General features: G+C 58.4%; 56 protein-coding genes (2 of these 56 cut by a window edge). 23 read left to right on the plus strand and 33 right to left on the minus strand.

Annotation, left to right across the window (positions count from 1 at the left end):
• Nucleotides 1-304 carry the 3' portion of a tetratricopeptide repeat protein gene (locus D5066_RS13945; RefSeq protein WP_419179117.1) on the plus strand. 968 nt of this gene lie to the left of the window's left edge, so only the last 304 of its 1,272 coding nucleotides appear in the window; its start codon lies off the left edge, out of view; the stop codon is at nucleotides 302-304.
• Between the two features lie 4 nt (nucleotides 305-308).
• Here the strand turns inward: D5066_RS13945 and D5066_RS13950 are convergent, their stop codons facing one another.
• On the minus strand, nucleotides 309-647 hold the full coding sequence (locus tag D5066_RS13950) for a Biofilm associated protein A (RefSeq protein ID WP_119916301.1): 339 nt from the start codon (nucleotides 645-647) through the stop codon (nucleotides 309-311).
• Between the two features lie 269 nt (nucleotides 648-916).
• Between D5066_RS13950 and D5066_RS13955 the strand changes: the two genes are divergently transcribed.
• Nucleotides 917-4,477, plus strand: a complete 3,561-nt coding sequence (locus D5066_RS13955; RefSeq protein WP_119916302.1) for a response regulator — start codon at nucleotides 917-919, stop codon at nucleotides 4,475-4,477.
• A gap of 10 nt (nucleotides 4,478-4,487) precedes the next feature.
• On the opposite strand, the gene gorA is transcribed toward D5066_RS13955, so the two are convergent.
• Nucleotides 4,488-5,840, minus strand: coding sequence for a glutathione-disulfide reductase (gorA, locus tag D5066_RS13960; RefSeq protein ID WP_063426528.1), 1,353 nt, complete (start codon nucleotides 5,838-5,840; stop codon nucleotides 4,488-4,490).
• A gap of 71 nt (nucleotides 5,841-5,911) precedes the next feature.
• Nucleotides 5,912-6,754, minus strand: a complete 843-nt coding sequence (locus tag D5066_RS13965) for a 23S rRNA (adenine(2030)-N(6))-methyltransferase RlmJ (RefSeq protein ID WP_047345682.1) — start codon at nucleotides 6,752-6,754, stop codon at nucleotides 5,912-5,914.
• Nucleotides 6,755-6,933: 179 nt separating this feature from the next.
• On the opposite strand from D5066_RS13965, the gene prlC reads away from it, so the two are divergent.
• Nucleotides 6,934-8,976: an oligopeptidase A gene (prlC, locus tag D5066_RS13970; RefSeq protein WP_080329099.1), complete on the plus strand. Its 2,043-nt coding sequence runs from the start codon at nucleotides 6,934-6,936 to the stop codon at nucleotides 8,974-8,976.
• Between the two features lie 7 nt (nucleotides 8,977-8,983).
• Nucleotides 8,984-9,736 carry a 16S rRNA (guanine(1516)-N(2))-methyltransferase RsmJ gene (gene rsmJ / locus D5066_RS13975; RefSeq protein ID WP_119916303.1) on the plus strand — a complete coding sequence of 251 codons (753 nt, stop codon included), beginning with the start codon at nucleotides 8,984-8,986 and terminating at the stop codon, nucleotides 9,734-9,736.
• Between the two features lie 60 nt (nucleotides 9,737-9,796).
• On the opposite strand, the gene uspA is transcribed toward rsmJ, so the two are convergent.
• Nucleotides 9,797-10,234 (minus strand): universal stress protein UspA, encoded by a 438-nt coding sequence (gene uspA, locus D5066_RS13980; protein ID WP_003861223.1) that lies wholly within the window; start codon nucleotides 10,232-10,234, stop codon nucleotides 9,797-9,799.
• Nucleotides 10,235-10,516: 282 nt separating this feature from the next.
• On the opposite strand from uspA, the gene uspB reads away from it, so the two are divergent.
• Nucleotides 10,517-10,852 (plus strand): universal stress protein UspB, encoded by a 336-nt coding sequence (gene uspB, locus D5066_RS13985; RefSeq protein WP_003861224.1) that lies wholly within the window; start codon nucleotides 10,517-10,519, stop codon nucleotides 10,850-10,852.
• Nucleotides 10,853-10,886: 34 nt separating this feature from the next.
• Here uspB and D5066_RS13990 read toward each other — a convergent pair whose 3' ends face one another.
• From D5066_RS13990 to pitA, 3 genes are all read right to left on the minus strand, one after another.
• A complete protein-coding gene (locus tag D5066_RS13990) occupies nucleotides 10,887-11,303 on the minus strand; it encodes a hypothetical protein (protein WP_080329097.1) in 417 nt (138 codons plus the stop codon).
• Entirely contained in the window at nucleotides 11,281-11,670 is a 390-nt protein-coding gene (locus D5066_RS13995; protein ID WP_208861687.1) for a polymorphic toxin type 44 domain-containing protein, read from the minus strand. Before D5066_RS13995 ends, D5066_RS13990 begins: the two co-directional genes overlap by 23 nt.
• Before the next feature lie 174 nt (nucleotides 11,671-11,844).
• Nucleotides 11,845-13,344, minus strand: coding sequence for an inorganic phosphate transporter PitA (pitA, locus tag D5066_RS14000; RefSeq protein ID WP_119916304.1), 1,500 nt, complete (start codon nucleotides 13,342-13,344; stop codon nucleotides 11,845-11,847).
• 228 nt (nucleotides 13,345-13,572) lie between these two features.
• Between pitA and D5066_RS14005 the strand changes: the two genes are divergently transcribed.
• Nucleotides 13,573-14,772 carry a BaiN/RdsA family NAD(P)/FAD-dependent oxidoreductase gene (locus D5066_RS14005; protein WP_119916305.1) on the plus strand — a complete coding sequence of 400 codons (1,200 nt, stop codon included), beginning with the start codon at nucleotides 13,573-13,575 and terminating at the stop codon, nucleotides 14,770-14,772.
• Nucleotides 14,773-14,879: 107 nt separating this feature from the next.
• Entirely contained in the window at nucleotides 14,880-15,905 is a 1,026-nt protein-coding gene (locus D5066_RS14010) for a TerC/Alx family metal homeostasis membrane protein (RefSeq protein WP_119916306.1), read from the plus strand.
• 60 nt (nucleotides 15,906-15,965) lie between these two features.
• Here the strand turns inward: D5066_RS14010 and D5066_RS14015 are convergent, their stop codons facing one another.
• Nucleotides 15,966-16,628, minus strand: coding sequence for an HAD family hydrolase (locus tag D5066_RS14015; protein WP_119916307.1), 663 nt, complete (start codon nucleotides 16,626-16,628; stop codon nucleotides 15,966-15,968).
• A gap of 239 nt (nucleotides 16,629-16,867) precedes the next feature.
• On the opposite strand from D5066_RS14015, the gene D5066_RS14020 reads away from it, so the two are divergent.
• Nucleotides 16,868-17,395: an NlpC/P60 family protein gene (locus tag D5066_RS14020; RefSeq protein WP_119916308.1), complete on the plus strand. Its 528-nt coding sequence runs from the start codon at nucleotides 16,868-16,870 to the stop codon at nucleotides 17,393-17,395.
• Nucleotides 17,396-17,400: 5 nt separating this feature from the next.
• On the opposite strand, the gene D5066_RS14025 is transcribed toward D5066_RS14020, so the two are convergent.
• Complete coding sequence (locus D5066_RS14025; RefSeq protein ID WP_119916309.1) at nucleotides 17,401-18,195, minus strand: SDR family NAD(P)-dependent oxidoreductase; 795 nt, start codon at nucleotides 18,193-18,195, stop codon at nucleotides 17,401-17,403.
• 32 nt (nucleotides 18,196-18,227) lie between these two features.
• Nucleotides 18,228-19,109, minus strand: a complete 882-nt coding sequence (locus D5066_RS14030) for a LysR family transcriptional regulator (protein ID WP_119916310.1) — start codon at nucleotides 19,107-19,109, stop codon at nucleotides 18,228-18,230.
• A 98-nt stretch (nucleotides 19,110-19,207) separates the two neighbouring features.
• On the opposite strand from D5066_RS14030, the gene D5066_RS14035 reads away from it, so the two are divergent.
• From D5066_RS14035 to arnF, 8 genes are all read left to right on the plus strand, one after another.
• Entirely contained in the window at nucleotides 19,208-19,714 is a 507-nt protein-coding gene (locus tag D5066_RS14035) for a phenolic acid decarboxylase (protein ID WP_119916311.1), read from the plus strand.
• 323 nt (nucleotides 19,715-20,037) lie between these two features.
• Nucleotides 20,038-21,177 carry a UDP-4-amino-4-deoxy-L-arabinose aminotransferase gene (gene arnB / locus D5066_RS14040; protein WP_119916312.1) on the plus strand — a complete coding sequence of 380 codons (1,140 nt, stop codon included), beginning with the start codon at nucleotides 20,038-20,040 and terminating at the stop codon, nucleotides 21,175-21,177.
• 1 nt (nucleotide 21,178) lies between these two features.
• Entirely contained in the window at nucleotides 21,179-22,162 is a 984-nt protein-coding gene (gene arnC, locus D5066_RS14045; protein WP_119916313.1) for an undecaprenyl-phosphate 4-deoxy-4-formamido-L-arabinose transferase, read from the plus strand.
• Nucleotides 22,159-24,141 carry a bifunctional UDP-4-amino-4-deoxy-L-arabinose formyltransferase/UDP-glucuronic acid oxidase ArnA gene (gene arnA / locus D5066_RS14050; RefSeq protein WP_119916314.1) on the plus strand — a complete coding sequence of 661 codons (1,983 nt, stop codon included), beginning with the start codon at nucleotides 22,159-22,161 and terminating at the stop codon, nucleotides 24,139-24,141. The genes arnC and arnA overlap by 4 nt, the downstream gene beginning before the upstream one ends.
• Nucleotides 24,138-25,040, plus strand: a complete 903-nt coding sequence (gene arnD, locus D5066_RS14055) for a 4-deoxy-4-formamido-L-arabinose-phosphoundecaprenol deformylase (RefSeq protein ID WP_119916315.1) — start codon at nucleotides 24,138-24,140, stop codon at nucleotides 25,038-25,040. The genes arnA and arnD overlap by 4 nt, the downstream gene beginning before the upstream one ends.
• On the plus strand, nucleotides 25,037-26,692 hold the full coding sequence (gene arnT / locus D5066_RS14060) for a lipid IV(A) 4-amino-4-deoxy-L-arabinosyltransferase (protein ID WP_119916316.1): 1,656 nt from the start codon (nucleotides 25,037-25,039) through the stop codon (nucleotides 26,690-26,692). The genes arnD and arnT overlap by 4 nt, the downstream gene beginning before the upstream one ends.
• Complete coding sequence (gene arnE / locus D5066_RS14065) at nucleotides 26,692-27,027, plus strand: 4-amino-4-deoxy-L-arabinose-phosphoundecaprenol flippase subunit ArnE (protein WP_119916317.1); 336 nt, start codon at nucleotides 26,692-26,694, stop codon at nucleotides 27,025-27,027. The genes arnT and arnE overlap by 1 nt, the downstream gene beginning before the upstream one ends.
• Complete coding sequence (gene arnF / locus D5066_RS14070) at nucleotides 27,024-27,404, plus strand: 4-amino-4-deoxy-L-arabinose-phosphoundecaprenol flippase subunit ArnF (RefSeq protein WP_119916318.1); 381 nt, start codon at nucleotides 27,024-27,026, stop codon at nucleotides 27,402-27,404. Before arnE ends, arnF begins: the two co-directional genes overlap by 4 nt.
• On the opposite strand, the gene acpT is transcribed toward arnF, so the two are convergent.
• The 20 genes from acpT to D5066_RS14170 form a co-directional block, all read right to left on the minus strand.
• On the minus strand, nucleotides 27,361-27,969 hold the full coding sequence (gene acpT, locus D5066_RS14075; RefSeq protein ID WP_119916319.1) for a 4'-phosphopantetheinyl transferase AcpT: 609 nt from the start codon (nucleotides 27,967-27,969) through the stop codon (nucleotides 27,361-27,363). The two genes, arnF and acpT, sit on opposite strands and share 44 nt — an antisense overlap.
• Nucleotides 27,970-27,971: 2 nt before the next feature.
• Nucleotides 27,972-29,201: a beta-ketoacyl-ACP synthase gene (locus D5066_RS14080; protein ID WP_119916320.1), complete on the minus strand. Its 1,230-nt coding sequence runs from the start codon at nucleotides 29,199-29,201 to the stop codon at nucleotides 27,972-27,974.
• The gene (locus D5066_RS14085) at nucleotides 29,198-29,929 is read right to left on the minus strand and encodes a 3-ketoacyl-ACP reductase FabG2 (protein ID WP_119916321.1); all 732 of its coding nucleotides are present in this window, start codon (nucleotides 29,927-29,929) and stop codon (nucleotides 29,198-29,200) included. Before D5066_RS14085 ends, D5066_RS14080 begins: the two co-directional genes overlap by 4 nt.
• The gene (locus D5066_RS14090; protein ID WP_080329077.1) at nucleotides 29,926-30,399 is read right to left on the minus strand and encodes a hotdog family protein; all 474 of its coding nucleotides are present in this window, start codon (nucleotides 30,397-30,399) and stop codon (nucleotides 29,926-29,928) included. The genes D5066_RS14085 and D5066_RS14090 overlap by 4 nt, the downstream gene beginning before the upstream one ends.
• Nucleotides 30,396-31,565, minus strand: a complete 1,170-nt coding sequence (locus D5066_RS14095) for a beta-ketoacyl-[acyl-carrier-protein] synthase family protein (RefSeq protein WP_119916322.1) — start codon at nucleotides 31,563-31,565, stop codon at nucleotides 30,396-30,398. Before D5066_RS14095 ends, D5066_RS14090 begins: the two co-directional genes overlap by 4 nt.
• 1 nt (nucleotide 31,566) lies before the next feature.
• Nucleotides 31,567-32,145 (minus strand): DUF3261 domain-containing protein, encoded by a 579-nt coding sequence (locus D5066_RS14100; protein ID WP_119916323.1) that lies wholly within the window; start codon nucleotides 32,143-32,145, stop codon nucleotides 31,567-31,569.
• Nucleotides 32,142-34,466, minus strand: coding sequence for an MMPL family transporter (locus D5066_RS14105; protein ID WP_119916324.1), 2,325 nt, complete (start codon nucleotides 34,464-34,466; stop codon nucleotides 32,142-32,144). The genes D5066_RS14100 and D5066_RS14105 overlap by 4 nt, the downstream gene beginning before the upstream one ends.
• Nucleotides 34,435-35,040 carry a LolA family protein gene (locus tag D5066_RS14110; RefSeq protein WP_119916325.1) on the minus strand — a complete coding sequence of 202 codons (606 nt, stop codon included), beginning with the start codon at nucleotides 35,038-35,040 and terminating at the stop codon, nucleotides 34,435-34,437. The genes D5066_RS14105 and D5066_RS14110 overlap by 32 nt, the downstream gene beginning before the upstream one ends.
• The gene (locus D5066_RS14115) at nucleotides 35,037-35,459 is read right to left on the minus strand and encodes an acyl-CoA thioesterase (RefSeq protein WP_061096838.1); all 423 of its coding nucleotides are present in this window, start codon (nucleotides 35,457-35,459) and stop codon (nucleotides 35,037-35,039) included. Before D5066_RS14115 ends, D5066_RS14110 begins: the two co-directional genes overlap by 4 nt.
• A 3-nt stretch (nucleotides 35,460-35,462) precedes the next feature.
• Complete coding sequence (locus tag D5066_RS14120; protein ID WP_119916326.1) at nucleotides 35,463-37,154, minus strand: glycosyltransferase family 2 protein; 1,692 nt, start codon at nucleotides 37,152-37,154, stop codon at nucleotides 35,463-35,465.
• Nucleotides 37,145-37,498 (minus strand): ApeI family dehydratase, encoded by a 354-nt coding sequence (locus D5066_RS14125; RefSeq protein ID WP_119916327.1) that lies wholly within the window; start codon nucleotides 37,496-37,498, stop codon nucleotides 37,145-37,147. Before D5066_RS14125 ends, D5066_RS14120 begins: the two co-directional genes overlap by 10 nt.
• On the minus strand, nucleotides 37,485-38,846 hold the full coding sequence (locus tag D5066_RS14130) for a class I adenylate-forming enzyme family protein (RefSeq protein WP_119916328.1): 1,362 nt from the start codon (nucleotides 38,844-38,846) through the stop codon (nucleotides 37,485-37,487). Before D5066_RS14130 ends, D5066_RS14125 begins: the two co-directional genes overlap by 14 nt.
• Complete coding sequence (locus tag D5066_RS14135; protein ID WP_419179118.1) at nucleotides 38,839-39,378, minus strand: COG4648 family protein; 540 nt, start codon at nucleotides 39,376-39,378, stop codon at nucleotides 38,839-38,841. The genes D5066_RS14130 and D5066_RS14135 overlap by 8 nt, the downstream gene beginning before the upstream one ends.
• A 54-nt stretch (nucleotides 39,379-39,432) precedes the next feature.
• Nucleotides 39,433-39,684: an acyl carrier protein gene (locus D5066_RS14140; RefSeq protein WP_080329068.1), complete on the minus strand. Its 252-nt coding sequence runs from the start codon at nucleotides 39,682-39,684 to the stop codon at nucleotides 39,433-39,435.
• Nucleotides 39,685-39,694: 10 nt separating this feature from the next.
• Nucleotides 39,695-39,952 carry a phosphopantetheine-binding protein gene (locus D5066_RS14145; RefSeq protein WP_028014701.1) on the minus strand — a complete coding sequence of 86 codons (258 nt, stop codon included), beginning with the start codon at nucleotides 39,950-39,952 and terminating at the stop codon, nucleotides 39,695-39,697.
• On the minus strand, nucleotides 39,933-40,748 hold the full coding sequence (locus tag D5066_RS14150; RefSeq protein ID WP_119916330.1) for a lysophospholipid acyltransferase family protein: 816 nt from the start codon (nucleotides 40,746-40,748) through the stop codon (nucleotides 39,933-39,935). Before D5066_RS14150 ends, D5066_RS14145 begins: the two co-directional genes overlap by 20 nt.
• Nucleotides 40,745-41,467: a beta-ketoacyl synthase chain length factor gene (locus D5066_RS14155; protein ID WP_119916331.1), complete on the minus strand. Its 723-nt coding sequence runs from the start codon at nucleotides 41,465-41,467 to the stop codon at nucleotides 40,745-40,747. The genes D5066_RS14150 and D5066_RS14155 overlap by 4 nt, the downstream gene beginning before the upstream one ends.
• A gap of 66 nt (nucleotides 41,468-41,533) precedes the next feature.
• Nucleotides 41,534-42,598: a methyltransferase gene (locus tag D5066_RS14160; protein ID WP_119916332.1), complete on the minus strand. Its 1,065-nt coding sequence runs from the start codon at nucleotides 42,596-42,598 to the stop codon at nucleotides 41,534-41,536.
• Nucleotides 42,599-42,667: 69 nt separating this feature from the next.
• On the minus strand, nucleotides 42,668-43,057 hold the full coding sequence (locus D5066_RS14165) for a lipoprotein (RefSeq protein WP_080329064.1): 390 nt from the start codon (nucleotides 43,055-43,057) through the stop codon (nucleotides 42,668-42,670).
• A 337-nt stretch (nucleotides 43,058-43,394) separates the two neighbouring features.
• Nucleotides 43,395-44,444 (minus strand): AI-2E family transporter, encoded by a 1,050-nt coding sequence (locus tag D5066_RS14170; protein ID WP_041911893.1) that lies wholly within the window; start codon nucleotides 44,442-44,444, stop codon nucleotides 43,395-43,397.
• Between the two features lie 144 nt (nucleotides 44,445-44,588).
• Here D5066_RS14170 and D5066_RS14175 point away from each other — a divergent pair, with 144 nt between their 5' ends.
• Nucleotides 44,589-45,806, plus strand: a complete 1,218-nt coding sequence (locus tag D5066_RS14175; RefSeq protein WP_119916333.1) for an MFS transporter — start codon at nucleotides 44,589-44,591, stop codon at nucleotides 45,804-45,806.
• Nucleotides 45,807-45,810: 4 nt separating this feature from the next.
• Here D5066_RS14175 and D5066_RS14180 read toward each other — a convergent pair whose 3' ends face one another.
• Nucleotides 45,811-46,368 carry a DcrB family lipoprotein gene (locus tag D5066_RS14180; protein ID WP_008503073.1) on the minus strand — a complete coding sequence of 186 codons (558 nt, stop codon included), beginning with the start codon at nucleotides 46,366-46,368 and terminating at the stop codon, nucleotides 45,811-45,813.
• Nucleotides 46,369-46,440: 72 nt separating this feature from the next.
• Nucleotides 46,441-47,106 (minus strand): 7-cyano-7-deazaguanine/7-aminomethyl-7-deazaguanine transporter, encoded by a 666-nt coding sequence (locus tag D5066_RS14185; RefSeq protein WP_028014693.1) that lies wholly within the window; start codon nucleotides 47,104-47,106, stop codon nucleotides 46,441-46,443.
• A gap of 167 nt (nucleotides 47,107-47,273) precedes the next feature.
• On the opposite strand from D5066_RS14185, the gene tusA reads away from it, so the two are divergent.
• Nucleotides 47,274-47,516 carry a sulfurtransferase TusA gene (gene tusA / locus D5066_RS14190; RefSeq protein ID WP_008503071.1) on the plus strand — a complete coding sequence of 81 codons (243 nt, stop codon included), beginning with the start codon at nucleotides 47,274-47,276 and terminating at the stop codon, nucleotides 47,514-47,516.
• 64 nt (nucleotides 47,517-47,580) lie between these two features.
• Here the strand turns inward: tusA and D5066_RS14195 are convergent, their stop codons facing one another.
• Entirely contained in the window at nucleotides 47,581-48,174 is a 594-nt protein-coding gene (locus D5066_RS14195; protein WP_119916334.1) for a YhgN family NAAT transporter, read from the minus strand.
• Nucleotides 48,175-48,352: 178 nt separating this feature from the next.
• Between D5066_RS14195 and asd the strand changes: the two genes are divergently transcribed.
• From asd to glgA, 5 genes are all read left to right on the plus strand, one after another.
• Nucleotides 48,353-49,456, plus strand: coding sequence for an aspartate-semialdehyde dehydrogenase (gene asd, locus D5066_RS14200; protein WP_033146834.1), 1,104 nt, complete (start codon nucleotides 48,353-48,355; stop codon nucleotides 49,454-49,456).
• A 241-nt stretch (nucleotides 49,457-49,697) separates the two neighbouring features.
• On the plus strand, nucleotides 49,698-51,884 hold the full coding sequence (gene glgB, locus D5066_RS14205; protein ID WP_119916335.1) for a 1,4-alpha-glucan branching enzyme: 2,187 nt from the start codon (nucleotides 49,698-49,700) through the stop codon (nucleotides 51,882-51,884).
• On the plus strand, nucleotides 51,881-53,854 hold the full coding sequence (gene glgX, locus D5066_RS14210; RefSeq protein WP_119916336.1) for a glycogen debranching protein GlgX: 1,974 nt from the start codon (nucleotides 51,881-51,883) through the stop codon (nucleotides 53,852-53,854). Before glgB ends, glgX begins: the two co-directional genes overlap by 4 nt.
• A gap of 17 nt (nucleotides 53,855-53,871) precedes the next feature.
• Entirely contained in the window at nucleotides 53,872-55,167 is a 1,296-nt protein-coding gene (gene glgC / locus D5066_RS14215; RefSeq protein WP_080329059.1) for a glucose-1-phosphate adenylyltransferase, read from the plus strand.
• Nucleotides 55,167-56,396: the 5' portion of a glycogen synthase GlgA gene (gene glgA, locus D5066_RS14220; RefSeq protein ID WP_119916337.1), read on the plus strand. Its footprint extends 204 nt past the window's final position; 1,230 of the gene's 1,434 nt are visible here — the first part of the coding sequence; it begins with the start codon at nucleotides 55,167-55,169; the stop codon falls past the right edge of the window. The genes glgC and glgA overlap by 1 nt, the downstream gene beginning before the upstream one ends.

The following is a 56,396-nucleotide window of genomic DNA, read 5'->3' on the forward strand; positions in this document are numbered from 1 at the left end:
TATGAATCACGACGAGATTTTCGCGTTTCACCATGCCCGGCCCTGGCCAGAACACCCGCCTGTCCGCTGGGAGGCAGAGCATTTTCATGTTGGCAGTAATGCCGGGTTTACCGTACTGGCGGGGCCGAGCGAGAAAGCGGACGGCGAAAAGCAGGCCGTTGTGCTACGGTTTGATGGTGTGAGCTATCGCTATACGGCGCTGGTGCGTAACGGGCAGTGGACCTTACCCGTGCCTTTCTTCCTCGCCGACCGTTTTCGTCAGGGAGAGATGCAGGTGGAGGCGATCGGGGATACCGGCACATGAGCCGTTACTCAAGAGACGCGACCTGCATACCGACCTGCACCAGCAGCTCCGTCTCAAGACCCGAGTGGTGATAGACCTCGTACTGCACACCATCCACGGTGACAGACCCTCTGGCTTTCATCCACTCTCCCGGCTCTGAATCGGCGGGGAGCAGGTCGGAAAGATTAACCTGTTCCCCCGAAGTCCCTTTTATCAGCCATTGTTTACTGTTGTCATTAATAAAAAGGCTCTCCTCGCGCTGAATTAAAATATCGCCGAGGGAGATCGCCGTCAGGGCCGGAAAGTTATCGTTAATTGCCTCGTCCGTGTGGGCTTCTGTGCTGTTGTCGCTGTTATTGTTCATCACGAAGTAACCTGTTTACGCATAGCAAATCTGCCTGATTTTTACCTGCCATGGAAAAAGGGAACAATAAGGTCGGTCTTATAAAAAAGAGATTTACGCTTATTCGCAAAAACAAGACCGACCTTAATCAGGGCTGGCGCCTGTATTGCTAAAATTCCCGCAAATTATGGCGGGTAATCAGGCAATGTGGTTCGACGCGCAGTTGCTAAAATAGAGACAACCTCTTTACTGGCCCCTCCAGTTCTTCTCCTCAGGGAACCACTCATACGATGCGTTTTTTATCTGCCCGGTTGATAAGCCTGTTTTTACTGTTGTGCAGTGTCGGACAGATTCAGGCCCAGGAACTGTCTCTGCAACGCCGTGTGCAGGTCAATGCGCCGCACGTCCAGTTTAATGTTGATGTGCAGCAGTGGCTGGACAACAACCAGACGCTTCATGTGGGCGTCTGGGGGCAGCCCCATCCCCCTTTGAGTGAAGGCATGGGCCACGGGCTTTTCAGCGGCATTGCTGCCGATTATCTGGCGCTGCTGGAGGATAGCCTTAAGGTCAACGTCAAACTGCATTATTACAGCCATAGCCGCGATGCGTTCCAGGCGCTGCGCCGTCATGAAATTCAGATGGTGGCGATGTGGAACCCGGAACTTTGGCCAAATCCGGATCTGGTAACCACGCCGCCATGGCTGCTGGATAAGGCGGTCCTGATGACCACCCGCGATCATGCTGACGACGCACGCGAAGCCATCCCCAGGAAACTGGGGCTGATGTCGGATACCAGCGCCAGCCCGGCGCTGCGTCGTTACTACCCTGGCAGCACGCTCCGTTTTCAGTACTGGTACCCATCAGCCGTCAGCGCGCTGGCGTTTAAGCAGATAGACGCGCTGTGGATTAACCGCGCAAGTGCGGAATACCTCACCCAGTATCATCAGGCCCAGGGGCTGCACTGGCGCTATAGCCCGGCGCTGCCCAATCTGAACATGAGCTTTGGCGTGGATCGCCAGCTGCCGCAGCTGGCGGAAGCCATCGACACGGTGTTTAAACACATTCCGTTAGCCAGCCGTTTGCGTATTACCAACAGCTGGGGACTCAACCGGAGCTTCGTGATCACCACCAACCCGCTGGCGCTGGATCAGGAGGAAGAGAACTGGCTGCGCGAGCACAGTCAGATCCAGGTGATCCTGGATAGCCGCCAGCGTCCGCTGTCGTTTGTGGAGGAGGGATCGCCCGCGGGTCTGGTGGTTGACCTGCTCAATCAGTTTAGCGAGCAGTACGATATTCAATTCACGATTCTGACCGCCGGTAGCGACGCCGAACTGAATGCACTGAAGCGGGACAACCCGGACGCGCTGATGCTCAGTCTGCAGACCGACATAGCGCAAAAGTCTACCGCGAGCATGGCGATGACCTCACCGTTGCTCACCACGCCCTCTGTGGTGGTCATGGATCAGGAGATCAAACGACCGGATGATTTTTCCCAGCTGAAGGGCGAAAAGCTGGCGATTATGGCTGATGACCCGCTGATCCACTGGCTGGAAACCTGGTATCCCACCATCCAGCTGGTGCCGCTTACGAAGATGGATGATGCGCTCGCGTGGCTGAAAAAAGGCGACGTGCGCGGCGTGATTGCGCCGCAGTTTATCGCCAACTATCTGGTGACGCGCCATCATCCCACCCGCTTTCATCTGGCGGTGACGGTACCCGTACCGCCCACGGATGTGGTGATGGCCGCGCAAACCGACACCAGCCAGCCGATTAATATTCTCAATAAGGCGCTGGCGGATATGCAGCCGCAGGCGTTGATGCAGCTGGCGGGCGACTGGCGACAAGCCGCCATCGACAATAGCGAAACCTGGGCGCAAAGCACGGTGCTTAATTCCCTGGTCTGGGGCGTGCTGCTTCTGCTGGTGGTCACCGGGTGTTGGCTGTGGATCCAGTATCTGCGCGCCGCGCTGCGTCGCGGGAACGTCTGGCAGCAGCAGCTTGCCGAACAGTTGCGTTTTACCCAGGCGCTTATAGACGCCTCACCCGTGGCGCTCTATGTGCGCGATCGCAACGGAAACCTGCTGCGTTACAACCAGGTCTGGGCGGAGACCATCGGTCAGCCGGGTGAGGTATTGCAGGGGCAGCCTGTCACGGCGATCGCCATAGCCGAACCGGCGGTGCTGGCGAACCTGGAGGCGAAGTACCAGCAGGCGTTGCAGGATGGACAGCCGCAGAACTGGTCTGAAAGCTGTACGATCAACGGCCAGCGACGTTATCTGCAGGGCTGGGTTGTGCCGTGGCATGACGGCCAGGGCGATATCAGCGGCCTGATTGGCGGCTGGCTGGATGTCACGGAAAAAGAGCAGCTGATTGCCCAGCTTTCAGAAACGAAAAATAACCTGGAACAGGCGATCGGCAGTAAGAACGCGTTTATGCAGAGCATGGGGCATGAAGTGCGCACGCCGCTAAGCGTGATCACCGGCCTGCTGGAGATGGAGCTTCAGGCGCTGGAGGCGCGGCATGAGCATAACGAAAATCTGAATCTGATCTGGGAATCTTCCCTGAGCCTGCTTTCGCTTATCGGGGATATGTTTGATGTCTTCCGGGCCGATAACCCGCAGCTGAATGGCACGACCCGCAGCACGCATTTGCCCCAGCTGATCCACAGTACGGTGGCGCTCTATCGTCAGCAGGCGGAAGCCAAAGGGATCACCCTGAACGTGTTGATCGAGCTTTCCGGCGAACGCTTTATTACCGATCCGCTGCTGATTATTCGCATCCTCTCCAGCCTGCTTCGCAACGCGATCAAGCACTCGAACGGCGAAGAAATTGACGTTGAGGTGTACGAGGGCACCAGAGACGCGGGCTCCACAACCGTCCCGCTGGTCATTGAGGTGTGTGACCAGGGAGAAGGAATCGACGGAAAGCGGCTGGAGGAGATTACCCGACGCGCTCACCACGTGACGCTGAAATCCGAGTGGACAGATACCGGGTTCAGCTTACCGGCCTGCCTGTATATGGCGCAGGCCGCAGGGGCGGAGGTGCGTATCGACAGTGAACCGCATGAAGGCTGCGTGGTGAGCCTTCACTTTGATGCGCAGCCCGCCGCCAGTAAGGTGTTAACACCTCCTCCCGTCGACCAGGCGCGCAGCCTGCATATTCTGGGAGTGGATGACTACCCGCCTGCACGCCGGGCGCTGCAACAGCGGCTGGAGTCATGGGGGCATCGGGTATCGCTGGCGACGCAGGGCGCGGAGGCGCTGTCGATGTGGCAGCAGAATCCTGGCCGCTACGATGTGATTATTACCGATTGCACGATGCCGGAAATGGACGGCTATGAACTGGCACGGCAAATCCGCCACACCGAGCAGCTGACAGGCCAACCGCCGATCCCGGTTTTCGGTTTGAGTGCGATGAGCGGCGCGGAATCGGCTGCGCGCTGCATTGAAGCCGGTATGAATGAATACCTGGAAAAACCGCTGACGGCAGAAAAACTCCAGACGCTGCTGGACCGCTATTTTGCTGGCAGCGGCGCTAAATCTGAGTGGGTGAATGATGCCACGCGGGCACTGCAGGCCGAAATGGTCGAGGTCAACAGGCAGGATGCCAGCAAGCTGACGCAGTGGCTCGCGCAAAAAGAACGCGATAAGGTGGGCCGCATGGCGCACCGCATTAACGGCGGCGCAAGGATGATGAACATGACGTCTCTGCAGCAGGCCTGCGAACAGCTGGAAGCGGCCTGTAATGAAGAACGCGGCTGGCAAGAGATTGAATCCCTCGTCAACCGCGTCCTGGAAGAGATGAGCCGGTTTAATCAGCAGCTGTCGTCAGAGAACAGCGATGCGCGCTGACGTTCTGGCATTAACGCATGGTCACAAACTCTTCCGCCGCCGTCGGGTGGATTGCCACGGTGTTGTCGAAGTCTTTCTTCGTGGCGCCCATCTTCAGCGCCACGGCAAAGCCCTGCAGGATCTCGTCCATGCCGAAGCCAATACCGTGGATGCCGACAATCTTCTCGTCCGGGCCGACGCAGACCAGCTTCATGCGGCACGGCTGGCGGTGCGAGGTGACGGCGGTATACATCGCGGTAAACGCCGATTTATACACTTTCACCTGGTCGTCGCCGTACTGCTCGCGCGCCTGAGGCTCGGTTAAGCCGACGGTGCCGATTGGCGGGTGGCTGAAGACCACGGTCGGGATGTTGCTGTAGTCCAGATGCTCGTCCGGCTTGTTGTTGAACAGGCGCTCGGAGAGACGACGGCCCGCCGCAACGGCGACCGGAGTCAGCTCAACGGCTCCGGTGTTATCGCCGACCGCGTAAATGCCAGGCACGCTGGTGTTCTGGAATTTATCGACAACGATATAGCCTTTGTCATTGGTTTTTACGCCGGTCACGGCCAGGTTGAAGTTGTCGTTCGCCGGTTCACGGCCAATCGCCCAGATCAGGCAATCGACGGTCTGGCTGCGGCCATCCTCCAGTTCCAGGGTCAGGCTACCGTCTGCATTTTTCACGACCGCTTTTGGCACGGCGTTAGTGTGCAGAGTTGGGCCTTCGGCGTTCATCACTTCTACCAGCGTATCGACGATCAGCGGGTCAAAGCTGCGCAGCGGCGCGTGTTTACGCACGAACAGGTGCGCTTCAGCGCCCAGGCCGTTAATCACGCCGGCCAGCTCAACCGCAATGTAACCCGCGCCAACAACGGCAACGCGTTCTGGCAGGGCCGGCAGCTCGAAGAAGCCGTCGGAGTCGATGCCGTATTCGGCACCCGGAATGTTCGGGTGGCTCGGACGGCCGCCGGTAGCGATCAGGATGTGATCGGCGGTGATCGTCTCGCCGTTCACTTCGATCGTTTTGGCGTCCACAAAGCGGGCGAAACCGTGGATAACGTCGACGTTATTTTTACCCAGCACGTTGTCGTATGAGGTGTGAATACGGTCGATGTAGGCGGTACGGCTGGCGATCAGCTTGTCCCAGTCGAAGTGGTTGATGGTGGTGTCAAAGCCGTAGTCCGGGCCGTACATATGGATAGCTTCACGGATTTGTGCCGCATGCCACATCACTTTCTTCGGTACACAACCCACGTTCACGCAGGTGCCGCCCAGCGCTTTCGCTTCAATCAGCGCACACTTCTGGCCGTACATGGCCGCGCGGTTGATGGAGGCGATGCCGCCGCTGCCGCCGCCGATTGCGATGTAGTCATAATGCTTAGTCATAGCTTTTGTCCTTAATCGTGAATTGCCGCGATTGTATACCTGAAATCAATAGTTTCCACCGATGGCTGCGATTACTCCGGCACGATCCAGCTGACGGTGGCGTGGCCCGTACCGGCTGGCACCAGCTTTTTATGCAGCCACGGCAGCACGTTGTTCATTTGCGCTTCAAGCTTCCACGGCGGGTTGATCACAATCATGCCGGAGGCGGTCATGCCGCGCTGGTCGCTGTCCGGGCGCACCGCCAGCTCAATCTGCAGGATTTTGCGGATGCCGGTCGCTTCCAGGTCTTTGATCATGCGCTTGATTTGCGCGCGCAGGACCACCGGGTACCACAGGGCATACGTCCCGGTGGCGAAGCGCTTGTAGCCTTCGTGGATGCCGGTCACCACCGCCTGATAGTCGGTTTTAATTTCGTACGGCGGGTCGATCAGCACCAGGCCGCGGCGTGAAACCGGCGGCAGCTTGGCTTTCAGCTGCTGGTAGCCGTCGGCTTTTTCCACGCGGGCGCGGCCGTCTTTCTGGAATTCAGAACGCAAAAGCGGGAAATCGCTCGGGTGCAGCTCGGTCAGCTGGAGGCTGTCCTGCTCGCGCAGCAGCTGGCGGGCAATCAGCGGCGAGCCCGGGTAGTAGCGCAGCTGGCCGTTGCGGTTGAAGTGGTTCACCACGCCAATGTACGGCTCCAGCTCGGCAGGCAGATCGTCCTGCTGCCAGATACGCGCAATCCCTTCCAGGTATTCGCCGGTACGCTCGGCATGCTCGCCGCTCAGCTGGTAACGGCCCGCGCCCGCATGGGTGTCCAGATAGAGAAACGGCTTCTCTTTCTCTTTGAGCGATTCGATGATCAGGCTCTGAACGGTGTGTTTGAGGACGTCGGCATGGTTGCCAGCGTGGAAGCTGTGGCGATAACTGAGCATGGGTAATGATTTTCCGCTGAATTGACGATTTGCCACAGTTTACAGCAGAACGGCACAGATTACCCGCAGGCCCGGTAAGCGCAGCTATTGAAATCCTCTACACTTAACCCCATTACTGAAAACAATATGCACAGCGCCGGATGCGCGCTTCATTCACCTATTTCAACAGGACAGCGTTTATGACCAATCCATTACTGACGCCTTTTTCGTTGCCACCGTTTTCTAAAATCCTCCCTGAGCATGTGGTTCCAGCCGTTACCCAGTCGCTGGACAACTGCCGAGCGGCGGTAGAAAGCGTGGTTGCGCAGGGCGCGCCGTACACCTGGGAAAATCTGTGTCAGCCGCTGGCCGAAGTGGATGACGTACTGGGGCGTATCTTCTCCCCGGTGAGCCACCTGAACTCGGTGAAAAACAGCCCGGAACTGCGCGAAGCCTACGAACAAACCCTGCCGCTGCTCTCTGAGTACAGCACCTGGGTCGGTCAGCACGAGGGGCTCTACAAAGCCTACCGCGACCTGCGCGACGGCGACCACTATGCCGAACTGAACACGGCGCAGAAAAAATCGGTTGATAACGCGCTGCGCGACTTTGAGCTGTCCGGTATCGGCCTGCCAAAAGAGAAGCAGGTTCGCTACGGTGAAATTGCCGCGCGCCTGTCCGAGCTGGGCAACCAGTACAGCAACAACGTCCTCGACGCCACCATGGGCTGGACGAAGCTGATCACCGATGAATCCGATCTGGCCGGTATGCCGGAAAGCGCGCTGGCGGCGGCAAAAGCCCAGGCCGAAGCAAAAGAGCAGGAAGGCTTCCTGTTAACGCTGGATATCCCAAGCTATCTGCCGGTGATGACCTACTGTGACAACCAGGCATTGCGCGAAGAGATGTACCGCGCCTACAGCACCCGCGCCTCCGATCAGGGGCCGAATGCCGGTAAGTGGGACAATAGCCCAGTGATGGCGGAGATCCTCGCGCTGCGTCACGAGCTGGCACAGCTGCTGGGCTTTGAAAACTACGCCGATAAATCCCTCGCCACTAAAATGGCCGAGAACCCGCAGCAGGTTCTCGACTTCCTGACCGATCTGGCGAAACGCGCTCGTCCTCAGGGGGAGAAAGAGCTGGCCCAGCTGCGTGCCTTCGCGAAAGCGGAGTTCGGCGTGGACGAGCTGCAGCCGTGGGACATCGCGTACTACAGCGAAAAACAGAAGCAGCACCTCTACAGCATCAGCGACGAGCAGCTGCGCCCGTACTTCCCGGAAAACAAAGCCGTTAACGGCCTGTTCGAAGTGGTAAAACGCATTTACGGCATTACCGCTAAAGAGCGTACTGATATTGACGTCTGGCATCCGGACGTGCGCTTCTTTGAGCTGTATGACGAGAAAAACGAGCTGCGCGGTAGCTTCTATCTGGATCTTTACGCGCGTGAAAACAAACGCGGCGGGGCGTGGATGGACGACTGCGTGGGTCAGATGCGTAAAGCAGACGGTTCTCTGCAAAAGCCGGTCGCCTACCTGACCTGTAACTTCAACCGTCCGGTAAGCGGCAAGCCTGCGCTGTTCACCCACGATGAAGTGATCACCCTTTTCCACGAGTTCGGTCACGGCCTGCACCACATGCTGACCCGCATCGAAACCGCAGGCGTTGCAGGCATCAGCGGTGTGCCGTGGGATGCGGTCGAGCTGCCAAGCCAGTTTATGGAAAACTGGTGCTGGGAGCCGGACGCGCTGGCGTTTATCTCCGGTCATTACGAGACCGGCGAACCGCTGCCGAAGGAACTGCTGGATAAAATGCTGGCGGCGAAAAACTACCAGGCGGCGATGTTCATCCTGCGTCAGCTGGAGTTCGGCCTGTTCGATTTCCGCCTGCACGCGGAGTTCAGCCCGGAGCAGGGGGCGAAAATCCTCGAAACCCTGGCCGAGATTAAAAAGCAGGTTGCCGTTATTCCAGGGCCAACCTGGGGCCGCTTCCCGCACGCGTTCAGCCATATCTTCGCGGGCGGCTATGCGGCAGGCTATTACAGCTACCTGTGGGCCGACGTGCTGGCGGCGGATGCCTTCTCTCGCTTCGAGGAAGAGGGGATCTTCAACCGCGAAACCGGCCAGTCGTTCCTTGATAACATCCTGACCCGCGGCGGTTCAGAAGAGCCGATGGAGCTGTTCAAACGCTTCCGTGGCCGCGAGCCGCAGCTGGACGCGATGCTTGAGCATTACGGGATCAAAGGCTGATAGCTACGTGAAGATCTGCTTAGTGGATGAAACGGGCGCCGGAGACGGCGCCTTATCTGTTCTGGCGGCCCGCTGGGGGCTGGAGCACGATGAAGAGAACCTGATGGCGCTGGTGATGACGCCGGAACATCTGGAGCTTCGCAAGCGCGACGAGCCAAAGCTCGGCGGGATTTTTGTCGATTTCGTTGGCGGCGCGATGGCGCACCGGCGCAAGTTCGGCGGCGGTCGCGGCGAAGCAGTGGCCAAAGCGGTCGGCATTAAGGGGAGCTATCTCCCGGACGTGGTCGACGCCACGGCAGGGCTGGGGCGCGACGCGTTTGTGCTGGCGTCTGTCGGCTGTCACGTGCGGATGCTGGAGCGCAATCCAGTGGTGGCCGCACTGCTCGACGACGGGCTGGCGCGGGGCTACGCGGACCCGGAAATCGGCCCGTGGCTGCAGGAGCGCTTGCAGCTTATCCACGCCTCCAGCCTGACGGCGCTGACCGATATCACCCCGCGCCCGCAGGTGGTCTACCTCGACCCGATGTTCCCGCATAAGCAGAAAAGCGCGCTGGTGAAAAAAGAGATGCGGGTATTTCAGTCGCTGGTGGGGCCGGATTTAGACGCAGATGGCCTGCTGGAACCGGCTCGTCAGCTCGCGACGAAGCGGGTGGTGGTGAAGCGTCCGGACTACGCGCCGCCGCTGGCGGACGTTGCGACTACTAACGCGGTGACCACGAAAGGGCATCGGTTTGATATTTATTCGGGTACGCCAGAATAAAAAAAGCCGGGTGGCGGCTTCGCCTTACCCGGCCTACTTTCAGTGCCGCTTTTTTTGCACTTACTCGTCTTCTTCGTCGCGCAGCGGAACAATCAGCATGTCCACGTGAACGGTGTTAATCAGCTGGCGCGCTGAAGACATCAGTTTGCTCCAGAAGTCCTGATGGTGACCGCATACCACCAGGTCCATATCGTATTTCTTAATTGCATCAACCAGCACCTGGCCCAGGTCGCCGCTGCCGCTCAGGGTTTCGGTGATCGGATAGCCCGCGTTGGTGGAGAGTTCGCTCAGCGCGTGGTGGGTCTCTTCGGAGATGCGTTTCTGCATATCGCCAAGATTCACGTCGATCAGACCGGTGTAGAGGTCGGAGTAATTCACATCAACGTGGATCAGCGAAACTTTCGCGTTGTAAGGACGTGCCATGGAGACTGCTTTATCAACCAGCACTTTGCTCTCCGGGGAGAGGTCTACCGCGATAAGAATGTGTTTGTAAGCCATAGTGTTACTCCTTCCTTAAGTTATCGATGACTAAATGGGAAAGCGTCGTCTGATGCTTTCATTACGGCCCAGTTAAACATATTTTTCAAGCTTTGGTGTTGATAACGATTAACCTTGTGGCAAAAAAATTAACGGATCTCCTACACTATTTAATGAACCGTTCGGATATTAAAACTCGAACCGGATCGATTTTTAGTCATTCTTTCACTGAACTGTCTGTCAGGGCATTGGGGTGCGGTAGCTCAGAAGCCTTGCTTCGTGGGCGGACGCCGGGGAGGATGTATGATTAGCACCGTCGCATTATTTTGGGCGTTATGCGTAGTTTGCATAGTGAATATGGCGCGCTACTTCTCATCATTACGTGCGCTGTTAGTGGTACTTCGTGGTTGCGATCCGTTGCTGTATCAGTATGTGGATGGTGGAGGGTTCTTCACCTCGCATGGGCAGCCCAGCAAGCAGATGCGTCTGGTGGGGTATATCTACTACCAGCGCTACCGCGATCATCACGATGAAGAGTTTATCCGTCGCTGCGAACGTCTGCGTCGTCAGTTCATTTTGACCAGCGCCCTGTGTGGGCTGGTCGTGGTCAGTATGATTGCGTTGATGATTTGGCACTGAGCATAACAGCAGGCGGGGTAAGACCCGCCTTGTTTCATCTGGCCCAGGGTTTAACTGAGAATCGAAGATCTGAAATATTGTCCTCAATCGAGATAACCCTCCCGCTGTAGGCAATTTTCACTTCTCCGTTTGCATCAATGCTTGCTGAGGTAATTGTGCCTGTACCTTCAATGATCGGATGCTTCATAGCGAGCTGATGGATAATGTCAGTATCTTTCCCTGCTATCTCTTCTGAGAGATAGTAACGGTAGATTGTGGGAACGGTTGCGTCACCCTGATTGTTCACGGTCATATAGAGCCAGACACTGTCAGATAATTTATAAGCGCGCTGAAGCTCATCGCTATTACGCTGATTGGGCTGGTAGTTTAACCAGAGAAACCCAATGACCAGAGCTAAAAGCGATAGTGTCACAAGGCGATGAATCCATTTAGTAGCCGTTTTGAATGGCATACTCTATTCCTTCTCTGATATTGCGTTGGTCCGTCGGGTCGTCCCCGTAAGGCGGTTTTTCGTGCCACCTTCCCCATTCAGGTTTTGAGGTGCCAGCGCGTCCTTGGGCCCAGCCTGCGCCCATAAGAAGAATGTTTGCAGGGATTCCCGCGGCAGTTCCGGCGGCACCGAAATTGAAGTTACCAAATGCTGCAAAGTATGGGTCGAACTTTTTGTAGTCCCAGGGACCACCATTCCTGACTTTCTGGTAGAACCAATAATACGTTGAGGGAGTGGCCATATTACGCGACATGCCGTGAATGCGTGCTTCGCGCATGTTGTTCGCTATAACAATTGAGCCTGGTCCTGGAATAGGGACGGAAGCCATACATTCTCCTTTGTCTGGTTTTTCTTCTGGCGGCCATGATAGTTTTATCTTCGCAATTGGGTTGGGCAAAAAATGTTCAGAAAATCCTGACGTTATAAAATGTCCGACTACAAACAACAGCCATAAAAAAAGCGGGTCAGTTTCCTGACCCGCTTTTTTGTCGCCTTCAACCGATTAAAGCAGCTTCAGCGAAATCCAGTACAGACCGCCAGACAGCAGGATGGACGCCGGAAGGGTGAACACCCAGGCCATCAGAATGTTGGTCACGGTTTTGCGTTGCAGACCGCCACCGTCAACAATCATGGTACCTGCCACGGACGAGGAGAGTACGTGGGTGGTGGATACTGGCATACCGGTGTAGCTTGCCAGGCCGATAGATACCGCCGCCGTCATCTGCGCGGACATACCCTGCGCATAGGTCATGCCTTTCTTACCGATCTTCTCGCCGATGGTGGTCGCCACACGACGCCAGCCAATCATCGTACCGATACCCAGAGCCAGCGCGACGGCCATGATGATCCAGATTGGCGCGTACTCAATGGTGTTGAGCATGTCGCTTTTCAGTTTCTTCAGCAGACGTTTGTCGTCCGCATTAACCTCTGGCAGCTTCGCGACTTTATCGGTCACGTCAGAGATGCAGAGCATAATGCGACGCAGCTGACCACGCTGTTCCACAGCCAGTTTGTCGTAGCTTTCGATATCGCCCAGCATGCCTTTGGCACGTTCCAGCGCGTTAATCGCGTTAGCCGGATGGCAGTGGAACTCACCAGGGGCGGTAGTTGCCCCAGCTTCCGGAGACGGGATGAGCTGGTCAACGCCGGTCGCTTTTTTCAGCAGCTCAGGGTGCTGCTGGAAATAGGTCTCAACGTTGTTGACCGCATCACGGGTACGGGTAATTTCGTAACCGGAGGCGTTCATGTTAACCACGAAGCCCGCCGGTGCGACGCCAATCAGTACCAGCATCACCAGACCAATGCCTTTCTGCCCGTCGTTCGCGCCATGAGAGAAGGCCACGCCGATAGCGGAAATGATCAGGGCGATACGCGTCCAGAACGGCGGCTTTTTCTTGCCGTCTTTCTTTTCACGCTCTGCTGGCGTCAGGTGGATTCGCGCACGTTTCTTCGTGTTGCTCCAGTAGCGACGCAGGATGAAAATCAAGCCACCCGCCACCACCAGACCCACGATAGGGGAGACGATGAGTGAGGCAAAGATCCCCAGTACTTTCGGGATATTTAACGCATCAACAACCGAGGTCCCGGTCATCAGGGCATTCGTTAACCCGATACCGATAATCGCGCCGATGAGAGTGTGAGAACTGGATGCAGGCAGGCCGAAATACCAGGTACCGAGGTTCCAGATAATCGCAGCAAGCAGCATTGAGAACACCATAGCAAGGCCATGGCCAGAACTAACGTTAAGCAGCAGATCCGTTGGCAGCATATGCACGATCGCATACGCAACGCTCAGTCCGCCCAGGAGGACACCAAAAAAGTTAAATACCGCCGCCATAACAACCGCAAGCTGCGATCGCATTGCGCGAGTGTAGATAACCGTTGCTACTGCGTTTGCAGTGTCGTGGAAGCCGTTGATCGCTTCGTAAAACAGTACAAAAACCAGAGCAAGCAATAGTAAAAGCCCGGTATGTAAATCCAGGCCGGCAAACAAATGTAGCATAGGACGTTACGCCATTTTGAGGACATGAACGCGGCGCATTATCCAGGACAAATGCGCAACGGGCAAAGTGAAATATAGACTTTTTTTGACATACCACCTGATTTGAGAAAAGTGCCTTAAAGGATAATCGTTAAATTTCAATGAAATGGCTTTGTAATATCTTTTTACGCTGGTGTGACCACAGAGGAAACTTTACAATCCGCGGCAGTTAACGAAGAGGATTTTGACGTGGAAAGGTTTGATGCCGTGGTCATTGGCGCCGGTGCGGCGGGTATGTTTTGTGCGGCAATGGCCGGACAAGCGGGTCGTCGTGTGCTGTTACTCGATAACGGCAAAAAGCCAGGCCGCAAGATCCTGATGTCCGGCGGCGGGCGCTGCAACTTTACCAATCTCTATGTCGAACCCGCGGCCTATTTGAGCCAGAACCGCCATTTTTGCAAATCCGCGCTGGCGCGTTATACCCAGTGGGATTTTATCGATCTGGTCGGTAAGCACGGCATCGCGTGGCATGAAAAGACGCTGGGACAGCTCTTCTGCGACGACTCCGCGCAGCAGATTGTCGATATGCTGGTGGCCGAGTGCGAGAAGGGCGGCGTGGTCATGCGCCTGCGTACCGAAGTGCTGGAGGTTGCCCGCGACGAGCAGGGCTACACGCTGCAGCTCAATGGTGACACTGTCAGCGCCGATAACCTGGTCATCGCCAGCGGCGGTCTGTCGATGCCGGGGCTGGGGGCGTCCCCGTTCGGCTATAAGATTGCCGAGCAGTTTGGCCTGAACGTATTGCCTACGCGCGCCGGGCTGGTTCCGTTCACGCTGCACAAACCGCTCCTGGAACAGCTTCAGACGCTTTCCGGCGTGTCCGTTCCCTCCGTTATTACTGCCGAAGATGGGACGGTGTTCCGCGAAAACCTGCTCTTTACTCACCGCGGTCTCTCCGGCCCGGCGGTGCTGCAAATCTCCAGCTACTGGCAGCCGGGTGAGTTTGTCACGGTAAATCTGGTGCCGGACTGCGATCTGGATGCGTTCCTCAACGAACAGCGCACCGCTCACCCGAATCAGAGCCTGAAAAATACCCTGGCGATGCAGCTGCCAAAACGTCTGGTAGAGTGTTTGCAGGTGCTGGGGCAGATCCCGGATGTGACGCTCAAGCAGCTGAACAGCCGCGAGCAGGAAACGTTGGTGGATACGCTAACGAACTGGCGCGTCCAGCCAAACGGCACCGAAGGCTACCGCACGGCAGAAGTGACGCTGGGCGGTGTCGACACCAATGAGCTTTCCTCGCGTACCATGGAAGCGCGCAACGTACCGGGGCTCTATTTTATCGGCGAAGTGATGGACGTTACCGGCTGGCTCGGCGGGTATAATTTCCAGTGGGCGTGGGCCAGCGCCTGGGCCTGCGCGCAGGCGCTGGCGGAAAAGAACGTTTAGAATTGATTTTTTTTGAGTGTGGCCTTCACTGAAAGCCCACTCTTTTTCTCTGCTGGTTTACGCCAGCCTGCATGGTGCTGTGTTCTGCCTCTATAAAAGGGTTGTGTATGTCTGCTGCTCATCTCGGTTTCCCGACGGAAACCGTTGTTGTCTTTGTGGTGATGGCCGTTGGGGCGATGTTTATCGACCTCTTCATGCACCGTCACGATAAGCCTGTCTCGCTGAAAAGCGCGGCGATGTGGTCCGTTTTCTGGTTCTCAATGGCAATGGCGTTTGCCGGGTTCCTGTATATCCATCACGGCGCCGAGATGGCGAGCCTGTTCCTCACCGGCTACGCGCTGGAAGAGGTGCTCTCCATTGATAACCTGTTTGTGATGATGGCGATCTTCGCCTGGTTCGGCGTGCCGGATAAGTACCGTCACCGCGTGCTCTACTGGGGCGTGCTGGGGGCGATTTTCTTCCGCGGTATTTTCGTGGCGATCGGCACCAGCCTGCTGAGCCTGGGGCCGTACGTGGAGGTTATTTTCGCGCTGGTCGTCGGCTGGACGGCGGTGATGATGCTCAAACGCAACGAAGAGAGTGACGAAGTGGAAGATTACTCGGGTCACCTTGCCTATCGCCTGGTGAAACGCTTCTACCCCGTCTGGCCGAAAATCAGCAGCCACGCCTTTATTCTGACCCAGAAAGAGGTGGATGCAGAGCTTGAGAAGCCGGAAAACCAGGACGTAACGGTTGGCCGTGTGAAGAAGGCGAAGCGCTATGCGACGCCGCTGCTGCTCTGCGTGGCGGTGGTCGAACTCTCAGACGTGATGTTCGCGTTTGACTCCGTACCGGCCATTATCGCGGTGAGCCGCGAGCCGCTGATTATCTACAGCGCCATGATGTTCGCCATCCTCGGCCTGCGTACCCTCTACTTTGTGCTGGAAGCGCTCAAGCAGTATCTGGTGCATCTGGAGAAAGCGGTGGTGCTGCTGCTGTTCTTCGTGGCGTTCAAGCTGGGTCTGAATGCGACCGATCACTTCTGGCACCACGGTTACAGCATTGGCGCGACGGCCAGTCTGTTTGTTGTGTTAGGCGTGCTGGCGCTGGGGATTATTGCGAGCGTGTTGTTCCCGGGGAAACGTGAAGCCTGATGTACCGTTTTTCTCCCTCTCCCTGTGGGAGAGGGCCGGGATGAGGGCATCAGGCCGCACTTAACCCTTAATCGGTGAATTCCGGCGCTTGCGCGGGTGATGGAAATGCCGCCAGTGCGGATCCTGCGCCGCCGCCAGCAGTTCGTGGTCGCCGCGGGTGTCTCCCCAGGCGCGCAGGTGATAGGCGTTCAGATCGCCATACACCTTTTCCAGTCTCGCCACCTTCTGCGCACAGCGGCAGTTGTTGCCGGTGATACGGCCCGTCAGCTTGCCGTCCTTCACTTCCAGCTGTGTGCCAATAAGCTTAATGCCGAGCTTGTCCGCCCACGGCTGGAGCACCAGCGCCGGCGACGCAGAGCAAATTGTCACTTCCGCACCGGCATTCACCTCCGCCGCCACCGCCAGCACCCCTTCAGGGCGCATCAGCTTGCTCCAGTATTTTTCGCAAAAGGCTTCCGCCTGCTGGCGCAGCCAGTGTTCGTCCACGCCCGTCAGGAACGTTTTAATCAGCACTTCTTTTAGCTCATCGCGCGTCAGCTTGCGGCGCACGCAGTGGAGCGTGGGCAGCGCCATGCGCACCAGGCGACCCGCGAAATAGCGTTTCCCAAAGGCAAAACGCAGGAAAGGGATAAAGCTGTCGTGGTGCGTTAATGTCCCGTCAAAGTCAAAGACAGAGAGCACGTTGGATTTTGCCACCGTCTCGTCGGCAATCATATTGGTCATAAATACGTCTTAGCTGAAATACACATTCTGCGGATCAGTGTACCTGCTTTACCTGAACAGTCCTTACATCACCGCCATTTTTTTCTCGATCTTGCGATCTGAAAGTGAGTCCAATTTTGGCCTCAATAATGATTGGTGAAAAAATGAGCTGTCTATATTATCGCCACATCGCAAGATATTTCGGGGGAACATTGGCCCCCACCGGTAAGGAAAAATTCACGCTTAGTTCCAGTATAGATATGACGTTCAGATCGCTTATTTCAATCCTCACGTTAAGTTTTGCTTCGTTTTCTGCGCTGAGTTTTCAGCTGCCCGCATCGATGATCTCCGTAGATAGCACGTTTGCGGAATCGCCGGTGAAATCGGCTCTGTTTCACCAGGAAACAGGCCCGCTGCGCTCGCGCATTCTCGATCAATACCAGAAGTGGAAGGGCACCCAGTACCAGTGGGGCGGCACCACGCACCGCGGGGTAGATTGCTCCGCGCTGATGCAGCATCTGTTCAGCGATGCCGTGCACCTTTATCTGCCGCGCACGACGAGCGAGCAGATCCATCGCGGCGTTCGGGTGGCGCAATACCGCCTGAAGGCGGGAGATTTGGTCTTCTTCCAGACGGGTCCGAACCGCAGGCACGTTGGCGTGTATATCGGTAACAGCCAGTTTATTCATGCCTCAAGCAGCCAGGGCGTAACGGTCTCAACCCTGACCGATGACTACTGGCAGGCACGCTACATTACCGCCCGTCGTGTCGCGGGCAGTGCCGCCTGACGACGTTAAATAATATCATCCACCACGCCGCCATCGACGCGCAGTGCCGCGCCCGAGGTGGCGGAGGCCTGCGCTGAACAGACATAAATCACCATATTAGCGACTTCTTCAACGGTGGCGGCGCGCTGAATAACCGAGCTGGGGCGGTTGGCCATGACAAACTCTTTCGCCAGCTGCTCCAGCGATTTACCGGTTTTCTCGATCTCATCTTTCATCATTTCAGCGAAACCGTCCGACATCGTTGGGCCCGGCAGCACGCTGTTCACCGTCACGCCGCTTCCCGCCACGAACTTTGCCAGCCCGCGCGCCAGCGAGAGCTGTGCCGTTTTGGTCACCCCGTAGTGGATCATATCCGCCGGGATATTGCAGGCCGACTCGGAGGAGATAAACACCACGCGGCCCCAGCCTTTTTTCACCATCCCCGGAAGCAGGGCGCGGGAGAGGCGCACGCCGGACATCACGTTGGTCTGCCAGTAGCGTTCCCAGGTTTCATCGTCGGTGCCATAGAAATCCTGTGGACCGTAAATCCCGGCGTTGTTCACCAGAATATCGACGTCGCTCGCGACCTTCAGCAGCGATTCAACCCCTTCCGCGGTGCTGAGATCGGCAATGGCGGCACGCACCTGCACGCCCGGCACCACCTGCTGTAGCTGCTGAATCCCCTTGTTCACCGAGTCGGTACTGCGGCCATTAACAATCACTTCCGCGCCGCTTTCTGCCAGGCTTCTGGCAATGGCGAACCCGATGCCGCCGGTAGAGGCGGTGACCAGCGCCACTTTCCCCGCAAAGTCGATTTTCATCATCAGCTCCTTATCGTTTTAACGTTCGGACCTTAAAGCGTAGCAGGTGATGATGACGGCTCCTGGCTAAAAAGGCGCAGCAGGGTCTCTACCTGCTCATCCAGCGGGGCGAGAGTGCGCTTCACAATCAGATGCAGCGGCGTGGCGCGGCGGACACCGTGGCTCAGCGGAAGCATTCGCAGTACGCCTTGCTCCAGCTGGGGCTGAATGCGTTCCTCAGGCAGCCAGCCGTAGCCGACCTGCGAGACAACGGCCTCTATGGCGGCATCAATGGTTGAGAACGTCCACGACTGGCTGGCGGCCCGCGCGGCGTTCTGGCTGTCCGCAATCTGGATAAGCGGCCACGGATGCAGCATCTCATCGCTTAGCGGCGCGTCGAGGCTAAAGAGGGGATGCTGGTGATGCGCCACGGCGACAAAGTCGATATTCATCAGCCATTCGCCGAGCCCGGTAATGTCATGGCGGCGGGTTAGGACCATCACATCGGCTTCGTTATTCATGACATCGGCGCGGGTGTTTTCCAGCACCTCCGTGAGACGGACCTGAGTTTGCGGATACTGCTGCTGAAACTGACGCAGGATGGCGAACAGGCGGCGGCGCGGAAAAATCGAGTCCACGACCAGGTCCAGCCGCGTGCGCATCCCGTTACGAAGGGTCGCTGCGCGCGTCTCGACGTACGCAAACGCTTTCAGCAGCGGCTTAACCTGGTTGAGAAGCAGTTCTCCGGCGGGGGTCAATACGGCCCGACGCCCTTCTGGGACCAGCAGCGCTACTCCCAGCCTTTCCTGCAGCAGCGACAGGTTATAGCTCACCGAGGACTGGCTGCGGTGGGTTTCTTCCGCGGCTTTGGCAAAGCTGCCCGCTTCCACGACTCGTTCCAGCAGAGACCATTGTTCCAGCGTCGTCTTGTGCATAATTTATCTAAAAATTGGATGGGTTTGATTAAAACATAGCGTTATTCATTCATTTTTTGAAGGCTTAAGATCGTCTCATCAAAACAAGGAGACATCATATGAACACTTTCGATAAACATGACTTAAGCGGCTTCGTGGGCAAACATCTGGTGTATACCTATGATAACGGCTGGAATTACGAGTTTTACGTTAAAAACGAAAACACCATCGACTACCGTATTCACAGCGGGCTGGTGGCGAATCGCTGGGTTAAAGATCAGCAGGTTTACATTGTCCAGGTGGGCGAGAGCATCTATAAAATTTCATGGACTGAGCCAACCGGCACCGACGTCAGCCTGATTGCGAACCTGGGAGACAGACTGTTCCATGGCACTATCTTCTTCCCGCGTTGGGTCATGAATAACCCGGAAAAAACCGTCTGCTTCCAGAACGATCACATTCCGCTGATGAATAGCTATCGCGATGCTGGCCCGGCCTACCCAACGGAAGTGATTGATGAATTCGCGACAATCACCTTTGTACGCGACTGTGGCCCTGACGATGACAGCATTATTGCGTGCCCGGCTAGCGAGTTACCTGCAAACTTTCCAGATAACTTAAAATAAGCGCGACAATTAACTAAACGGAAAAGTTCCCGGTTATTTCTATTTCGATGGAAATAATCGGGATTTTTTTTGTTTGTTGATGTCTGGTTTAAAATAACATTTAGAAAAGATTGTGGTAGATCACGAAATAAATAATTCATAATTAACTAACTCCTTGTTTTTTAATTATTTAATATTCTTATCGTAACATTTAAAAACACCATCTTAATTTTTTCCTAAGAAATGAACGCTACCTTGATATGAGTTTATGGTTCGTTGAAATAAACGAAAAGGTAATTGGTTAATATCAAGCGCGTGCCATTCTTATTGCAAGGAAAATAATGATGAGTGATTTTTTGCCTTTTTCCCGCCCGTCGATGGGTAATGAGGAATTAGCGGCGTTGCAGGAGGTATTAACCTCCGGCTGGATCACCACCGGACCTAAAAATCAGGAACTTGAAGCGGCATTCTGTCACCTGACGGGGAACCAGCACGCGATTGCCGTCTGTTCAGCAACGGCAGGCATGCACGTCACGCTGATGGCGCTGGACATTGGCCCGGGCGATGAGGTCATTACCCCCTCCCAGACCTGGGTTTCCACGCTGAATATGATCGTGCTGCTGGGCGCCACGCCGGTGATGATCGATGTGGACAACGATACGCTGATGGTGACGCCGGAAGCGGTTGAAGCCGCCATTACCCCGCGTACCAAAGCGATTATTCCCGTGCATTACGCCGGTGCGCCGTGTGATATCGACGCCATTCATACCATCGGTGAGCGTCACGGTATTCCGGTGATTGAAGACGCAGCCCATGCCGCCGGAACGTACTACAAGAACCGTCACGTGGGCTGGAAAGGCACGGCGATTTTTTCCTTCCACGCCATCAAAAACATGACCTGCGCGGAAGGCGGTTTAGTCGTCACGGATAACGCTCAGCTTGCCGCGCGGATCCGCAGCCTGAAATTCCATGGCCTGGGTGTGGATGCCTATGACCGCCAGACGCACGGTCGTGCGCCGCAGGCAGAAGTGATCTCCCCGGGCTTTAAGTACAACCTCGCGGATATCAACGCCGCGCTGGCGCTGGTGCAGCTGGGCAAGCTGAAAGAGGCCAACACACGCCGCGAGGAAATCGCGCAGCGCTACCTGCGGGAGCTTGCCGATACGCCGTTCCAGCCGCTGAGCATTCCGTCATGGCCACACGTTCACGCCTGGCACCTGTTTATTATTCGCGTTGATGAAGCGCGCTGCGGGATCTCACGCGACGGCCTGATGGCGGCGCTGAAGGAGCAAGGCATCGGTACCGGCCTGCATTTCCGCGCGGCACACACCCAAAAATACTACCGCGAGCGTTTTCCTGATGTATCGCTTCCGAATTCGGAATGGAATAGCGCGCGTATTTGTTCTCTCCCTCTTTTCCCGGACATGACTCATGACGACACAACCCGCGTCATTACCGCGCTCCATCAGCTTGCAGGACATTGATATGTTCAGCGCACCGCCTGTACAAAAAGTTTCTGTGGTGATCCCTGTTTATAACGAGCAGGAGAGCCTGCCCGAGCTGATCCGCCGCACCACGGCCGCCTGCGACACGCTGGGCAAAGCCTATGAAATTCTGCTGGTGGATGACGGCAGCAGTGATGATTCCGCAATGATGCTGACCGAAGCCGCCCAGGCAGAGGGGAGCCATATCGTCGCGGTTTTGCTAAACCGCAATTACGGCCAGCACTCTGCCATTATGGCCGGGTTCAGCCACGTTACGGGCGATCTGATCATCACCCTGGACGCTGACCTGCAAAACCCGCCGGAAGAGATCCCGTGCCTGGTGGCGAAAGCCGATGAGGGCTATGACGTGGTGGGCACGGTGCGTCAGAACCGTCAGGACAGCCTGTTCCGCAAGCTGGCCTCGCGAACCATCAACCGTCTTATCCAGCGTACCACCGGTAAAGCGATGGGTGATTACGGCTGCATGCTCCGCGCGTACCGCCGCCACATCGTCGACGCCATGCTGCACTGCCATGAGCGCAGCACCTTTATTCCGATCCTCGCCAATACCTTTGCCCGCAAGGCAACGGAAATTCCGGTCCTGCACGCCGAGCGCGAGCACGGGGAGTCGAAGTACAGCTTTATGCGTCTCATCAACCTGATGTACGACCTCATCACCTGTCTGACCACCACGCCGCTGCGTCTGCTGAGCGTGTTCGGCAGCGTCATCGCCCTTGCCGGTTTTACGCTCTCCGTTCTGCTGGTGGTGCTGCGGCTGGTCTTTGGCCCGCAGTGGGCGGCGGAAGGGGTCTTCATGCTCTTTGCCGTGCTGTTTATGTTCATCGGCGCCCAGTTTGTCGGGATGGGCCTGCTCGGTGAATACATTGGCCGTATCTATAACGATGTTCGCGCACGTCCGCGCTACTTTATTCAACGTGTTGTCCGTCAGGAACACAAAGCATCTCAAGAGGAAAACCACCCATGAAAGCCGTTGTATTTGCCTATCACGATATGGGGTGCGCGGGCACGCTGGCCCTGCTGGAAGCGGGCTATGACATTGCTGCAATCTTTACCCATCCGGACGCGGCCGGAGAGAATCACTTCTTTGGCTCCGTGGCGCGTATCGCCGCTGAACGCGGAATTCCGGTATATGCTCCGGACGACGTTAACCACCCGCTGTGGGTGGATCGCATTCGCGCGCTCGTGCCTGACGTGATCTTCTCGTTCTACTATCGCAACCTGATCTGCGACGAAATCTTAGGTCTGGCCGCCAAAGGGGCGTTTAACCTTCACGGCTCTCTGCTGCCCGCCTACCGTGGCCGCGCGCCGCTGAACTGGGTGCTGGTCAACGGCGAAACGGAAACGGGCGTGACGCTGCATCGCATGGTGCACCGCGCGGATGCCGGAGCCATCGTCGCCCAGCACCGCGTGGCAATTGACGCGGATGAAACCGCGCTCGAGCTGCATCAGAAACTCTGTGCCGCGGCGCAAAGCCTGCTGCGTGACGCGCTGCCAACGATCCTCAACGGCACCTTCAGCGAAACCGCGCAGGACGAAAGCAAGGCCAGCTGCTTTGGCCGCCGCACGCCGGAAGATGGTCGTCTGGACTGGAACAAACCTGCCCGCCAGCTGCACAACCTGGTGCGCGCCGTGACCGATCCGTGGCCGGGCGCGTATAGCTTTGCGGGCGTAAGCAAATTTATCGTCTGGAAATCCCGCGTGCGTGACGATATCCCGGCGGCTAAGCCAGGAACCGTCGTCTCCGTCTCCCCGCTGATTGTGAGCTGCGGCGAGCAGGCGCTGGAGATTGTCACCGGGCAGACCGACAACGGGCTGTACGTTCAGGGCACGCAGCTGGCGCAGTCTCTCGGGCTGGTGACCGGGGCGCTGATCACCAGCGCGCCGGTGGTGGCCATCAAGCGCCGCACCCGCGTGCTGATCCTCGGCGTGAACGGCTTTATCGGGAACCACCTGACCGAACGTCTGCTCAAAGACGATAACTACGAGATTTACGGTCTGGATATCGGCTCTGACGCCATCAGCCGTTTCCTCAACAACCCGCGCTTCCACTTCGTGGAAGGGGACATCAGCATTCACTCTGAGTGGATCGAATATCACATTAAAAAATGCGACGTGGTGCTGCCGCTGGTCGCCATTGCCACGCCAATCGAGTACACCCGTAACCCGCTGCGCGTGTTCGAGCTGGATTTCGAAGAGAACCTGAAGATCATCCGCGACTGCGTGAAATACGACAAGCGCATCATCTTCCCGTCCACCTCTGAAGTGTACGGCATGTGTACCGACAAAAACTTCGATGAGGATGCCTCCAGCCTGGTGGTCGGGCCGATTAACAAACAGCGCTGGATCTACTCTGTCTCCAAGCAGCTGCTGGACCGCGTGATTTGGGCCTACGGCGAGAAGGAAGGTCTGCGCTTTACCCTGTTCCGTCCGTTCAACTGGATGGGCCCGCGTCTGGATAACCTGAACGCGGCGCGTATCGGTAGCTCCCGTGCGATCACCCAGCTGATCCTGAACCTGGTGGAAGGCTCGCCTATCAAGCTGATTGAAGGGGGGAGCCAGAAACGCTGCTTTACGGATATTAGCGACGGTATCGAAGCGCTGTTCCGCATCATTGAGAACAAAGATAACCGCTGCAACGGTGAAATCATCAACATCGGTAACCCGGAAAACGAGGCGAGCATTCGCGAGCTGGCAGAGATGCTGCTGGCAAGCTTCGAGCGCCACCCGCTGCGCGATCGCTTCCCGCCGTTCGCCGGTTTCCGCGAAGTGGAAAGCAGCAGCTACTATGGTAAGGGCTACCAGGACGTTGAGCACCGTAAGCCAAGCATCCGCAACGCGAAGCGCTGCCTGAACTGGACGCCGACGGTGAAGATGGAGCAGACCATTGATGAAACGCTCGACTTCTTCCTGCGCACCGTGGAGCTGTCGGAACAGGCCTCATGAAAAAAGTCGGTTTACGCATCGATGTCGACACCTTCAGGGGAACGCGTGACGGCGTGCCCAGGCTGCTGGAACTGCTGAGCAGGCACGGCGTGCGTGCCAGCATGTTCTTCAGCGTGGGGCCTGACAACATGGGACGCCATTTATGGCGTCTGGTTAAACCGGCATTTCTGTTCAAAATGCTGCGCTCGCGCGCGGCATCCCTCTACGGCTGGGATATTTTGCTGGCCGGCACCGCCTGGCCCGGCAGACGCATCGGCGCGGGTAATGAAGACATTATCCGCGAGGCGGCGGCGCATCATGAGATTGGCCTGCATGCCTGGGACCACCATGCCTGGCAGGCCTGGGCGGGCGTCTGGGATATCCCGCGCCTGTCCCGTGAGGTCGAGCGTGGGATGCTGGAGCTGGAGGCCATCATCGGTCAGCCCGTGCGCTGCTCCGCCGTGGCGGGATGGCGTGCGGATCAGCGAGTGGTGAAAGCCAAAGAGCATTTCGCGTTTCGCTATAACAGCGACTGTCGCGGAACCGGGCCGTTTTTGCCGCTGTTGGGCGAACATCGCTACGGTACGGTGCAAATCCCGGTCACGCTTCCCACGTGGGATGAGGTGGTGGGGCGCGAGGTGAAGGCGGAAGCATTTAATCGCTACATTCTGGACCGCATCCATCGTGACGCCGGAACGCCGGTCTATACCATCCATGCAGAAGTGGAAGGGATTGCGTATCAGCATGATTTCGATGAACTGCTGACGATGGCCGCCCGGGAAGGCATTGCGTTCTGCCCGTTGAGCGAGCTGCTGCCGGACGACCTCAGCACCCTGCCCGTGGGCAAGGTTGTCCGTAATGAACTGGCTGGCCGGGAAGGCTGGCTTGGCTATCAACAAACCGTGAGTTCGGTCCCATGAAAACAGCCCGTTATGGCGTAGCGCTTTTCGCACTGTTTATCGTTTACTACCTCATTCCGGTCGATATCCGCCTGCTGTGGCAGCCTGATGAAACGCGCTATGCGGAAATCAGCCGCGAAATGCTGGCGTCGGGTGACTGGATCGTCCCGCATTTTCTGGGGCTGCGCTACTTTGAAAAGCCGATTGCCGGTTACTGGATCAACAGCATCGGGCAGTTGCTGTTCGGCCACACGAACTTTGCCGTACGCGCCGGGTCGATCTTCTCCACGGGGCTCGCGGCGCTGCTGGTTATCTGGATGGCCTGGCGGCTCTGGCGGGATAAGCGGACGGCCATTTTCTCCGGCCTTATCTTCCTGACCCTGTTCCTGGTGTATGGCATCGGCACCTATGCGGTGCTGGACCCCATTATTACCCTGTGGCTGGTGGCGGCGATGTGCAGCTTCTGGCTGGCGTCACAGGCCCAAACCGTTGCCGGAAAAGCGGGGGGCTATGTGCTGCTTGGGCTGGCCTGCGGCATGGGGGTGATGACCAAAGGCTTTCTGGCGCTGGCGGTACCGGTTATCGGCGTGCTGCCGTGGGTCATCGCCCAAAAGCGCTGGAAAGAGGTGCTGATTTTTGGCTGGCTTGCGATCCTGAGCTGCGTGCTTATCGTGCTGCCCTGGGGGCTGGCCATCGCGCACCGTGAGCCTGATTTCTGGCGCTATTTCTTCTGGGTTGAGCATATTCAGCGTTTTGCCCAGAGCGACGCGCAGCATAAAGCCCCGTTCTGGTACTACCTGCCGTTCCTGCTCGCGGGCAGCCTGCCGTGGCTGGCGCTGCTGCCAGGCGCGCTGCGTCTCGGCTGGAATGACAGACAAAACGCGGGCGGCGGGTTCTACCTGCTGGGATGGGTGGTGATGCCGCTGCTGTTCTTCAGCATCGCCAAAGGCAAGCTGCCGACCTATATCCTGCCCTGTTTTGCCCCGCTGGCGATCCTGATGGCGCGCTATGCCTGCCTCGCGGCGGAAAAAGGGGCCAGAGCGTTGCGCATTAATGGCGGGATTAACCTGGCGTTTGGCGCTATCGGCGTGGCGGCGGCGTTGGTGGTCTCACCATGGGGGCTGGCTAAGCATCCGGTCTGGACGTCGGTTGAACTGTATAAAGTCTTCTGTGCGGTGGTGGCGTTCCTCATCTGGGGCGCGGTAGGCTGGTTTACGCTGCGGCAGAGCCCGCGGCGCTGGTGGCTGGCGGCACTGTGCCCAGCCGGGCTGGCGCTGCTGATCGGTTTTGCCATTCCGAACCTGGTGGTGGATTCCAAACAGCCGCAGTCGCTGGTGGATACCGTGCGCGAGCCGCTTCAGGGCAGCCGTTTTGTGCTGACGAATAACGTTGGCGTGGCCGCGGGCCTGGCGTGGGAGCTGAAGCGCAGTGACATCACGCTGTTTGCTCAGAGCGGCGAGCTGCGCTACGGGCTGGATTATCCCGATGCGAAAGATCGTTTTGTCAGTGAGGACGACTTCGCGCAGTGGCTGGCAACGCATCGTAAGCAGGGGAGCGTGTCATTGGTGATGCTGCTGTCTAAGCGTGACGATATTTCAGAGGCAAATTTACCGCAGCCGGACAATCTCTATATCCAGGGACGTCTGGCCCTGCTGGAGTATCTGCCGAAGTGATGACCTGGACCTGGCTGATACTGGCAAGCCTGCTGAGCTGCGTGGGACAGCTGTGCCAGAAACAGGCTACCCGTCCGGCGAAGGCCGGGCGGCGTGGGGCGCATATCGCGCTGTGGCTTGGGCTGGCAGTGCTGGCGCTGGGCTGCGGGATGCTGGTCTGGCTGGTGGTGCTGCAGCGCCTGCCCGTCGGCGTGGCTTACCCTATGTTGAGCCTCAACTTTGTCTGGGTGACGCTGGCGGCGAAGGTCATCTGGCGTGAGCATGTTGCTGTGCATCACTGGCTGGGGGTCGGGTTCATCATCATGGGGATTATCGTGCTGGGAGGAAGCCTGTGAAAGGCGCGTTCTGGGCGTTATGCAGCGTGCTGTTAGTCAGCGCCTCGCAGCTGTTGCTGCGCGATGCCATGCAGGCTCTGCCATCGGTCAGCGATCTTCTGACGTTTATCTCCGCGCTGTGGCACGTTTCGTCCGGCACGGGCGCGCTGCTGCTGGGGTTAACGGGGTATGTGGCCTCAATGGGGTGCTGGTATCTGGCGCTGCATCGCATGGCGCTCAGCAAAGCGTATGCCTTGCTGAGCCTCAGCTTTATCCTGGTGTGGGGCGCAGCAATCCTGCTGCCCGGCTGGGGGGAGCGCTTCTCCTGGCATGGGCTGCTGGGCGTCGCGTTGATTATGCTGGGTGTACTGGTGATTTTCCTGCCCCGACGTGAATAATCGACTCGGTGGTCAGGATAAAGGGTGTTGGGGTACAAACGGCCAGGCTCAGGGAGCCGAGCTGTAGCTGACTGACCGCGTGCGTCTGCGCCGTGCTGTCGATGCTGACAATCTGCCAGGCGCTGCCGCCACGCTGTTTAACAATCGCTTCTTTGCGCGTCCAGATACGCCAGAAGGCCGAAAGCTGCTCCTCCGGCGCTTCACGCTCCAGCTCGTCGTGCTCAGTCAGGCTGAAAACGGCGTTGGCCAGCGCCTGCCAGTTCTTGCGTGGGCGAATCACTTCGATATCGCAGCCCACTTCGCCTTCATCGCTCATCAGCAGGGCGATATCGTCTCCGCTATGGCTCAGGTTGAACCACAGCGGCTCCCCCTTCGCAAAGGCCGGTTTCCCCTGCTCGCCGTAAATGATATCGGGGAGCGGGTGGGGGGATAACGTTCTGGCGAGCAGCGTCCGGCCAGCCAGCCAGGAAGCCTGTCGTGCACCCTGAGGTGCCGTATCTGCGAGCGTTGACGCCAGCGGGTCCGCGCAAAGGGTGGAAATTTTTCCCAGTACAAACCGGTACATAGTTACGCCCAGCGTTTAATGATAATCGAGGTATTGATGCCGCCAAACGCGAAGTTATTGCTCTGCAGATACTCGCAGTCAATCTGACGGGCTTCTCCCATAATATAATCTAAAGCCCCGCATTGCTCATCCGGCTGCGTTAAATTGAGCGTCGGGGCAAACCAGCCTTCGCGCATCATCTGCAGGCTCATCCACGCTTCCAGCGCGCCGCAGGCCCCTAACGTATGGCCAAAATAGCTCTTCAGCGAGGAAACCGGCACGCTGTCACCGTAAATGGCAGCCGTCGCCAGGCTTTCGGCGATATCGCCTCGGTCGGTGGCGGTACCGTGCGCGGAGATATACCCCATATCCCTTGCGCTTAACCCCGCCATCGCCAGCGACTGCTCCATGCAAATTTGCATGGTGTCACGCTGCGGCTGGGTGATATGGGCCGCGTCACAGTTGGTGGCAAAGCCCACGATCTCACCGTAAATGGTGGCCCCGCGCGCTCTGGCGTGCTCCAGCTCTTCCAGTATCAGTGTGCCTGCGCCTTCCCCAATCACCAGCCCATCGCGCTGCGTATCGAACGGCGAGGGGGTGGTTTTGGGTTCGTCGTTGCGCTGGCTGGTGGCAAACAACGTGTCAAACACCGCCGCTTCAGATGGACAAAGCTCTTCCGCGCCCCCCGCGACCATCACGGTTTGATACCCGTGGCGAATGGCCTCCCAGGCGTAGCCAATCGCCTGGCTGCCGGAGGTACAGGCGCTCGACGTCGGGATGACGCGGCCACGTAGCCCAAAGAACAGGCCAGTATTCACCGCCGTGGTATGCGGCATCATCTGGACGTAGGTTGTCCCGGTGATGTTATTGGTGTGCTTTTCGGTGAGCATGGTCGCGAATTCGCTGACCGGGCCGGTGCTGCCTGTTGAAGAACCGTAGGCGATGCCGGTTTGCCCGTTGGTGAGCACCGCTTCGCCAATCAGCCCTGCCTGCTCCAGCGCCAGCTCGGTGGCGCGGGTCGACATCAGCGACACGCGGCCCATGGCGCGAATACGCTTGCGGGTATAGTGTTCCGGCAGCGTGAAATCATCGATCGGCGCGCCCAGCAGGGTATGCAGGCCATCATACACCTGCCATTCCGGCATTTTCCGCACCGCGTTTTCATACGCCAGCAGCCTGCTGGAAACGGACTGCCAGTTCTCGCCAAAGGCGGTCACGCCGCCCATGCCCGTAATCACCACGCGACGCGTCATAGCATTCCTCCGTTAATCGAGATGACCTGGCGGGTAACGTAGCCCGCAATATCCGACATCAAATAGCTTGCCAGCCCGGCGACCTCTTCGGCCTGGCCCATACGTTTCATTGGGATGATGGACATGGCTTCTTTGAGCGCGGCCTCCTCCATCTCAATCATGCCGGTATCAATCAGCCCCGGGGCAATGCAGTTCACGGTGATTTTGCGTTTTGCCAGTTCAATCGCCAGCGCTTTGGTGGCGCCGATAATGCCCGCTTTGGCCGCGCTGTAGTTCACCTGGCCGCGGTTGCCCATCACGCCGGAGACGGAGGATAGGGTAATAATGCGCCCGCCTTGACGGGTGCCGATCATGGGCATAATGCAGGGGTGAATGACGTTATAAAAGCTGTCGAGATTGGTGTGGATCACGCTGTCCCAGTCGTCTTCACTCAGCGCCGGAAAAGCACCGTCGCGGGTAATTCCGGCATTGCTGACCACGCCATACCATGCGCCATGGGTTTCGATCTCCTGCTCCAGCACCTTGCGGCACTGTTCGCGGTTGCCCACGTCAAACGAGAGTAAACGGCCGCTGCCGCCCGCCTGCGTGATGGCGTCCAGCGTCTCCTGCGCGCCTGAGGCATCGCGATGGTAATGTACGCCGACGGTGAACCCGTCAGCGGCAAGCTGGCGGGCGATGGCACGACCAATGCCTTTGCTGGCCCCTGTGACCAGTACGGAACGACTCATGCGTGGGATCCCTGATTAAAAAGCGATGTTAATTCTTCTGCACTTGGCTGGAAGGTGTTGACCCGGCCCGTGGCCAGCGTCTCTTCCCCTGCGCTAATCGTGCATTCAAAACTGCCGAAGCGTTCGTCCTGCATCAGCAGTCTGACGGTAATGTCCAGCGTTAAACCTGTGGCGAAACGTCCGCTGGCGCAGACCAGCTCGCGCGCGCCGAGCACCATGCCCAGTGCGATATGTTCCTGTCCCTGCCGCTGACGATGCCAGCCTGACCAGACGCCAACGGTCTGCGCCATCAGCTCAAGCGCGTACCAGCCCGGCAGGTCGCCATCGGCATTCAGAAACGGTGCCAGCACGCTTTGCCTGTTGACCGCAACGCGGCAGACCGCCGTGTCGTCCGTGACGCATTCAACGGACCCCAGCAGCATCATGGGCGCATCGTGCGGCAAATAGGCTTCGGGTGACAGGTAGCTCATGACGCTCTCCCCAGCAGAATGCTGGCGTTGTTGCCGCCAAACGCGAACGAGTTAGACAAAATCACCGGCTTTTTCAGGGCGGTGCGCTGGTGCAGCAGGCCGCACGGTGCCAGCGTCTCGTCCGGGGCGTAGCGGGCAAAATCCTGCGGCGGCAAGGGCAGATCGCGCGTCAGGATAAGCCAGCTTAAAGCCGCTTCGGTGATGCCGGCAGCGCCCAGCGTGTGGCCGGTAAGGTGTTTGGTTGAACTGCACGGCACGCTTTCCCCGAAGAGATCGTGTACCACTTTCGATTCAATCTGATCGTTAAGCGGCGTGGCCGTGCCGTGCAGGTTGATATAGCCGACGTCCTGCGGCTGCATCCCCGCGTCGTTAAGCGCCTGCGTGATGGCTCTCATCGCCCCTTCGCCCTGCGGATGCGGCGCGGAAATGTGGTACGCATCGCTGGATTCGCCCGCCCCCAGCAGCGCCACGTCCGCGGGTTCCCGGCTCAGCACCATCAGCGCCGCTGCTTCACCGATGGTGATCCCCCGGCGGTCGCGGCCAAACGGCTCACAGAGCGTGGGGGAGAAGGATTCAAGGCTGTTGAAGCCGTTGACGGGCATGCGGCTCAGGGTATCGGCCCCGCCGACAATGGCGATGTCCACCAGCCCGGCTTCGATCAGGCGTTTACCGCCGATCATCGCCCGCGCGCTGGAAGAGCAGGCCGTCGAGATCGTATAGGCCGGGCCGTCAAGCTGCAGCCAGTTGGCCAGGAAGCGGGACGGATCGCCCAGCTCCTGCTGCGGATATTGCCAGCGCGTGCTGGTCTCGCCGTCGGTCATGCGGCGTACGTGCTCATCGCCCTCATCCAGCCCGGAGGTACTGGTTCCCAGCACCACGGCTACGCGGTCGCGACCGACGCGGGCGATAGCCTCGTCAACGGCGGGCTGGATCTGCGCCAGCGCGGCCAGCAGCAGCTGGTTGTTGCGGGTGCGGTGTGCAGAGAAGGTGTCCGGGATAGTCGGCAGCTCGCCTTCCACGCCGCCCAGTACCGCTTCGGGTGTTCCCTGCAACCAGCCGGTCCGGGCGTGCATCCCCGGCGCCACGCCTGCCGTCAGGTTGGCGGCAATCTCGTCAGGCGAGTTGCCCAGCGCGTTGACCATGCCAACAGCGGAAATATAGATCATCTCAGTCACCCAGATATTGAATGGTGATGTGGTATTTGAATACGTGTTGCTCGATGCTGATCGGCTCGCGCTTGCCCTTGCGCTGGAGGTAGACAATCTCCGTCACCAGCTTGCCACTGGCGTTACGCAGCTCGCGCCGATCGCCATTGTCCTTCAGCGTCCAGCCCTTCGGCAACTGCGGCTGCCAGGCGCTAATCGGCCAGTGGCTGAGCATCACGTCGGCCAGCACCTGGCTGGCGGGCGGCAGCTGCGGCACGACGATGGACTGCTCGGTATGAATACCGCTCTCGTCGTACGTTGCCAGGAACAGGCGAATGCCCACAGAAGAGAGCCCGGCCAGCGTGACCTTATGCGCATCCGCGTTGAGCATCACCAGCAGGGACTGCGTTTGCCCGTTAAAGCTGCCGGTCAGCAGCTGCTGGGAGCTTACCGCCGGGCTGATGCCGGGCGGCGGGAGCGTGACTTTGGTGCCCGGCTGGAGCCAGGCCTGAGGCCGCGTCTCTTTGGTATCGGTCGAATGGCTGCAGCCTGCCAGCAGCAGCGCCGTGGCCAGCGCGACGGCGCGATAAACAGCGTTCATTTACGTTTTCTCTCTTTCTTATCCGGCATCGCCAGCGGGGCCAGCAGGAAGGCGGTGAAAATACCGCTCACCAGCACAATACCAAAGCTGCTGATGGCCTGGGTGGCGCTGAAGACGAGCATGCCCAGCGTCAGCAGGGTGGTCATCATCGCCAGGGTAATTGCCAGCATCGAGGTCAGCGGCGTACCGCGCGGGTTGCTGAAAAACAGCGTGTAGTTAATGCCAATGCCGAGCACCAGTACCAGCGCCAGCAGTGAAAACAGGTTCACCGGGTGGCCCGTTGCGGCCAGCACCGCCAGCCCGCAGCTCAGCGACAGCACGGATGGCACCAGGCTTATCAGCCCTTTACGCCAGCCGAGGCGCAGCATCGCTCCGCAGGCAATCACCGCCAGCGCGGCAAAGAGTAGCCCCGTCAGCAGCGTGCGGTAGAGGGCAAACAGGCTGTCAAAGCTGGCTTTGCGATCGACCCAGACGACCCCGTCATGGCGCGCGGCCAGCTCATCGAGCGCCGCGCTGTTTTTCGCGCCGTCCACCGGCACCAGCACGCCGCTTTCCCCGTCGGGCAGGGTCAGCCAGAGCAGACGCCAGCCTTCGCTGGCCGGGCTGTTAAGCCACGCGTCCACGCTGACCGGCATGGCGTCGAGATTCGGGGATACGGCGTTAAGCCCGGCGCTTTTCAGCACGTTCGTCACCGCAGGGGCGGCGTTCCGCAGCAGCGTAAGGTCGCTTTTCTGGCGAGCCAGCGAGTTCAGCGGCAGGGTGCGCCAGCGGGCAATCTCTCCCGCTTTTTGCGCCTCGGCCAGCGCCGGGGTAAAGGCTTCCAGCCGCTCCAGCGTTTGCTGGGGCGAAGCGCCATACACCACAAACCATTTCTGATCGACGCTTTGGCCGGTCAGGGCGGTAATGGCTTTCTCCTGCGTCAGAATATCTTTCGGCAACGCCTGCAGCTGGGCGATGTCGTCGTCCACCTTCAGGGTGCTCATTCCCACGGCGGAGAGCAGCGCCAGCGCGACGGGCAGACCAACGGACAGTTTTTTACTGCGTCGCCAGGCGGCCAGCCAGCGCAGCATCAGGACCATAAAGGGAACCGGGCGCACCGGCAGACCCCGGCACAGCCACGGATGCCAGAAAATCACCGTCAGGCAGGAGGCGCTCAGCCCCGTCGCGGCAAATACCGCCATCTGGCGGATCCCGGGGAAGGGGGCCAGCATCATAATCAGGTAGGCGGCGACGGTCGTCAGCAGCGCCAGCAGCAGCGCATTGCGCACTTTCGCCAGGCTTTGCCAGGGGGAATGCTCCGCGCCGTGGACCATCCGTTCGGTCAGGTAGTAGAGCGTGTAGTCGGCCGAAATACCGATGATGCTCATGCTCATCACCAGCGTCATCAGGTGCAGTTCGCCAAAGAGCAGCAGCGTCACCACCGTGCCCGCCAGCGCGCCGATGGCAATCGAGAGCACGCTCAGCAGCAGCGGGCGCAGAGAGCGGAACACCGCCACGATGAGCAGGAACACCCCGAGCAGGGTGGCGATGCCCAGCGTCGAGACGTCGCGCTTGGCCTGCTGGCTGGCGTAATCGCTGTAGAACACGGTTCCGCGCGAAAGCAGCTGCGCCTGCGGGTAATGCGCTTTGAGCGTCTGTTGCAGCGCGTTAAGCGTCGTCACGAGCCGGTGGGTCTGCTGCATATCAAATGACGAGCCCGCCAGTTCGCCGTGCAGCAGATACCAGTAGTTCCCCGCTTCATCCTGCGTGACCAGCCAGCCGTCCATCAGCCGCAGCTTCTGGCCGTTTTGCGCCAGAGCGAGCTGCGAGCCGCGCATCAGCATCAGGGGATCGTTTTGCAGTTCTTTGCCGCTGACGCCGGAGAAGGCGGAGTAGAGCTGGGATAAAATCCACTGCGCCTGTGCTTCTCCGCCGTTTTGCAGGCGGGCGCGGGTGGCCGGGTCAATCAGCCCGTTGCGGTGCTGCCAGAAGAATTCTCCCCAGGCCTTTTGCCCGGCGGCGTCCATCGGGCCTTTGACCTCACTGAGCGCGTCGCTGCTGTGCAGCAGTTCAAGCCACTGCTGCGCCACGCGCGGATCGGGCTCTTTGCCGGGGCTGACCAGCCAGACCAGCTGGCGGTCGAGACGTTGCATAAACCCGTCGTTGAGCGCCGGCGGGATCGCCCCCAGCGTCTGCTTCGGCAGCATGGCCAGCACGCTGCTGTTCAGCCGCGCGCCGGGCAGCAGCGACAGCAGCACGCCCAGCATAATCAGACATACCGTGGCCCACAGCAGCGCCGGGCGCAGGGATTTACGGTGCGGCAAAGCGTTGGCGTTCGTCATCGGTCAGGGTGGCGGGCGTCAGTTGGTGGTTTGAAAGGGCGATATCGGTACGGTCGCCCTGCTTATCGTTCAGGCGAATCGTCTCCAGATAGGTCGCGCCGCCCAGATCGAGGGTGGCGAAAATCTTGTCCAGCGGCGTCGTTTTTGGCGTAAGCACCAGCGACCAGCGGCCCGCGCCCAGGTCTTTAAAATCGATGCGGAAGTTCTCTTCCAGCACCTTGCGGTCGGCCTGGAACAGGGCTCGCAGAAGGTGGTTGAACTGGAACATCTGCGGATTATTGTCGGCGGTGATGGTCTGCGGCGGCTGGCCGTTGATCGCCTGAACCATCCGCTTGTCGTCCAGCAGGAGCGTCATCGGAAACGGCGCTTTTTGATCCCACAGCAGGCCGCTGTCGCGGGCGATCAGCATCTCGCCCTGCGAGCGCAGCGGCTGCGGCATATCTTTTATCGTGCGGACCTGTTCGAAGTGCGCGCGCACCACGGGCTGCTCGGTGAAGCGCTGCTGCAGTTCATCCAGCGTCACGGCGCTGACCAGCGGGCTGACGATCAGCGCCAGCAAAGGCAACCATTTCATGGCGTGACTCCCATACGTTCAAACAGAATTGCCGGGCTGACAAAGCACATTTCGCGGGTGGCTTCTTCGACCGCCACCTGGATGGTGTACCCGGTGGTAGTGCGTTTGCCGGTCTGCGCATCGAATATTTGATAGGCAATGCGCAGACGGTTTTCATACTCTTCAATCTGCGCGCGGACGCGAATGCGCTGCTCAAAGGTCACCGCATCGCGGTATTTCACCCGCGTGTCGACAACGGGCCAGACGTAGCCGGAGGCCTTCATCTGGCGATAGCCATAGTCAAACTGATTGAGCAGTGCCTCACGGGCGATCTCAAAATAGCGGAAATAGTTGCCGTGCCAGACCACGCCCATCATATCGACGTCGTGGAACGGAACGGTGATCTCAACTTCAGTCGTAAAGCGGGGATCGGTCAGCACCCTTTACTCCTTCTCTCTGGACTCTGGCAGATGCCAGAAATCGAAAAAATTAAACCAGTCGAGCGGCGACATCAGGGCGTAATGCTCCAGCCGCTGCGCGTAGCGATCGACGGTAGCCTGCAGCGCCTGCTGGCGTTCCCCGCGCGGCAGGATCAGCGGGTCGGCAAACGGCTCGCTGCGCAGGACAAGCTTCCCCTGCTGGCGCAGGGCGAAAATCAGCACCACCGGACAGCGCAGGATGGAGGCCAGGATAAACGGCCCCTGAGGGAACGGCGCGGGCTGGCCCATGAACGGGCTCCAGATCACCCGCCACTCGCCGCCACGCTGCGGATTCACCGCGATGCGGTCGCCCACGATCGCGACCCATTCTCCGCGCTCAAGCTTCTCTTTGATGGCGATGGCGGTGTCCGGGCCGATGTCGGTGACCGACATCAAATTCACGCCGGCCTGAGGCGCCATTTCGCGCATAATTTGCTTAAAGCGCTGGGCGTTTTCGCTGAAGACCAGGGCGTTGATGGTTTTACTGCCGTCCAGCTGGGCCAGCGCCCGGCAGGCTTCGACGTCGCCAAGATGCGAGGCCAGCAGCAGCTTGCCCTGCGGCGTCGCGATATTAAGCGTTTCGCTCGCGCCGGGAGCAAAGACCACGTCGCGCGTAAACTTCAGCTCACCTCGCCAACTGGCGACTTTGTCCAGCATCGCGTTGCCGAAGCGCATGAAATGGAAAAAGCTGTTGAACCGTGGGGGAACGGGCATGTTTCGCTGAGTCAGAACCAGCTTCACCCGCGAAATCCACTGCTGCGAAGCCTGGCGCGCCTGCCGCGCGATAAGCCAGTACACGCCGATCACCGGCCACAGCAGCACGGTAAAGGCCCGCCGTCCCAGCAGCTGCCAGACCCGCAGCATCAGGCGCATCCCCCACAGACCCTTGACCTCGTCCTGCTGCGCCCAGTGCTGGCCGCGTCGACGGAAGATCAGGCCGGGAATGCGGGGCAGCATGCCGAAGAACAGCCGGGTATGCATCAGGGAGATCCGCACGTTATCTTTTAACGCGTCGAAATGGGACAACCCGTCCTGCGGGTAGGTCACACGGGTGGGCAGAAAGACGCTGGTGTTGCCTTGCCAGTAGAGACGGACCATCACTTCGGTGTCAAAGTCCATCCGTTTACCGAGCGTTTCACGCGCGGCCAGACGCAGCGTGGGCGCGACCGGGTAAACACGAAAGCCGCACATGCTGTCTTTAAGCTGCAGCGATAAGGTTTCAATCCACACCCAGACGTGGGTGACCCAGCGTCCGTAGAGTCGCGAACGCGGAATAGAATCATCGTAAATGGGCTGGCCGGAAATCAGCGCATCCGGGTGGCGCTCCGCCAGCGCCAGCAGTTTGGGAATATCTTCGATGGCGTGCTGGCCGTCCGCATCCACCTGCACGGCGTGGGTATAACCCGCACGCGCGCACTCCTCCAGCCCCCTGATGACCGCGGCACCTTTCCCGGCGTTTTGTGCCAGACGGACCAGCGTCATCTGCGGCTGCTCTGCTGCGAGGCGCTCCAGCTCCTGACGGGTGACGGCTTCGCTGCCGTCATCCACCACCAGGCACGGCAGGCCAAACGGCGCGAGACGCGACAGCACGCTGGCGATCATGGCGCCGTGGTTGTAGCACGGGATCAGCACGCAGGGGCGGAAGGTTACTGACATAGACGAATTTTCCCGCTGCTGGCGGTATGGCGTTCAGCCCCGTCATGACGCAGGTAGCTGAAGGACAGCATTTTGCGTTCGGCGTGCCACTCAAGCACCAGCGTCACCGTGGTTTCCGGCAGCAGAGGCGCCTGGAACTTCACGTTTTGAATGCTGTGAAAGCGATAGCCTGGTGCCAGTAAGGTCGTTGCGTAGTGCATCACCCAGTCAAGCTGCGCAACGCCGGGCAGCAGCGGCTGTACGGCAAAATGGCCCTGAAACCAGAACAGAGAGGCGTCGAGATGTAACACGATCTCCAGTTTCTCCGGCTGTGCCTGATGGCGCTCAATTTCATGAATTTTCATGAAATAACTCCTCTAACTGCGCATAGACACGCTTGTTCATACTGTTTACCGGCATTTCATCGACAATGCGCCAGTAGCGTGGAACGGCGACCGGCTCAAGCCACGGGAGCAGGGCGCGACGCCAGGCGAACTCCTGCGCTTTTTTGTCCTGCATATACCCGCGCTGACGAACCGCTTCGTCCAGCACCAGCAGTGCGCCAATCCCCTGACGGCCCCCGCGCGTAACCGGCAGCGCAGCCGCTTCGCAAACGCCGTCGAGCTCCAGCAGGCGACGTTCGATCTCGTTAAGCGAGATGCGCTTTTCTTCAATTTTGACCACCCGCCCGCGACGCCCGGCGATGCTGAACAGCCCCACGCTGTCGAAGTGGAGGATATCGTCCAGCTGGAGTCCTTCAACCTCATGGATCAGCGGCGACGTGACGCGGCAGGCTTCGCCTTCCTGATGGAAGTTTACGCCGGGGAAGGGCAGCCATGGCAGGCTATCTTCCCGGCGATGGCGCCAGGCGAGGATCCCGGTTTCGGTGCTGCCATAAATTTCGTCCGGCCAGATGTTAAGCCAGCCAACCGTGGTGGAGACGTCACGCCAGGGCAGCATTCCACCTGCGGAAATCAGCACCCTGACGGGCGGCGCGGCCAGCTCGGTATCCAGGCGCTTCAGAAACGCCGGGCTGCTGATGAACAGATAATGCCGGTCATGAGGAAGGGCGGCCAGCTGCTCTGCGTAGTAGAGCATCGCGGCATGCAGCGGCAGGCCCATCGCCATCGGCAATACGATGCGGAAGGTGAGGCCATAGAGATGTTGCGGGACGACGGAGGCCACAACGCTACAGCCAGCCAGACGCACGCCGAAACGGTCAGCCAGCAGGCGGGCTTCGCGATCCAGGCTGACGATGTGCTTAATCACCCGGCGCGGCGTACCCGTAGAGCCGGAGGTGAACAGCTCAACGAAGCGGTTTTCGTCAATCGCGGGCAGGGGCGCCCAGTGGCCGATCGTCTGGTGGCGGGAGGCCACCACAATCAGCTTCCCATGGATATCGAGAGTGCGATCGCTCAGGACGCCGCTAAACAGCGACTGCTGCTCTTCAAGCAGCGAAACGCGGCTATGGCCGGGAATAACCGGCGTTTTACCGGCATGCAGCGAGGCCAGCAGCGCAACAATAAACAGGTAGCTGTTTTCAAAGCACAGCGCCCAGCGCTCGCCCTCCTGCTGACGCAGGGTGTTAACCAGTAACGTCACGTCGTGGCGCAGCTGGCCCAGCGTCCAGATACGGTCGTCAAGCCAGGCAACGGGCGTGTCGTCTGGGCGCGGCGCGTTTAACCACTGGCCCAGCGGAAGGGGGTTATTCATTGTGCATCTCTTTTTTTATCACCCGCTGGCGCACCAGCCACTCTGTCGCCATCAGCGTCCCCATCAGGATGTAGGCCACCATACCGTTCCACAGCGTCCACAGATGCATGTCGCCGTGCAGGACGGTAAACAGCGCCATCGCCCCGTTGCCGATGAAAAAGCCGCACCAGACAAGGGTCACCCTGCGGGTATAGCGCACGCCCTCCGGGGGTAGATTGGGCTCACGCAGGCGCGCCAGGCGTTCAACCAGCGGCATCGCTGTCCACAGCGAACCGCCAAAAACGGCCAGCATCACAAGATTAACGACCACAGGGTAGAACAGCAGCCACTGGTGGGTTTTCAGCAGGTAGCTTGCCGCGCAGAGCGCGATCCCCGCCAGCGCCACGCACTGCACCACATACCGCATCGGGCCGGTGTTTCGCCGCGCCTGACGCAGCCGCAGCAGCAACAGCAGCGCCATCACGGGCAGCAGCCACGGCAGGCTGTTATGCGTCAGCCCAAATCCAATCAGGAAGGGCCACGCCAGCAGCATCAACCCCGTCAGCAGTGGGATGAGCGGGAACGTCCGTCCACCACGCACGACGTCTTACTCTTCGCGCAGAAGCTGTTCGACGGCGTCTACCACATCCTGAACGGTACGAACCGATTTGAAGGTTTCCGGCTTGATTTTCTTACCGGTTTTCTTCTGCAGATGGACAATCATGTCCACCGCGTCAATGCTGTCCAGCTCCAGATCTTCGTAAAGACGGGCTTCGGGCGTAATGTCCTGCGGGTCGATTTCAAAGAGTTTGGTCAGAAGGCCGCAGACTTCCTGATAAATGGTTTCCTGGTCGGTCATCGTTCACACCTCAGGCGCGTTGAGCGTGGATAAAGGACGCCAGCGTGGCGACGGAAAAGAAGTGCTGGCGCATCTCTTCGCTTTCGGCAGAAAGCACCACGCCATACTGGTTTTTCACCGCCAGACCCAGCTCCAGCGCGTCGATAGAGTCGAGACCCAGCCCATCGCCAAACAGCGCGGCATCGGTATCAATATCCTCTGCGGTAAGCTCGTCCAGATTCAGCGTGGTGATAATGAGATTCTTAATTTCAAGATAAAGCGCTTGCATCATTAATTCCTGACAAAGATTGAAGGCCTGATGTTAATCGATGCTGCAGGTGCCGGTTTAACTGCCTTGCCGTCAGTGCCGGTTCTTGTTGCCTTGCATCGTAAAATTCGTCGATGTTCACGCGGTCGCGGACATCCACGGTGAAGACGGGTTTTGCGGGCGGTACATCATACCAGCGGCTTTTTTTATCCAGCAGGTGCTCGCTGCAGTGGATGAGAACGATCCGCAGATCGCTGTGGCAGCGCACGGCGATATTTGCCGCGCCGCGCTGGAGGGTCATCGCCTCGCCTGGGCGGGTCCGCGTCCCTTCAGGGAAGATTAACAGCGTGTCGCCCTGGGCCAGACGCTGCTGGCTGGCGGCGAGCAGGGGCTCGGCTTCGCTGTTAATCAGATAGTCCGCCGCGCGGATAACGCCGCTGACAAAGGGATTGCGCAGCAGGGCGCTTTTCACCAGACAGTCGGTTTCCGGCATCACCGACGCCAGAATCACGTAGTCAATTAACGTCGGGTGGTTAGCCACCACCAGACAGCCCCGTTCGCCGCGCAGGGCGTCAAGATTGTGGATGCGATAGTCCAGCACCCCGGTGCCGCGGGCCACGGTTAAGAAGAAGCGGAAGCTGGCCGCAATGCTGCGGCGTGCCAGACGACGGCGTTTGGCGCGATCGCGCTGGACAATCAGCAGCAGGTTGAACCAGACCAGCGACAGCAGCAGTCCGCCCGCGCCAAACAGCGCGAAGCAGAATCCGGTCATGACCAGACGCCAGAGCCAGTTGATGCGGGCGGTCAGGCGGTTCATTGGCGCGTCCACTGCCACAGCAAACGTTCGCCGGAGACCACAAACTGGCTTTCCTCGCTGAGGTAGCGTTGCAGGAACATCAGGCTTTGCGGCAGGGCGGGCTCTTCACCCGTGCTGCCGCTGCGGGTCTCACATTGCAACTCGCGGCCAGCTTCAATCACCAGCGCCAGCGCGTACGGCCAGGTGGGCATCTGCGGCGGTAACGCCGGGTGGTAAAATTCCGGCAGCGCGCCGTCAAAGTCCACCAGCAGGACGCGGGAGTAGCCCGCCTGCAGCAGGCTCAGCACTTCGCATAAGGCCTGCTGGAAGGTGTCCAGCCCGGCAGAGATGGATGACGAGACGATGGCCTGGCGTGCGGTAATTGTGAGATTGCCCACCGCGGAATTGTGCACGGACATGGCGAAGTCGGTAGGCGAAACGGACTGCCCGGTCGCCAGAGCATGCAGGATACGGTAGTTGCGCTCCAGCTCGCCGTGGCGGCTGGCATAGACGACGGCGTCAATGGCGTGGCTTTGCAGCATGGCAAGACCAATATCCACCGCCAGCTTACTGCCTGAATTGAGGCGGCGCGCGGTCATCATCGGTAACGCGGTCAGCCGTGGGAGCGGCGCTGATGGGTCTATCGTCGCCTGCAGGCGTGACCACGCCTGCCACTCTGCGGCATCGCTTAGTCCTGGCGCTCTTGCCTGCCAGTCAATAATGTTCAGTGAAAATTTCATCTACGCGCGTCCGCGGAAAAACCGTATTCAAAGGGCAGGCTGGGCCACCCGGGCAGCTAAACTGCTCTATTGTTCACGTTTGTTGCAAATCAACAGGGTATGACCTACCCCAAGGTTATCCAGCCGCTGTTCTACGCTGAAACCCGCTCTCTCCAGGTAGTGATAAAACTTCTCTACGCTGTAAAACCGGCTATTACCATTCGCCATACAGGTGAAGTAGAGCGAGGTGGCATTCAGGCTGAAAGAGGCCGCTTCAAACTTCTGGGCATCCCAGAAAAGCTCCATAATGCACAGCCGTGCGCCTGGCTTCATGGCCTCTGCGACGCGCGTCAGCATGGCGACAATCTGATCCGGAGAGAAACAGTCCAGGAACTGGCTCATCCACCAGACGTCGGCATCACCCGGCAATGTCGCTGGGCTAAGCATATCGACAGCATGGAATCCAATACGATGAGAAAAACCTGCTTTTGCGATGTTTTCCTGCGCCAGCGCTACCTGCTGAGGCAGATCGAGGATCGTCACGGCAACGTTGTCGTCATAGCGGCAGCAGCGTAACGCCCATTTACCCGTATTTCCGCCTACATCGTACAATTTTGTCGGCGAGCTTGCGAATATATATGGCAACGCAGCGTCAAACGCGGCGTCGGAATAGTAGTGATCGAAGGCGAACCAGCTCTCTTTCGCCGGAGCCGGTAATTGGGATAATGCCGGGTAGATGGTCGGCCAGTTGCCAAACACCGCTAATCCGGCCGGCTTTTCTTCCTGCAGGGCATCCGCCAGGTGAAATAATCCCTGATAACAAACGTCCTGAGTAAAATCCATATTTACGCGGGTCATTTCGTCGTGCAGTAAAAAATGGCCTACTTTCGCCAGAAAATAACGTCCATTCTGTTGAGTAACGATTCGACCGCTTAATCCCATATCCAGTAGTACGCTGGCGCCATAGCTGCCGAGCGTGCTGTTTTCGGTTATTTCTTCAAGGCTGGCACCCGCTTTACCCTGTTTATCGAGCCAGGCGAGAATGCCTGAGTTACGCAGACAAAGCGCGGTCTGAAATAACATCGGCGCAAATGCGATGCGTTGCGCTTCGGTAATGGCATCCAGTGCGCTGAGCGTGTCCTTTTCGTACATTGCTGCATAACCTTTCAGGGCAAGAAATAGGGGTTATCGGGCCATATCTGGCCCGACTTTAGAAAAATATTACAGTGCGGCGCCCGCAGAGAGGTTCAGCTGAATATCGTGGTCGAGGTTATTCACCCAACGGTTATAATTTTTGTGAATTTTACCGTCTGCCGCTTTCAGGTTCAGGCTGCTTTCGTAATTGATTGAATAGCTTGTTGCTGAATACGGAATACGCACCTGGACGGAGTGATCGCGCGCCTGTAAACGCCCCTTAATCACGCCCGGACCCGCTTCCGTCATGATCCAGTCACGTTTCTGGCCCGCTTTCAAAATCGCCGTTTTCACCTGATCGGCAGTATGGCCTGCACTGACGGTGGAGTGAACCTGAGCGATAGGGGCGGTACGCGCACAGCCTGCCAGTGCGCCAACGAATACTGCTGCTGCACACCATTTAACGATCTTTTTCATCAACAACTCCATATCAATAATAACAATTAAAGTTAGTGGTTTTCACAAATAATATTCATCCAGTCGGTCGTTTGCGCTGGGTGTATTTTTAATCAATATTAATGTTTGCATTACGTTGACGCGAAGGAGAGGTATAATATCACGGAAAAAATAGCGCTTTTCGGTTTTTTTCAATTTGCGTTAGAGCAGTCATTGCGTTTTGTAGAAATACGTGGGGAGCAAATAAAAACAGAATTAATATACCTTAACGCAAATAAAAAATACCGCGACGGATGATAATCGCGGTAATGTACGGCGTATTATTGACGCTTTAAACCTACCGATACTGGTAGGTTTGCTACCCCGGCAGCCGGCTTTTTGGCCGCCCCGGCCCAAGCAGGATCGCCAGCTTGCTGCCCCCTTTGGTGGTTTCCATCCAGATTTTACATACGCTGGTCAGCGGGACCGACAGCAGCATGCCGACCGGGCCCAGCAGCCATCCCCAAATCAACAAGGATAAAAACACCACCAGCGTCGACATGCCGAGCCGGTGTCCCATCATCCGCGGTTCAAGAATATTACCCAGCACCATATGCACGACGAGGAACAGCGCGCCGACCAGCATACATTCGTAAAAACCGTTAAACAGAAACGCCTGAATCATCGGCGGCACGGCGGAAAGCACCGCGCCAATATTCGGCACGTAGTTCAGCAGAAACGCCAGTACGCCCCACATCAGCGCGAACTGGACGTCCATCAGCATCAGCCCCAGCCAGACAATAATCCCGGTCCATACGCTGAGCAGCGTTTTCAGCGCCAGATATTTGGAGACGCCCTTTAATGCCCGGTGTAAACCGGCAATATGTATTTGCGGGTTGTTTAAAGCAAAGCGCAGCTTATACGGAACATGACGCACTTCGAACAGCATAAACACCACCGTCATGACCAGCAGCAAAATGCTGGCCATCGCGCCGGAAAGACCGGTCATCAGCGTGGTGGCGTAGGTCATGACCTTCTCGGAATCCATCCTGCGCAGCATCCGTTCGGGTGAGATATGCAGGTTAAGAAAGGGCATCATCTCCTGCAGCGCGACGATCTTACGCGTCAGCTCTTTATTGTACTGCGGCAACATGGTGGAGAATTCGCTCAGTGACGCCGCCAGTACGCCGAAGAGCGCCGTCAGGCCAATCAGCATCACAATAACCACGATGGTGATGGCCACCGGGCGGCTCACGCCCCGACGTAAAAACCAGGTCACCAGCGGATTGAGGACAATGGCAAAAAAGAGCGCCAGCAGGAGCTGGACGATAATGTCAGCGGCAGCATGGATACCCGCAAGGATAACCACCAGACAGGCGAGTTTTAATAAGATATGGAGTCCTGCTTTATCGGGCTGGGGAGCTAACATGCGCGTTCCTTAATAAGATGACCCGATAAGTGTAGTGCCTGGGGGCCGCTTCGTCTGGCACCGATAATCTGAAAGTCGGGGCTGATTTTCTTATTGCGCCGTGGTAATAGTGAAACACTGTTGCAAAAAATCAGGTAGAACCCGATGCCCGAACCTGCCGCCGAACCGGCGCTGAGCGGATTGCGCCTCAATCTGCGCATTGTTTCCGTTGTTATCTTCAACTTTGCCAGCTACTTAACGATCGGCCTGCCGCTGGCGGTTCTGCCGGGCTACGTCCATGACGTGATGGGGTTTAGTGCATTCTGGGCGGGACTTGTCATCAGCCTGCAGTATTTCGCCACGCTTCTGAGCCGCCCGCACGCCGGACGCTACGCCGATCTTTTCGGTCCAAAACGCATTGTGATTATGGGGCTCTGCGGCTGCTTTCTGAGTGGCCTGAGCTACCTGCTGGCCGCTACCACCAGCCACTGGCCGCTGGTCAGCCTGGCGCTGCTCTGTCTGGGGCGCGTCATTCTCGGCATTGGGCAAAGCCTGGCAGGAACCGGCTCGACGCTGTGGGGCGTGGGGGTTGTCGGTGCGCCACACATTGGCCGGGTGATCTCGTGGAACGGGATCGTCACCTACGGGGCGATGGCGCTCGGCGCACCGCTTGGCGTGGCTTGCTTTGCGCTTGGCGGGCTGTATGGCCTGGCCATCACCATTATGGCGGTCGCGCTTGCGGCGATTCTGTTTGCGCTGCCGCGCCCGAAGGTGAAGGCCAGCAAGGGCAAGCCGCTGCCGTTTCGGGCCGTGCTGGGGCGCGTCTGGCCTTACGGCATGGCGCTGGCCCTGGCGACCACCGGCTTCGGCGTGATTGCGACCTTCATTACCCTGTTTTATGACGCCAAAGGCTGGGAGGGGGCGGCCTTTGCGTTAACCCTCTTTAGCGGAGCGTTTGTGGGCACGCGCCTGCTTTTCCCGAACGGCATCAACCGTCTGGGCGGGCTGAACGTGGCGATGATCTGCTTTGCGGTAGAGATTGTCGGGCTGCTGTTGACCGGCATCGCGATGGTGCCCTGGATGGCGAAAATTGGCGTATTCCTCGCAGGGGCGGGGTTTTCACTGGTCTTCCCGGCGCTGGGCGTGGTGGCGGTTAAAGCCGTGCCGCAGCAGAACCAGGGGGCGGCGCTGGCGACCTATACGGTATTTATGGATATGTCTTTAGGCATTACCGGCCCTCTGGCGGGGCTGGTGATGGCCCGGGCAGGGGTACCGGTGATCTACCTTGCCGCGGCGGGTCTGGTAATGATTGCGTTGTTGCTGACGTGGCGGCTAAAAAAATGGCCCCCGGTGCAGGCACCGGAGGCCACGTCATCATCGTGAAGCGTTACTGGATCACGATGGTGTTAATGATGTTTTCAGCAGCCGTCTGCGCTTTCTGCTGGTCTTCCGCTGGCAGGGTAATCTGCAGGGTCAGCAGTTTGTTATCCACCTTGCCCAGCACCACAGAAGAATAAGCGGTCTGGCCTTTTGCGGAGATGATGCTGTCCAGCTGTTGCAGCTTATGGCCTTTCAGCTCGATGGATTTATTCGTCACCACCTGCAACTGCGGATCGCGGCCGCGCTGCTGGTCTTCCAGACGTTTGGACAGGACGGCCAGGTCTTCGCTGGTGTCGTCGCCCACAATCACAATGACCGCTTTCTGGCCGGTTGCGTCGGAGTAAACGTGCATGTTGTTCGCCTGGGTGCCCAGCTTGCCGCTCTGGTCAGTCATATCGGCTGGCAGAGAGAAACTGAGTTTGCCATCCATCAGATTCACCGGCTGACCGGTCGCGTTGCTCTCTGCGGATGCGCCCTGAGCAGGCGTTTTCGTGTCGCTGTTATCACAGGCTGCAAGACCCACAACCAGCAGGCCAATCCCGACATATTTAACCAGATTGCGCATTGACTTCTTCCTTTCGATAAACGGCCATAGCGGCTCATTCACCCATCTTATCACAACTGATAAAGCGAACCCTTAACCAGCCTGCAATGCCGTGATTTCAGATTTATCTGCCAGCCTTTTCAGCAACATATTCAGCAGCACGCCGTACATCGGCAGGAAGAAAACAATGCTTATAAGCACCTTGAAGCAGTAGTCCACCAGCGCGATCTCCATCCAGTGCTCGGCCATGAAGGCATCCGGGCTGCGCCAGAAGGCGATGAAGAAGAAGGCCAGGGTATCGCTCACGTTGCCGAACAGCGTGGACGCGGTCGGCGCCATCCACCAGCGATGATTCTGGCGCAGGCGGTTAAACACGTGCACGTCGAGGATCTGCCCCAGCGCGTAGGCCATAAAGCTCGCTGCGGCGATACGGGCGACAAACAGGTTGAAGTGGGTCAGCGCCTCAAAGCCCTGCCAGCTTCCCATGTAAAACAGGGAGGAGATCACGTACGAGATGAACAGCGCCGGGAGCATGACCGCAAAAATAATGCGACGCGCCAGCGGGGCGCCAAAGATACGCACGGTCAGATCGGTGGCGAGGAAAATAAACGGAAAACTGAATGCGCCCCAGGTGGTATGAAAACCAAAAATGGAGATAGGGAGCTGCACCAGATAGTTGCTGGAGGTGATCACCAGCAAATGGAAAAGCGAAAGCCAGAACAACGCTTTTACGCGCTGTGATTCAGAAAACTGCGTCATATTGTGACCTTTTTATACGTTGGGGTGAGGGAACCCAATAAAAACCGCAGCATGATACTGCTTTGGCTGGACATTGCAATGGTTAGTTTTTGCGCAATCGTTAACCTGGTTTGCATTGCCCGCGCCGGGGCGTAAACTACAGCCGTTTTTACCTGACCGAGAAGATCATGACCGACCTGTTTTCCAGCCCAGACCACACCCTTGATGCCCAGGGCCTTCGCTGCCCGGAGCCGGTAATGATGGTACGTAAAACCGTGCGTAACATGCAGACCGGTGAAACGCTGCTGATTATTGCCGACGATCCGGCCACCACGCGCGATATTCCCGGTTTTTGTACCTTTATGGAGCATGAGCTGGTGGCGCAGCAGACCGAGGCGCTGCCGTATCGGTATTTGATTCGTAAGGGTTAGGTGGGCTGTCCTCTGCGGCCTGATGCCCTCACCCTGGCCCTCTCCCACAGGGAGAGGGAGAAAGTCAGCCTTTCATCCACGCCCGGATCCCATCCAGGAACATCTGCGTTGCCATCATCACCAGAATCAGCCCCATCAGGCGCTCCAGCGCGTTTACCCCTTTCTCACCCAGCAGGCGCAGGAACAGCGACGACTGCAGCAGGATGATAAACGTCCCGCCCCAGGCAATGAGCAGAGCAATGACCAGATGGCTCATCTGGTTCGGATACTGATGCGACAGCAGCATCAGCGTCGCCAGAATCGTTGGCCCGGCAACGAGTGGAATCGCCAGCGGCACAATAAACGGCTCTTCGCCCGCGGGCAGGCTGCTGCTGCTGCCTTCGGCGCTCGGGAAAATCATCTTAATGGCAATCAGGAACAGAATAATCCCGCCGGAAATTGAGACCGTTTCAGCGCGCAGATTCAGGAAAGCGAGGATTTTTTCACCCGCGAACAGGAAAATAAACATCACCAGCAGGGCGATGAGCAGCTCGCGGATCATGATCGCCCGGCGGCGCTTCGGCTCGGTGTGCTTCAGCACCGACATGAAGATTGGCAGATTACCGAGCGGATCCATAATCAGGATCAATAAAACCGCGGCGGAAATGATTTCACTCATCTTTAAATTATCCCTGATACTTAGTAGTGTTATTCCGATGATTAGCACTTTTTCTGATAGCCGGGCAATCATCGATTAATTTCGCTTGCGACTTTGGCAGCATTTTGTAATGTGAAGCATATCCCAGTTCAATACTGGCTTGCACAATCAGCACACACCCCTTGCAGGAAAAAATGCTATGAAAAACGTTGGTTTTATCGGCTGGCGCGGTATGGTCGGCTCTGTACTCATGCAACGCATGGTTGAAGAGCGCGATTTCGACGCCATCCGCCCGGTCTTCTTCTCTACTTCCCAGCTCGGCCAGGCTGCACCGTCCTTTGGTGGTACCACAGGCACGTTGCAGGATGCTTACGATCTGGAAGCGCTGAAGGCACTCGACATTATTGTGACCTGCCAGGGCGGCGATTATACCAACGAAATCTATCCGAAGCTGCGTGAAAGCGGCTGGCAGGGCTACTGGATTGACGCGGCGTCTTCACTGCGCATGAAAGACGATGCCATCATCATTCTCGACCCGGTTAACCAGGGCGTGATCACCGACGGCCTGAACAACGGCGTGAAAACCTTTGTCGGCGGTAACTGCACCGTCAGCCTGATGCTGATGTCCCTCGGCGGCCTGTTCGCGCAGGATCTGGTGGAGTGGGTCTCCGTGGCGACCTACCAGGCGGCCTCCGGCGGCGGCGCGCGTCATATGCGTGAGCTGCTGACCCAGATGGGCCAGCTGCACCAGAGCGTCGCGACCGAGCTGGCAAACCCGGCGTCCGCGATCCTCGACATCGAGCGTAAGGTCACTCAGCTGACCCGCAGCGGCGAGCTGCCGGTGGATAACTTCGGCGTACCGCTGGCCGGTGGCCTGATCCCGTGGATCGACAAACAGCTGGATAACGGCCAGACCCGCGAAGAGTGGAAGGGCCAGGCGGAGACCAACAAAATCCTCGCGACCGCGAACACCATTCCGGTTGACGGTCTGTGCGTGCGTATCGGCGCGCTGCGCTGCCACAGCCAGGCCTTCACCATTAAACTGAAAAAAGATGTTTCTATTCCGACCGTGGAAGAGCTGCTGGCCGCACACAACCCGTGGGCGAAAGTGGTGCCAAACGATCGCGATATCACCATGCGTGAACTGACCCCGGCAGCCGTGACCGGCACGCTGACCACCCCGGTTGGCCGCCTGCGCAAGCTGAACATGGGGCCGGAGTATCTCTCCGCATTCACCGTCGGCGACCAGTTGCTGTGGGGTGCCGCAGAGCCGCTGCGCCGCATGCTGCGCCAGCTGGCGTAATAATTTGTTAAACACGGGGGGGTGATTTTCGCCCCCCTTTTTATGCGTACTACATGGAGTAAAACGCAGATGTCTTATTTTTTATCGGGAGGAACCACGTCGTTGGCTATGCTTTAAGGAAGATTTATTTCTCACCTGAGGGTAGGACGGAGCAGAGAGGATTAGCTGCACCGTTTAGGTCACATTAAAAGTCGTCCCGGAGCGCGTAAAAAGGGCGACATAAAAAAACAGGATGAATACCATGTCCGATCGTATTTCGAGAGACGTGATTAATGCGCTTATTGCGGGTCACTTTGCCGACCCCTTTTCTGTGCTAGGGATGCACCGTACAGAGGCCGGACTGGAAGTTCGTGCGCTGTTACCGGATGCAACAGAAGTGTGGGTTATCGAACCCAAAACCGGCCGCAAGGTGGGTAATCTGGAATGCCTCGACTCGCGTGGCTTCTTCTCGGGCGTGATGCCCCGCCGTAAAAACCCCTTTCGTTACCAGCTCGCCGTCATCTGGCACGGCCAGCAAAACCTGATTGACGATCCCTATAGCTTCGGCCCGCTCTTAAAAGAGATGGACGCCTGGCTGCTGTCCGAAGGGACCCATTTACGCCCTTACGAAACGCTGGGTGCCCATGCGGATACCATGGACGGTATCACCGGCACGCGCTTTTCCGTATGGGCGCCAAACGCCCAGCGCGTCTCCGTCGTCGGGCAGTTCAACTACTGGGACGGACGTCGTCACCCCATGCGCCTGCGTCGGGAAACCGGCATCTGGGAGCTGTTTATCCCCGGCGCGCACAACGGTCAGCTCTACAAATTTGAGATGATCGATGCCAACGGCAAGCTGCGTATTAAATCCGACCCGTACGCCTTTGAGGCAGAGCTGCGCCCGAATACCGCCTCGCTGATTTGCGGGCTGCCGGAAAAGGTTGTCCAGACGGAAGAGCGCAAGCAGGCCAACCGCTTCGATGCGCCGATCTCCGTTTATGAGGTGCATCTCGGCTCGTGGCGTCGTCACACCGATAACAACTTCTGGCTGAGCTATCGCGAGCTGGCGGACCAGCTGGTGCCGTACGCCAAATGGATGGGCTTTACCCACCTGGAGCTGCTGCCGGTTAACGAGCACCCGTTCGACGGCAGCTGGGGCTATCAGCCTACCGGGCTGTATGCACCTACTCGCCGTTTCGGTACCCGCGATGACTTCCGCTATTTTATCGATGCCGCGCACGCCGCCGGGCTGAACGTGATCCTCGACTGGGTGCCGGGCCATTTCCCGTCGGATGATTTTGCGCTGGCAGAGTTCGACGGCACGAAGCTGTACGAGCACAGCGACCCGCGCGAAGGCTATCACCAGGACTGGAACACGCTGATCTACAACTACGGTCGCCGTGAAGTGTCGAACTATCTGGTCGGGAACGCGCTGTACTGGATCGAGCGTTTCGGCATTGATGCCCTGCGCGTGGATGCGGTGGCCTCAATGATCTACCGCGACTACAGCCGCAAAGAGGGGGAGTGGATCCCGAACGAGTATGGTGGCCGTGAAAACCTGGAAGCGATTGAGTTTCTGCGCAACACCAACCGCATCATCGGTGAGCAGGTGGAAGGCGCCGTGACCATGGCGGAAGAGTCCACCGACTTCCCGGGCGTTTCCCGTCCACCGTCAATGGGCGGTCTGGGCTTCTGGTACAAGTGGAACCTCGGCTGGATGCACGACACGCTCGACTATATGAAGCTCGACCCGGTCTATCGTCAGTATCACCACGATAAGCTCACCTTCGGGCTGCTCTACAACTACACCGAAAACTTCATGCTGCCGCTGTCGCACGATGAAGTGGTGCACGGCAAGAAATCCATTCTCGACCGCATGCCGGGCGACCCGTGGCAGAAATTTGCCAACCTGCGCGCCTACTACGGCTGGATGTTCGCCTTCCCGGGCAAAAAGCTGCTGTTTATGGGCAATGAGTTCGCCCAGGGGCGCGAGTGGAACCACGACGCCAGCCTCGACTGGCACCTGCTGGAAGGCGCGGACAACTGGCACCACGGCGTGCAGCGTCTGGTGCGCGATCTGAACCTGACCTACCGCCACCACAAAGCGCTGCACGAGCTGGACTTCGATCCGTACGGCTTTGAATGGCTGGTGGTGGACGACCACGAGCGCTCGGTGTTTGTCTTTGTGCGCCGCGACAAAGCGGGTAACGAGATCATCGTTGCCAGCAACTTTACCCCGGTGCCGCGCGAACACTATCGCTTCGGCATTAACCAGCCGGGTAAATGGCGCGAAATTCTCAATACCGACTCCATGCACTACCACGGCAGTAACGCCGGTAACGGCGGGCTGGTGCAAAGCGATGCCATCGAAAGCTACGGGCGTCCAAACTCCCTGAGCCTGACGCTGCCGCCGCTTGGCACCATCTGGCTGGTGCGGGAGGGCGAATGACGCAGCTCACGGCAGGTAAACCCGAACCGCTCGGGGCGAGCTTTGACGGAAAGGGGGTGAACTTCACGCTCTTTTCTGCTCATGCGGAACGGGTGGAACTCTGTGTGTTTGACGGGGAAGGTAACGAGCACCGTTACGATTTACCGGCGCGCACGGGAGATACCTGGCATGGCTACCTGGCCGGAGGACGGCCAGGAATGCATTACGGTTTTCGCGTTCACGGCCCCTGGGTGCCTTCTCAGGGGCACTGGTTTAACCCGGCGAAGCTGCTGATTGACCCGTGCGCGCACCGCGTGGACGGCGAGTTTAAAGACGACCCGCTGTTCCACGTTGGCTACGGCGAACCTGACCACCGCGACAGCGCGTCCGTCGCGCCCAAAAGCGTGGTGGTGCACGATCTCTACGACTGGGAAGACGATGCCCCGCCGCGCACGCCGTGGGGCAACACCGTCATTTATGAAGCGCACGTCAAAGGGCTGACGTATCTGCACCCGTCGATCCCTAAAGAGATGCGTGGCACCTACAAAGCGCTTGGGCATCCGACGATGGTCGCTTACCTGACGCACTTAGGCATCACCGCGCTGGAGCTACTGCCCGTGGCGCATTTCGCCAGCGAACCGCGTCTACAGCGTCTTGGGTTAAGCAACTACTGGGGCTACAACCCGCTGGCGATGTTCGCCCTTGACCCACGCTATGCCGCCCATCCGGAAAAGGCGCGGGATGAGTTTCGCGATGCGGTGAAGGCGCTTCACGCGGCGGGCATTGAGGTCATTCTGGACGTGGTCTTGAACCACAGTGCGGAAAGCGATCTTGACGGTCCGACGCTCTCACAGCGCGGAATCGATAACCGTAGCTATTATTGGATCAGGGACGACGGCGATTACGAGAACTGGACCGGGTGCGGTAACACCCTCAACCTCAGTCATCCGGCGGTCACGCATTACGCGTATGAATGCCTGAAATACTGGGTTGAGACGTACCACGTGGACGGTTTTCGTTTCGACCTGGCGCCAGTGATGGGGCGTACCCCGGCGTTCAGCCAGCAGGCGCCGCTGTTTGAGGCGATAAAAAACTGTCCGGTGCTTTCACAGGTGAAGCTCATCGCAGAGCCGTGGGACATTGGTGAGGGTGGTTATCAGGTGGGAAACTTCCCGCCGCTGTTTGCCGAGTGGAACGACCACTACCGCGACGCTATCCGCCGCTTCTGGCTGGCGCGCGATCTGTCGCTGGGGGAGTTCGCCGGACGCTTTGCCGCTTCAAGCGATCTCTTTAAGCGCGACGGCAAACGTCCGTCGGCCACCGTTAATCTGGTGACGGCGCACGACGGTTTCACGCTGCGCGACTGTGTTTGTTTCAATCAGAAACACAATGAGGCAAACGGCGAAGAGAATCGCGATGGGACTAACAATAACCATAGCTTTAACCATGGTATAGAAGGGTTAGGCGGAAGTCTGGATGTGATCGAGCGGCGACGCGCCAGCGTTCATGCGCTGCTGACGACGCTTTTGCTGTCGCAGGGCACGCCGATGCTGCTGGCGGGCGACGAGCACGGCCACAGCCAGCACGGCAACAACAACGCCTATTGCCAGGACAACACCCTGACCTGGCTCGACTGGGGAGAGGCGAACAGCGGGTTGACCCATTTCACCGCGGCGCTGATCCACCTTCGCCAGCAGATCCCCGCCCTTACCGCCGACCGCTGGTGGGAGGAGGGCGACGGCAACGTTAGCTGGCTGAATAAAGACGCGCAGCCGTTGAGCGCGCAAGAGTGGCAACACGGCATCACCTGCCTGCAAATCCTGCTCTCGGATAAGTGGCTGGTGACGCTGAACGCGACGGACGACGTCGCAGAGATTGTTTTACCTGACGGGGAGTGGCGAGCTGTTCCCCCCTTTGCCGGAGCGGATAATCCGGTAGTAATGGCTGTCTGGCACGGGCCTGCGCACGGAGTGTGCGTATTCCAAAGATGATAAAAAAGGAGTTAGTCATGGTTAGATTAGAGAAGAACGATCCGTTAATGTTGGCGCGCCAGCTACCATTAAAAACAGTTGCCCTGATACTCGCGGGCGGGCGTGGTACCCGTCTGAAAGATTTGACCATCAAGCGCGCCAAGCCGGCCGTTCACTTTGGTGGTAAGTTCCGCATTATCGACTTTGCGCTCTCCAACTGCCTGAACTCGGGCATTCGCCGCATTGGCGTCATTACGCAGTATCAGTCGCACACGCTGGTGCAGCACATCCAGCGCGGCTGGTCATTCTTCAGCGAAGAGATGAACGAGTTTGTCGATCTGCTCCCGGCGCAGCAGCGCGTTCACGGGGAGAACTGGTACCGCGGCACGGCGGATGCGGTGACCCAGAACCTCGACATCATTCGCCGCTACAACGCGGAATACATCGTCATCCTCGCGGGGGACCACATCTACAAGCAAGATTACTCCCACATGCTGATCGACCACGTTGAAAAAGGGGCGCGCTGCACCGTGGCGTGTCTGCCGGTGCCCGTTGCGGAAGCAACCGCGTTTGGCGTGATGCATGTAGATGGCGACGACAAGATTATCGACTTCGTTGAAAAACCGGCGAACCCGCCAACCATGCCAGGCGACGACACCAAATCGCTCGCCAGCATGGGGATCTATGTCTTTGATGCAGATTATCTTTATGAGCTGCTGGAAGAAGACGACAAAGACGAAAGCTCCAGCCACGACTTCGGTAAAGACATCATCCCGAAAATTACCAAAGCTGGCATGGCGTATGCACATCCCTTCCCGCTGTCCTGCGTGCAGTCTGACCCGAATGCGGAGCCTTACTGGCGCGATGTGGGAACCCTGGAAGCGTACTGGAAAGCCAACCTCGATCTGGCATCCGTGACGCCTGAGCTGGATATGTACGACCAGAACTGGCCAATTCGCACCCATATGGAATCGCTGCCGCCGGCGAAGTTCGTCCAGGATCGCTCCGGTAGCCATGGCATGACCCTGAACTCGCTGGTTTCCGGCGGGTGCATCATCTCCGGTTCTGTGGTGGTGCAGTCCGTGCTGTTCCCGCGCGTGCGTATAAACTCATTCTGTAATATCGATTCGGCGGTTCTGCTGCCGGATGTCTGGGTAGGGCGTTCGTGTCGTCTGCGTCGCTGCGTGATCGACCGTGCCTGCGTCATTCCTGAAGGAATGGTGATTGGTGAAAACGCGGAAGAAGACGCGCGTCGCTTCTACCGTTCTGAAGAGGGGATCGTGTTAGTCACACGGGAAATGTTGCGGAAGCTGCAGATCAAACAGGAGCGATGATGCAGGTTTTACACGTATGTTCTGAGATGTTCCCGTTGTTAAAAACGGGCGGCCTGGCGGATGTTCTTGGTGCATTACCCGCGGCGCAAATCGCCGGTGGAGTCGATACCCGCGTCCTGCTGCCCGCCTTCCCGGATATCCGGCGCGGCATTCCCGATGCAAAGGTCGTGACGCGCCGTGAAACCTTTGCCGGACGCATCACCCTGCTGTTTGGACATTACAACGGCGTAGGGATTTACCTGATCGACGCGCCGCACCTGTACGACCGTCCGGGCAGCCCGTATCACGATACGAACCTGTTCGCCTACACCGACAACGTGCTGCGCTTTGCGCTGCTCGGCTGGGTGGGGGCAGAGATGGCCGTCGGGCTGGATCCTTTCTGGCGTCCGGATGTCGTCCACGCGCACGACTGGCACGCCGGGCTGGCGCCTGCGTATCTGGCGGCGAAAGGGCATCCGGCCAAATCGGTCTTTACTGTGCACAACCTCGCGTATCAGGGCATGTACTACGCCCATCATATGAATGACATCGATCTGCCATGGTCGTTCTATAACATGCACGGTCTGGAGTTTAACGGGCAGATCTCGTTCCTGAAGGCGGGGCTGTACTACGCCGACCACATCACGGCGGTGAGCCCAACCTACGCGCGTGAAATCACCCAGCCGGAGTTTGGCTACGGTCTGGAAGGGCTGCTGCTGCAGCGCCACCGTGAAGGCCGCCTGTCGGGTATTCTGAACGGCGTGGATGAGCAGATCTGGAGCCCGGAAACCGATCTCCTGCTGGCCGCGCGCTATGGCCGCGACTCCGTGGAAGACAAAGCGGAAAACAAACGCCAGCTGCAGATTGCAATGGGGCTGAAGGTCAACGACAAGGTGCCGCTGTTTGCGGTGGTCAGCCGCCTGACCAGCCAGAAAGGGCTGGATCTGGTGCTGGAGGCGCTGCCAGGGTTACTGGAGCAGGGCGGCCAGCTGGCGCTGCTCGGCGCGGGTGACCCGGTGCTGCAGGAAGGTTTCCTCGCCGCCGCGGCGGAACATCCGGGGCAGGTGGGCGTGCAGATTGGCTATCACGAAGCGTTCTCGCACCGCATCATGGGCGGTGCGGACGTGATTCTGGTGCCGAGCCGGTTTGAGCCCTGCGGCCTGACGCAGCTCTACGGCCTGAAATACGGCACCCTGCCGCTGGTGCGCCGCACGGGCGGGCTGGCAGATACGGTGTCGGATAGCTCTCTG

The organism is Enterobacter chuandaensis, assembly GCF_003594915.1.
In the GTDB taxonomy this organism is placed as follows: Bacteria; Pseudomonadota; Gammaproteobacteria; order Enterobacterales; family Enterobacteriaceae; genus Enterobacter; species Enterobacter chuandaensis.

Coding starts and splice junctions, on each gene's coding strand:
- D5066_RS13995 (WP_208861687.1), bottom strand. CDS start 11,670: ATGGCTTCCGTCCCTATTCCAGGACCAGGCTCAATTGTTATAGCGAAC.
- D5066_RS14125 (WP_119916327.1), bottom strand. CDS start 37,498: ATGAAAATTCATGAAATTGAGCGCCATCAGGCACAGCCGGAGAAACTG.
- D5066_RS14020 (WP_119916308.1), top strand. CDS start 16,868: ATGACGTTCAGATCGCTTATTTCAATCCTCACGTTAAGTTTTGCTTCG.
- D5066_RS14135 (WP_419179118.1), bottom strand. CDS start 39,378: ATGCTGCTGGCGTGGCCCTTCCTGATTGGATTTGGGCTGACGCATAAC.
- D5066_RS14145 (WP_028014701.1), bottom strand. CDS start 39,952: ATGCAAGCGCTTTATCTTGAAATTAAGAATCTCATTATCACCACGCTG.
- arnC (WP_119916313.1), top strand. CDS start 21,179: ATGTTCAGCGCACCGCCTGTACAAAAAGTTTCTGTGGTGATCCCTGTT.
- D5066_RS13965 (WP_047345682.1), bottom strand. CDS start 6,754: ATGCTCAGTTATCGCCACAGCTTCCACGCTGGCAACCATGCCGACGTC.
- D5066_RS14165 (WP_080329064.1), bottom strand. CDS start 43,057: ATGAAAAAGATCGTTAAATGGTGTGCAGCAGCAGTATTCGTTGGCGCA.
- uspB (WP_003861224.1), top strand. CDS start 10,517: ATGATTAGCACCGTCGCATTATTTTGGGCGTTATGCGTAGTTTGCATA.
- D5066_RS14105 (WP_119916324.1), bottom strand. CDS start 34,466: ATGACGAACGCCAACGCTTTGCCGCACCGTAAATCCCTGCGCCCGGCG.
- gorA (WP_063426528.1), bottom strand. CDS start 5,840: ATGACTAAGCATTATGACTACATCGCAATCGGCGGCGGCAGCGGCGGC.
- glgX (WP_119916336.1), top strand. CDS start 51,881: ATGACGCAGCTCACGGCAGGTAAACCCGAACCGCTCGGGGCGAGCTTT.
- D5066_RS14170 (WP_041911893.1), bottom strand. CDS start 44,444: ATGTTAGCTCCCCAGCCCGATAAAGCAGGACTCCATATCTTATTAAAA.
- D5066_RS13990 (WP_080329097.1), bottom strand. CDS start 11,303: ATGCCATTCAAAACGGCTACTAAATGGATTCATCGCCTTGTGACACTA.
- D5066_RS14160 (WP_119916332.1), bottom strand. CDS start 42,598: ATGTACGAAAAGGACACGCTCAGCGCACTGGATGCCATTACCGAAGCG.
- D5066_RS14110 (WP_119916325.1), bottom strand. CDS start 35,040: ATGAAATGGTTGCCTTTGCTGGCGCTGATCGTCAGCCCGCTGGTCAGC.
- D5066_RS14180 (WP_008503073.1), bottom strand. CDS start 46,368: ATGCGCAATCTGGTTAAATATGTCGGGATTGGCCTGCTGGTTGTGGGT.
- glgB (WP_119916335.1), top strand. CDS start 49,698: ATGTCCGATCGTATTTCGAGAGACGTGATTAATGCGCTTATTGCGGGT.
- prlC (WP_080329099.1), top strand. CDS start 6,934: ATGACCAATCCATTACTGACGCCTTTTTCGTTGCCACCGTTTTCTAAA.
- D5066_RS14120 (WP_119916326.1), bottom strand. CDS start 37,154: ATGTCAGTAACCTTCCGCCCCTGCGTGCTGATCCCGTGCTACAACCAC.
- arnE (WP_119916317.1), top strand. CDS start 26,692: ATGACCTGGACCTGGCTGATACTGGCAAGCCTGCTGAGCTGCGTGGGA.
- D5066_RS14090 (WP_080329077.1), bottom strand. CDS start 30,399: ATGAGCTACCTGTCACCCGAAGCCTATTTGCCGCACGATGCGCCCATG.
- D5066_RS14025 (WP_119916309.1), bottom strand. CDS start 18,195: ATGAAAATCGACTTTGCGGGGAAAGTGGCGCTGGTCACCGCCTCTACC.
- D5066_RS13955 (WP_119916302.1), top strand. CDS start 917: ATGCGTTTTTTATCTGCCCGGTTGATAAGCCTGTTTTTACTGTTGTGC.
- uspA (WP_003861223.1), bottom strand. CDS start 10,234: ATGGCTTACAAACACATTCTTATCGCGGTAGACCTCTCCCCGGAGAGC.
- D5066_RS14100 (WP_119916323.1), bottom strand. CDS start 32,145: ATGAACGCTGTTTATCGCGCCGTCGCGCTGGCCACGGCGCTGCTGCTG.
- acpT (WP_119916319.1), bottom strand. CDS start 27,969: ATGTACCGGTTTGTACTGGGAAAAATTTCCACCCTTTGCGCGGACCCG.
- D5066_RS14150 (WP_119916330.1), bottom strand. CDS start 40,748: ATGAACCGCCTGACCGCCCGCATCAACTGGCTCTGGCGTCTGGTCATG.
- tusA (WP_008503071.1), top strand. CDS start 47,274: ATGACCGACCTGTTTTCCAGCCCAGACCACACCCTTGATGCCCAGGGC.
- D5066_RS14140 (WP_080329068.1), bottom strand. CDS start 39,684: ATGACCGACCAGGAAACCATTTATCAGGAAGTCTGCGGCCTTCTGACC.
- D5066_RS14010 (WP_119916306.1), top strand. CDS start 14,880: ATGTCTGCTGCTCATCTCGGTTTCCCGACGGAAACCGTTGTTGTCTTT.
- D5066_RS14035 (WP_119916311.1), top strand. CDS start 19,208: ATGAACACTTTCGATAAACATGACTTAAGCGGCTTCGTGGGCAAACAT.
- arnD (WP_119916315.1), top strand. CDS start 24,138: ATGAAAAAAGTCGGTTTACGCATCGATGTCGACACCTTCAGGGGAACG.
- D5066_RS14095 (WP_119916322.1), bottom strand. CDS start 31,565: ATGATCTATATTTCCGCTGTTGGCATGGTCAACGCGCTGGGCAACTCG.
- asd (WP_033146834.1), top strand. CDS start 48,353: ATGAAAAACGTTGGTTTTATCGGCTGGCGCGGTATGGTCGGCTCTGTA.
- arnB (WP_119916312.1), top strand. CDS start 20,038: ATGAGTGATTTTTTGCCTTTTTCCCGCCCGTCGATGGGTAATGAGGAA.
- pitA (WP_119916304.1), bottom strand. CDS start 13,344: ATGCTACATTTGTTTGCCGGCCTGGATTTACATACCGGGCTTTTACTA.
- D5066_RS14030 (WP_119916310.1), bottom strand. CDS start 19,109: ATGCACAAGACGACGCTGGAACAATGGTCTCTGCTGGAACGAGTCGTG.
- D5066_RS14195 (WP_119916334.1), bottom strand. CDS start 48,174: ATGAGTGAAATCATTTCCGCCGCGGTTTTATTGATCCTGATTATGGAT.
- D5066_RS14185 (WP_028014693.1), bottom strand. CDS start 47,106: ATGACGCAGTTTTCTGAATCACAGCGCGTAAAAGCGTTGTTCTGGCTT.
- D5066_RS14155 (WP_119916331.1), bottom strand. CDS start 41,467: ATGAAATTTTCACTGAACATTATTGACTGGCAGGCAAGAGCGCCAGGA.
- arnA (WP_119916314.1), top strand. CDS start 22,159: ATGAAAGCCGTTGTATTTGCCTATCACGATATGGGGTGCGCGGGCACG.
- arnT (WP_119916316.1), top strand. CDS start 25,037: ATGAAAACAGCCCGTTATGGCGTAGCGCTTTTCGCACTGTTTATCGTT.
- D5066_RS13950 (WP_119916301.1), bottom strand. CDS start 647: ATGAACAATAACAGCGACAACAGCACAGAAGCCCACACGGACGAGGCA.
- D5066_RS14130 (WP_119916328.1), bottom strand. CDS start 38,846: ATGAATAACCCCCTTCCGCTGGGCCAGTGGTTAAACGCGCCGCGCCCA.
- D5066_RS14175 (WP_119916333.1), top strand. CDS start 44,589: ATGCCCGAACCTGCCGCCGAACCGGCGCTGAGCGGATTGCGCCTCAAT.
- D5066_RS14080 (WP_119916320.1), bottom strand. CDS start 29,201: ATGACGCGTCGCGTGGTGATTACGGGCATGGGCGGCGTGACCGCCTTT.
- glgC (WP_080329059.1), top strand. CDS start 53,872: ATGGTTAGATTAGAGAAGAACGATCCGTTAATGTTGGCGCGCCAGCTA.
- D5066_RS14015 (WP_119916307.1), bottom strand. CDS start 16,628: ATGACCAATATGATTGCCGACGAGACGGTGGCAAAATCCAACGTGCTC.
- D5066_RS14085 (WP_119916321.1), bottom strand. CDS start 29,929: ATGAGTCGTTCCGTACTGGTCACAGGGGCCAGCAAAGGCATTGGTCGT.